This is a genomic window from Campylobacter concisus (genome assembly GCF_050447485.1).
GTDB classification, from domain to species: domain Bacteria; phylum Campylobacterota; class Campylobacteria; order Campylobacterales; family Campylobacteraceae; genus Campylobacter_A; species Campylobacter_A concisus_BQ.
In genome coordinates, this window is sequence record NZ_JALMFY010000001.1 from 1,093,600 (window position 1) to 1,151,270 (window position 57,671).

Here is a 57,671-nt window from a genome sequence, read left to right on the forward strand (position 1 = left end):
CCATTTTTAGGGTCATCTTGCCAAGTATCAGATCAAACTTACTAACTGCGATCGTTGTTAGTTTTGCTCATACGATGGGCGAATTTGGCGTGGTTTTGATGATAGGTGGCAGCGTGGCTGGCGAGAGCAAGGTCGCTAGTATCGCGATATTTGAGGCGGTTGAGATGCTTGATTATACCAAAGCTCACATCTATGCCCTTTTGATGCTAATAATTAGCTTTTTCGTTCTTTTTGTCGTCTATCTCTTAAATTCTAAAAAAGCTTAAAGATATATAATAGATAAAAATTTTAAAGGATGAAAGATGATAAAAGTGCCTACAAGCATCTATCTAAGGACTTTAGACGGTAAAGAATTTGACTTTTCTGCCTTTGCAAGGAGCCATGACTGCGTGGTTTTTATTTACCCAAAGATAGGCGAGGATTTTGAGCTTTTAAGCGAACAGCTACAAAATACTGCGGGCATGAAAGGCTGCACCAAGCAAGCGATAAACTACAAAAAACTTCTTAAAGAATTTAACGATCTTGGCTTTATGGTAGTAGCTATTGGCTCCCAAGATATCGCGGCTCAAAAGAAATTTGAAGAAGAGACTGCAACTGGCGTGATGTTTTTAAATGATAGCGAGTTTATGCTAGAGCGCGCGCTTGAGCTTCCGGTATTTGCAGCTTCAAATGGGCATAAATTTTACTTTCGTCAAACGCTTATCATAAAAGGTGGCAATATAAGGCGCGCATATATCGTTGATGAGCCTGAAAATGACGCTAAAAATATGCTAGAAAAATTGCAAAATAAAGAGTACTAGGAGGGTAAAATGAGCCAAAATAGCAAGATCGAAAAGTCTTATGATGAACTAACTTACAAATCAGCAGCATTTGCGCAAAGCTCGCCTTATAAACTAGAGGCCTGCGCTACGCTTCTTGGTATCAATCCACCTCCTTGCAAAACCGCGAAAGTTTTGGAGATAGGGTGCAGTTTTGGCGGAAATTTGATCCCATTTGCCGTAAATAACGAGAACGCAAGAGTAGTTGGCATCGATCTTAGCGGCGAGCAGATAAGGCGTGGCAAAGAGATCGTAAAGGAGATAGGACTAGATAATCTAGAGCTAATCCACGGCGATATCTGTGAGTTTAAAAGCGATGAGAAATTTGACTACATCATAGCTCACGGCGTCTTTAGCTGGGTGCCTGACTTTGTAAAAGAGGCGATACTAAGAGTTATAAGAGAAAATTTAAGCCAAAACGGTGTGGCTTTTATCTCTTACAATGTCTATCCTGGCTGGAAGGTAAAAGATGTCGTGCGTGATCTCATGCTGCTCGCCGCAAAAGATAAAGATAGCACAGAAGAGAAGCTAAAGGCAGCTAAAGAGGCACTTTTAGTCTATAAAGAGGTATTGCTAACAAAGCTTGGCGAAAATTATGAAAATAAGATACCAGCCAAATTATTGCTATTTTGGATAGATAATATTCTTAGTAAAAGTGATTTTTACGTAGCTCATGAGTTTTTAGAAGATATAAATAACCCATTTTATTTTAAAGACTTTAACGCCATGCTTGTTAAAAACGAGCTTGCCTATCTTTGCGAATGCGGACTTGAAGATCTTTTTGTGCCAGATCTTGGCATAGAGCATGTAGATAGCTATAAAGATAAGAAATTTAAAGATAGGATCGATCTAGAGCAGTTTATGGATATACTTAGCAATAAGGTCTTTAGACAAAGCCTCATCGTACATGCTAAGGCTTATGAGAGCGTGGCAAACAAACAAATAGGCCCAAACGATGTAAATAAAATTCACGTTGTGGACGACTTTATAAAAAAAGATGATGGCTGGCACGATAAATTTGCTCTTATGCCTCAAGATATCTCTTGGCTTTGTGAGGTATTTTACAAAATGTATCCAGCAAGTATAAATCTCTCTCAAATTTTAGAGATTTTGCCAGAAGATAAGCTCGCAGTTTATAGCGCTTTTGTAAGACTTTTAACTAACTCAGCAAGCGCAATGATCGTAAAAGATGAGCTAAAAGATATAGAGTACGCTCCAAATTACTCAAGGCTAAAGACAAATTTAACTGGCTATATAAAGTATTTTTTAAACCATAAAGATAACGCCGACATTACCTTTGCAAACAAATTTGGTCTCACAGAACGTCTTGACAGGCTTGATTACTATATATTTTTACTACTTGATGGCAAAAATAATTTAGAAGAAATAGCTGCTAAGAGTTTAAAATTTGTAAAAGAAAACAGCATAAAAATATCTGATAAAAATGGCAAAGAGCTTAAAAATGACAAATTAGTAGCCCACTTAAAGGGCTACATCGTAGGCACAGCAAAACTTGCTAGCATGCTCTATTTGCTTGAGGAAATTTAAAATGAAAAGAATTCTTGCTCTTATATTTTGTATATTTCTAGTAGGTTGTGCTAGCAAGCCAAGCGTGAAAAACCTAAATCTTAAAAGTAGCCTAAACTACGGCGGCCAAGAGCTTGCAAAGATACTTGAACAAGATGATGCAGTGGCATTTAGCAGCAACTTGCGTGAGGGAGTTTTCATCTACATAAGTAACGCTAAAGTCGCAAACTATCTTGGCGTAGTAAGAGCTGAGAGACACGCTAAATTTAACGTAAAAGAGCTAGGCAAAAACGATCTTTTGATAAAAAGCATAAATGATCTAACGCAAAGCTTTGATGCCAGTTTAGAGCGAGCTAGAGAGCTAAAATGTGGCACTTTAGTGATCAGGCTAAAAGATAAATTTCAGGATTTAGAAGCGGCAAATAAATTTTTAGAGCAAAACGAGAGCGCATTTTTAAAGATGAGTGGTGAGATAAGGTGCAAGTAGCTTTATCTGCCCTGCTCTATCAGCCTAAAAACTTCATCCTCTAAGCTCAAAGCATTTTTACCAAAAGCTACGTAAAATGGACTTTTTAGATCCGCTAGCTTGTAGCTTGGCTCGCATCTATCACTAGCGTTTAAGACCTTGCCACCGCTAAATTTCACTACCGCCTCACCTGCAGCGTTGTCCCAAAGATAGCTTGGGCTAAATCTCACATATATCCCGCCAAGCTCAGCTAAACGGCAAAATTTAATGGCAGATCCGATGCATTTTTGCTCTAAATTTAAACTATCTCTTATGAGCTCAACCTTCTTCGTCTCGCCTCTTCTGCTTGAAAAGATGAAGTTATTTAAGCTTTTAGCTTTTTCATTTAGATCTTGTTTTTCTACGATCTCATCATTAGCGCCTAAAATTTCTTTAAAAGCGCCGTTTTCATCAGCGTAAAAAAGCTCTTTGCTAACTGGGATAAAAATGACGCCAAGCACCGGCCTAGCCTCTTTTATAAGCGCTATACAAACGCAAAATTCGCCATTTCTAGCTAAAAATTCCTTCGTGCCATCAAGGGGATCAACTAGCCAAAACTCATCTTTGTCACTCTCTTGCAAGATGCTCTCTTCAGAGCAAATTTTTATCCCACTTTTGCTTAGCTCTTTTAGTATCACCTCATTTGCCGCTAGATCAGCGCTAGTTAGCGGCGAGCTGTCATCTTTTAGGCAAACTTTAAGCGCCTGGCTATTAGATGAGTAAAATTTCATTATCTCACCCCCAGCGCTGATGGCTGCCTTGATGGCTAAATTTAAAAGCTCACTCATTTTGGTGTTCTGTTTGTCTCTCCGACGTAGAGCTGTCTTGGGCGGACGATCTTTATACTCTCTTGCTCTTTTAGCTCGATCCACTGGCTGATCCAGCCTGGTGTCCTGCCAATGACGAAGATGACGGCAAACATATTATTTGGTATGCCAAGCGCTTTTAGGATGAGCCCTGAGTGAAAATCAACGTTTGGATATAAATTTCTACTTACAAAGTAGTCGTCATTTAGCGCGATCTCTTCGATGCGGTTGGCGATCTTTATGAGCTCTGAGCTAATGCCAATCTCATCCATCAGCTGATCTCTCATCTTTTTGAGCACCTTTGCGCGCGGGTCAAAGTTTTTATAGACCCTATGACCAAAGCCCATTAGTCTAAACGGATCGTTCTTATCCTTTGCTCTAGCGATGTATTTATCGACGTTTGCGACCGAGCCGATCTCTTCAAGCTGGCGGATGACGCCCTCGTTTGCCCCGCCATGAGCCCAGCCCCAAAGTGCGCCGATACCTGCACTTATACATGCGTATGGGTGCGCGTGCGTAGAGCCAACAGTCCTAACGGTAGTCGTCGAGGCATTTTGCTCGTGGTCAGCGTGCAGCATAAAGACCGTATCAAGCGCCTTTATCTCGATAGGTTTAAGATCGACGTGCTCGTATGGATAGCCTCTCATCATATAGAGGAAATTTTCAGTAAAGCCACGATCTAAATTTGGATAGATGATAGGAAGTCCGCGTGAGTAGCGGTAGCTAAAGGCCGCTATCGTTGGGATCTTGGCGATGATACGCATAGCCATTTCGTGATACTCTTCAGGTTTGTCCATATTTAGGTGGTCTGAGTAAAAGGCACTTAGCGCTGAGACTGCTGCTTGCAAGATCGCCATAGGGTGCGCCTTGTCTGGAAATGCATCAAAAAGCTTCATCATGCCCTCATGTATGAAGCTCCTTTTTTTGAGCTCATCTTTAAAGCCCCTGTATTGCTCGCTAGTTGGTAGCTCTTTGTTTAAAAGTAGGTAGGCAACGTCTAAAAATGTCTTATTTTCAGCCAAGTAGGCGATGTCGTAGCCCCTATACATTAGCTCGCCCTTTAGGCCATCGATGTAGGTTATGGCTGAGCGGCACATCGCAGTTGAGGTGTAGCCCCTGTCAAAGGTAAACATCCCAGTATCGCTAAAAAAGGTCGATATGTCGATGACGTCTGGTCCCATCGTGCCTTTTAGGATAGGAAATTCATAGCTCTTGCCAGTTCGGTTGTCGATTAGTGTGGCTGTATTTGATGACATTTTTACTCCTTGCTTTTTGATTGCATTAAAATTTTGATGATTATAGCTCCTATTATAGCTTGTGCGAGGCTTGCTAGGATGAAAGATGAGTAAGAATAGTCACTTATCTCGCCTGATTTGTGTGCGATAGTAGCAACTGCGATCAAAAGAGTGAGCGGCATAGACTGCGAAACGGAAAATAAAAATATCCCTCTAAAGCCAAGCTTGCCCAAAAAAAGCAAACTAGATATAACTCTCGTGCCAAGCATCGCTAAAAATATAAAAATAGCATCCTTTATCACTTCGCTAGATCCTAGGCTTGAAAGCTTGAAAGTAGAGCCTATGTGGATGAAAAATATCGGCACCAAAAAGCCAAATCCAAAGCTTGAAAGCTTGTGCGGCAAGTCCTTTTTGTGATCAAAAAATGTCGTGATAAACATACCTGCGATAAACGCGCCAAAGGCGACTTCTAAATTTAGATATAGCATCAAGGCTATCATCGTGAAAAATACCGCGATGCAAAGCCTGATGTCCTTCTCGTCCTTGTCGTAGTGCGGCATGAGCACCACTTTAAGCCCCGGATACCACCAAAAAAGCACGTCCAAAATTTTAAAGCTAAGCACGCTAATAGCCAAAAACAGGATCAAATAGCCAATCGTTAGCCATAAATTTATGCTCGCTCCAAACTGCAAGTAAGCAGCGGTAAATGTTAGAAGCGTGATGCTTAAAAGCTCGCCGATAGTTGCTATTAGCATGCTTAAATTTAGCCACTCTTGCTGCTTGCCATACTCCTTAAATAGTGTAAATACCATACCAACGGCCATTATCGGGATGATGATGATGTAAAGCAGGCTAAGCTCAAGTCCTAGCGTCAGGGCCGTGGCTAGAGCGTAGATGAGCGCAAGGTAGATGAGTCCAAGGCGCAAAATTTTACGGTCGATGTTTATGAGCATCCTAAGATCGATCTCCATGCCAGCTAGAAACATCAAAAAGAAAAAGCCAACTTCACTGATGAGCTTAAACATCTCGTTGTCGCCAACGACTCCGATGTAGCCGGCAACCGCTCCAAGTAGTATCTCAGCAGGTGCGACTGGGATGCGTAAAATTTTAGAAATATAAGGCGAAGCAAAGACGATAAATGCCAAAACGACAAGGATGCTAAGCTCGCTTGCTTGGTGTAACTGCAAAAAGATCCTTAAAATAAAAATGCCTGATTGTATAAAAAGCTTTGTTATTTTTTGATTAAGCTAAGCAAAATTTGGGCAAAATGGCGGCTATTTTTAGAAATTTGGAGTGAAATTTTATGCGTAAATTTAGCCTTTTTATTTTGATATTTTTTGGCGTCTTTTCTTTGGCAGGCGAGCTAAATTTAGTTGAGAGTTTTAGATTTGATGGCAGCACATTTTATAAAAAGCAAGTGGTTAAAAATGAGAGTTTTTACTTTTTAAAAAATGAAAACATGGACGAGCACTTTGCCGCTTTTAAGGTAAAGTTTGACAAAGATGTCAAGACAAAAAACGAGTTAGAAGAGCTAAAAAGGGCTCTTAAGCAAGATAAAAACGTGCTTTTTAGTGAAGAAAATGATCAAATTTTAGCCCTCATAAAAGATGAAACTAAGAGCAAAAATATAGAAATAATCCACTTTTTACTTAAAAAAGATGGAGTTATGATGCTTTCGTATGAGAGGATTTACGATCCAAAAACCTTAGCAGATGCACTTAAACCGGTACTTTTAAGCGAAGCTAGAAATTTTATGCTACAGATGCCAAAGGTAGAGGCTAGGTAGAGAGGCGCATGTGGCGACGCTACATAATGCATGCGGTTAAAAACTACGACAAATTTTATTTATCAAGTCAGATAAGCGTCAAGTAAATTTTAAAATTTATGAACGAGCATATCACGGCTCTAAATTTAGTGGCGAGTGGCTATGAGCCCTAAATTTAGTAGTCTGCTAAGGCGAGTGAGTAAAGTTTTAAAATTTGCAAATTTGCTTTATTAAACAGATAAGTGTCAAGTAAATTTTAAAATTTCATGAACGAGTAATTTCGGCTCTAAAATTTGAGCTAAGCTGTAAGCGAAGCCAAATTTTAGTAGTCAATTCTTGCGAGTGAATGGAATTTTAAAATTTGCTTTGAGATATAAATTTATCAAAAGGGAGGCAAGGGACTTGTGCAGGGCAGACACGAAGGCTGTCCCCTTATCCCCCTTTTTAAGTCCCCTAAAGCCCTCGCACGTTAGAGGTGCATGCGATAGCACTGGCGTACAGCGTGAGGTTAAGAAAATCTAGCAAAATTTAAATTTATAAACAGCTCTGTTAAATTTGCAAGTTCTCACAAATTTTTACCAAGCAAGATGCCAAGATAGCTTGCGAACAGGCAAAGGACTAGGCTAAAAAATATATTTAAAAAGCCCTTTGCGAGTTCGCCTTCTAGTAAAAATTTAACGCTATCAAGGCTAAAGCTTGAAAACGTGGTAAAGCCGCCAAGTATGCCAACGACTAAGAAAACTCTCACGCTTTGGCTTAAATTTAAGCAAAATAAAACGCCGATAATGAAGCTGCCAAGCACATTTACACCAAGCGTGGCTAGGGGAAAGTGGCTAAATTTTAGCAGCTCACCAGCTAAAAACCTGCATCCAGCTCCGATAAAGCCCCCAAGCCCCGCACAAAGTAAATTTACTAGCATTAGTGGCAGATGCTTGCAAAGCTAAAACCGCGCTTTGTAAGCTCCTCGATGTCCTTGCTCGCCTTCTCGCCCTTTGCGGTGAGATAGTCGCCTATCACGATCGCATCTGCGCCATTTTCAAAGATCTCGTACTGCCTCTCGCCCAATATCTTCTCCCTGCCGCCAGCTATCATGACCCTAGTTTCTGGCAGCGCGCTTTTGGTCTCACGCACTATTTTTAGGGCTTCATCCGCACTAAGAGGAGGCAGATCAAGACTCAATGCTTCATTTTTAATGAAAAAATTTATAGGCGACGAAAACGGCTCAAGCTCTTTTAGGCTGGCTCTAAAGCTCACCCTGTCGGCCTCGCTCTCGCCAACGCCGTAAATGCCGCCAGTGCAAAGCATGAGCCCAGACCTTTTTGCGTCTAAATTTGTCTGATATCTCTCGTCCCAAGAGTGTGTTGTGCAGATTTTGGGGAAATATTCGCGGCTAGTTTCTAGGTTGTGGTTGTAGCTAAAAACGCCAGCATTTTTGAGCTCGCAAAGCTGCTCGTAAGTCGCCATACCGTTACATGCGATGAGCATCAAATTTGGCACTTCTTTGCTCACAGCTCTTGCTAAAGATGCGATGTAGTCGGTCTTTTTGTCATTTAGTCTGGCGCCACTTGTGACTAAACAAAAGCCAAGAGCGTGGTTTTTATATGCCACTTTGGCCTCATCCACCACCTGCTGCACGCTTTTTTCTTTAAATTTTGTGATATCAGCGCCAGCTTTGGCACTTTGCGTGCAATAAGCACAGTCCTCAGCGCAGTTTCCCTGCGTGACGGAGCATATCGCACAAAGCATAATCGTTTTCATTTTTTATCCTTTTTTGGGGAGCATTATAGCTTTGGTAGGCTTAAAATTTAAGTAGAGTGGCTTGAATTTATGAGAAATAGGTAAATTTAAATGTTTATTCCTTTGTTAAGGGGGAAGAGGCTTGAATTACGAAGTCGCTCCCTTCCCCCTTAACAATCCCCTAACCCCGACGACGTTCGAAGTGGCATGCAACAGTGCTAGCGCACTGCATGCGACTTAAAAAGCTCTGAAAAATTTTAAAATTTCATGAACGAGTAATTTCGGCTCTAAAATTTGAGCTAAGCTGTAAGCGAAGCTAAATTTTAGTAGTCAATTCTTGCGAGTGAATGAAATTTTAAAATTTGCCCTTTGAAATAAAACTATGATAAAAATTTAAATTTACAGCATCATCTTTTCTTATAAATTTCCGCTCGCTCTTTTAAAAGCCCTGTTTTTAAATTTGGCAAAGCACTAAGCTCGTCAAAAAGTCCAAAAAGCGCATGCTGTGGTGGCAGGCTTAGGTGGGTGAGGGATTTTAGAGATAAGATAGGCGAGTAGTCCTTGCTTTTTAGCCTAGCCACCAAGATCACAAGGCTGGTTAGCCCAGGCATCTGGCGCAAAAACTCTAAGCTTTCGATGTGGATAAATTTAGGCGAAAGTCCGTCTCCGCTGATCTCTAGGCTCTTTAAATTTTGCAAATTTGAAATCGCAGAGTAGTCGCTTATCTTTTGAAAATTCTCCACCGCAAGGCTTTCAAGCCCAGTAAGTGTCGCGATCGGCGCGATGCTTTTTACGCTAGCTCCTGAGCCTACAAAAAGGCTCTCTAGGCTAGAAAGATTTGCTAGCGCGTCAAGGCTCTCATACGAGCCCCATTTGATGTGAAGGCTCTTTAAATTTCTTTGGTAGCACGCTGCGTCAAAGAGCTCTTGAGGCATTTTGGTGCAAAAGTTAAGCTCGTCAAATGCCTCCTGCTCGCTTCTTAAAAAGTCGTACCACTCATCAAGCACTGCTCTTTTTTGCTTGGCGGTTTTATACTGCGGCGTGAAGCTATCTCCTAGCTGCGTGCAGTTTATCACAAGGCTCTTTTGCCCTTTATACTGGCTAACTTCTACGATAGTTTCAGGCATTTAAAGTCCAAAAATTTATAAGCCAAATTTAGGCTCAAGGGCTAAAATTTGGCTAGAAATTTTAATTTTCAGAGATAAGTGTCTTTTTCTTACACTTTGTGCACTCTATAAAAGTGCCTTTTTTAAGCTCTTTTTTGATCATATCGCCGCCACACTCATCGCATTTTTGCGCGACTGGCTCGTAGTTTGAGATGAAGTCGCATTTTGGATAGTTGGCACATCCATAAAATTTACCGCGCCTGCTAAATCTCTCGACGATCTCGCCGCCACATTTTGGACATGGCACATCAAGCTTTTTAAGCTCGCGTTTTGGTTTAGCTGCCGTTGTAGAGCCAGTTTCTGCACTCTTTTCATTATCTTTTGCGACGTTTCTTGAGTATTTGCATTTTGGGAAATTTGAACAAGCGATAAACTCACCATATCTGCCCTTTCTAAGCACTAGCTCGCTTCCGCACTCTGGGCACTTCTCGCCGATCGGAGTGGCTGTTTTTAGGCTTTTTATGCCGGTTTTGCCAGCGCTAATTTTTTCCATAAATGGATAGTAAAAGTCGCTTAGCACCTTTTGCCAGTCAGCCTTGTCAAGTGCGATCTCATCGAGCTTTTCTTCAAGATGTGAGGTAAATTCGCTATCGACGATGTTGCTAAAGTGCTCCTCCAAAACGCCTATCATGCTAAATGCGATCTCGTTTGGTATGAGCTGCTTTTTCTCGATCCTCACGTAGTCTCTTGATGTTAACAGCGAGATGGTCGGTGCGTAGGTGCTTGGGCGGCCGATGCCTAGGCTTTCTAGCTTTTTAACAAGGCCAGCCTCAGAGTACCTGGCTGGTGGCTCGGTGAAGTTTTGCGTGCTTTTTATGCTTTGCAAGCTCATCTCGTCGCCCTTTTTTAAATTTGGCAAGATTTTATCCTTATCAAGCTCGCCATAAACCTTGTAAAAGCCGTCAAATAGCACCTTTCTGCCACTTATCTTAAACTCGCCTTTTTTGCTTGCGACATAGACATTTTGCGTTTGGCTTACACATGCGCTCATTTGGCAGGCTAAAAATCTATTGTAGATGAGCGTGTAGAGTTTGAGCGCGTCTTTTTCTAGAAATTTAGCGGCGATTTGCGGTGTGAAGTTTAAATTTGTAGGGCGGATCGCTTCGTGGGCTTCTTGCGCGCCTTTTGAGCTTGTTGTGTAGCTTATCGCTTTGGCTGGCAGATACTCTTTGCCGTAGTTTTGCAAGATGTGCTCTCTAGCGGCTGCGACGGCCTCTTTGGCTAAATTTAAGCTGTCCGTTCTCATGTAAGTGATCGCACCCATGAAGCCCTCGTTTGTTTGCACACCCTCATAGAGGCTTTGCGCGATCATCATCGTTTTTTTAGGGCTAAAACCAAGGCGGTTGCTCGCACTTTGCTGAAGTGTTGAAGTCATAAATGGCGGGCTTGGCTGGATCTTTCTATCCTTGCTCTCGATCTCACGGACGCTAAATTTCTCATTTTGTAAATTTTCAATGATATATTTTGCGCGGTCTGGGTTTTGGATGGTTAGCTTTTCGATCTTTTGATTTTCAAATTTAACTAGCTCAGCATCTAGATCTTTTTTAAAAACGGTGTCGATAGTGTAGTATTCAACTGGTTTAAATGCCTGAATTTCACGCTCGCGATCGACTATTATCTTTAGCGCTGCACTTTGCACACGTCCAGCGCTTAAGCCTTTTTGTATCTTTAAATTTAAAAGCGGGCTTAGCTTGTAGCCAACTATGCGGTCAAGCAAGCGCCTTGTTTGCTGGGCATTGACGCTGTTCATATCGACGTGTCTTGGGCTTTTTAAAGCGTTTTGTATGGCGCTTTTAGTGATCTCGTGAAAGACGATGCGAGGCAGGCTGGTTGGCTCTTTGCCGATGGCATTTGCGATGTGAAACGCGATCGCCTCACCCTCTCTATCCTCATCGGTCGCGAGGTAAATTTCATCTGCACCCTTAGCAAGCTCTTTTATCTCTTTTACGATGGCGGAGTGATCGCTGCTGATGCGATACTCTGGGGTAAATTTATCATCCTCTATCTTGATGCCAAAGCTAGTTTTTGGAAGGTCTCTGATGTGGCCTTTTGAGGCGATGACGTTGTAGCTTTTGTCTAGGAAATTTTTAATAGTCTTTGCTTTTGCGGGAGATTCCACGATGATTAAGCTTTTCATTTATATATAGCCTTTAAATTTTTTGGCGTAATTGTAGCAGAAATAAAATCGATTGAAACCATAAAATCTCTTTAAGTGCTTTTAAATGTAATTACAATATGATTACGCAAAAGGAGCAAACGCATGATAACAAATTTAATCCAAATAGGAAATTCGCAAGGCATAAGGCTTCCAAAGGCTGTTATAGAGCAGTTTGGATTTAAAAAAATTTCTCTTGAAATTTTAAAAGATGGCATATTTTTAAGACCAGTTAAACAAAATGATATAAACGAGTGGGATACTTTAGAGCTTAGAAAACTAGCACAAAGTGAAAAAATAGATAGTGGGTTTGAAGCTACCGACGTAAGTGATAAAGAGTGGCAGTGGTGATGAGCAGATATGAAATTTGGTTTATAAGACTTGATCCAACGATTGGAGCCGAGATACAAAAAACTAGACCTTGCGTAATTGTTTCGCCACCTCAGCTTGACTATCTACAAACTAGGTTAATTGCACCTATCGCAAGCAAAGGTTTTGATGCACCTTATAGAGTAAATTTCAAGCTGCTTGATAAAGAAGCAAAAATACTCTGCGATCAGATAAGATGTGTAAGTGTTGATAGATTTGTTTCAAAAGTTGGCGAGCTAAAGGGCGAACAGATAGAAGAGTTAAAAGAAATTTTACATCAAATGTTTTTATGATATAAATTTTTTACTTCATCTATAAACTTTTTTCAAAACCGATCGATATAGTTTTCGTGCGACATGAAGTCGTAACTTAAAACATAAAAGGATTTACAATGAGTTTTCGTATTAACACAAACGTAAACGCACTTAACACACACGCTAACGCAGTTAGCAACAACGTTGACCTATCTAAGTCACTTAACAAACTTAGTTCTGGTCTTAGAATTCAAACAGCTGCAGATGACGCTTCAGGTCTATCTATCGCAGATAGCTTAAGAAGCCAAGCTTCAGCTCTAGGTCAAGCTATTGCAAATGGTAATGATGCTATTGGTATCATTCAAGTTGCCGACAAAGCTATGGACGAGCAGCTAAAAATTCTTGATACTATCAAGACTAAAGCTACTCAATCAGCTCAAGACGGCCAAACAACTCAATCACGCCAAGCATTGCAAGCTGATATCGTTCGTCTAATGGAGGAGCTTGACAATATCGGTAACACTACTTCATTTAACGGTCAGCAACTACTAAACGGAACATTCTCTAATAAAGAATTCCAAATAGGTGCTTATTCAAACCAAACTGTTAAAGCAAGTATTGGTGCGACTACATCTGACAAGATCGGTCTTACACGTTTTGAGAGCTCAAAATTAATTACCAAAATGGATGTAGTAAATCTTAAATTCTTAAACGTTGATGGTGTAAATGATGTTGGCGTTACATCTGCTGTTATCTCAACAGGCATTGGCAAAGGTCTTGGAGCACTAGCAGAAAATATCAACAAAGTTGCTGATAAAACTGGTGTTAGAGCTACAGCTGACGTTACTTGGAAAGCTAGTGCAGCTATCGCTGGTGGTTTAATTCAGTCTTTAACAATCAACGGCGTTAAAATCGGCGACCTAGAAGTTAAAGCAAATGATGCAAACGGTGCACTTGTAAATGCTATCAACTCTGTAAAAGATCAAACTGGTGTTGAAGCCTCAGTTGACGCCGAAACTGGCAAAATGGTTCTTACAAGCCGTGATGGCCGTGCTATCGTTGCAACTGGCAAAGACATCTCTAATGGTCTTGGCGGTAAAGGCGCAGCTGCTGCTGGTACGTCTTTGACAGCTGGATTTGTAGGCAGATTAAACCTAGTTCGTCTTGATGGTAGAGATATTAAACTAGTAGGAGGCGGTGCTACTAAATTATCAATAGCATTCTCTGATGGTGGTGGTGCTCAGCAATCAGTATCCCTAAGAGATGTCAGGGGACAAATAGATAAAAACCTAGCAACAGCTATGGGATTCCAAAGAATGAGTGCATCTTTATCAGTAGCTCAATCTGCAGGTGTTATGACACTTCGCGGTGCGATGGGTGTTATGAGTATCGCTGAGTCAGCTCAAAAAACACTTGATCAAGTTCGTTCAGACCTTGGTTCAGTTCAAAACCAACTTCAAGCTACAGTTAATAACATCACTGTAACTCAAGTTAACGTAAAATCAGCAGAATCACAAATCAGGGACGTAGATTTTGCTAGCGAGTCTGCAACATTCTCAAAACATAACATCCTAGCTCAATCAGGTGCTTATGCTATGAGTCAAGCAAACAGCGTTCAACAAAACGTAATGAAGCTACTACAATAGTAGGAGCTGAGTGAAGTTTCTTTGAAAACGTAATGAAACTTCTACAATAACGTAGCTAGTTAAATTAAGTTTTAAATAGGGCTTTGTTGCAGTAGCAAAGCCTTAATGTGTTAATGCTTTTACAATACGCAAACCCCCAGCCCCAAAGCTAGTCTTTGGGGTTTTAGATATTTTTCCATATTAAGTTAAATTGTAAAAATAGAAAAATTATAGATAGCAAGCTCTCGCTTGGTAAAATTTAGTATGAGAAAAAGTGCGTATAAAAAGCGATATATAAATTTATCTAGCTTAGACTAGATAAATTTATACTATTTTATTTATATTTTTATAGGCTAAAGCCATCATCAACTACGATATTTTGTCCATTTAGATATTTTGAAGAGTCACTTAGCAGATACACCAAAGCCCCACATATATCATTTGCATCAAGCATGCCTTTTGTGCCACATCTCTTTTTATATTGGCTTAAAAATGGCTCAGGCTGTCCGTCCAAAATCCCTCCAGGACTTATGGCATTCACGCGGATATTATCTTTTTTAAACATCTTTGCCATATATTTCGTCATACCAAGAAGGCCATGTTTTACGACTGTGTATTCGACTGGAGAGTGCATATTTGTCCCCTCATATGTCTCAAAGGCAGGCGCTCCGATACCTTGAATGGATGAGATGTTTATGATATTACCATGACCTTGCCTTAAAAAATACCTGATGAAATTTTGTGAGATATTAAAGTATCCGCCAAGATGTAAATTTAAAAAATCATTAAAATCATCCATGTCGATCTCAAAAAATTTCTTACCGTAATTTTTACTTTTTGGATAGGCATTATTCACTAGTGCATCTATGTGACCATATTTTGAATGCAAGAAATTTATAGCTTCATTGATAGAATTTGCATCACTGATATCAATTTGCAAAACCTCGATCCTTGCACCTTTTTGCGAGCTTGTAATCTCATCTTTTAGTAAATTTGCTCTTTTTGTATCAACCTCTGCTATCACACCAACTCCGTTTTGGCTAGTAATCGCTCTTATGAAAGCACTTCCTATCCTGCCAGCTCCCCCTGTAACTACTATGACCTTATCTTTTAGCATTTTTTTCCTTCATTAAAAACTCTACAAATTTAAAATCAAGCTCACAATCTATATCGATCGATCTATCTTCATCCATCACATAAAGTCCGGTTTTTGGTAAAAATAAAGTGTCATTATTTAGCAAAACTTCACGCTTCCAGATGTAAATAGAAGCGTTCATATCATAAGTCTTTGGTGCATCTTGACGGCATAAAATAGCATTTGGTAAAGTTTTTGCAAGTGCTACATGTCCATCTGGATAAATTTCAACTAAATTAAAATACGGACTTCTTCTACTTGGCATAGCAGTTATTAGGTTGTCATTATCATCACGCAAAAACTGCTCAAAAGAATTTGTTATATCGCTTACATCACGAAGTGGAGATGTAGCGTCAAGATCGATCTCATAGTCAAATTTACGTCCATAATGTTCCTCGCTTTTTAAAAAAGCATCTTTTATAACATCAAGTTTTCCTGCCGTATCGCTAGCCATAGCAGCATCTCTTTTAAAAAAGACCTCTGCGCCATACTTTACAGCTGCTTCTGCTATCAGGTTGCTATCTGTGCTAATAACAATATGCTCAAACAAATTTGACGCTATTGCCTGCTCTATAGTGTGAGCTATAAGTGGCTTACCACAAAGCTCTCGAACATTTTTGCCTTTAACTCCCTTACTACCGCCTCTTGCGCATATCGTACATAAAGCATTACTCATTATTTTGCCTTTGAATTTGATCTATCGCGTCCATCACATCTAGCCCCTCATCAAAGCTACAAATATATCTTTGCTCGCCCAAAACATCTTTATGCATAGCTAAAAACATCTCATTTCTTGCCAAATTTGGCATGTTTAAAATTTGCTTACTACTATCTTGCTTGGTAAGTGTACCTGCCATAAAGTCAAGCTCATATGTAGAGCCTTCGCACTCCACTCGCAAGCTTCTATGCGTTATATGGCTTAGATAGTCGATACTTACATTTACTATGGCATCCATTTTAGTCCTACCAAAAACCACACATAGATCATCGCTTGTTATCTCTAAATTTGAAATTTTACCTTGAAAGCTCGTTAGACTTTCAAATTTGCCACATAACCACATGGTGTAGTCTAACTCATGACTAAGATCTAACAAGACTCCGCCACCTTTTTCTTTGCTAGCACTATAGCATTTTCTATAGTCGCCACTTCGCCAGCTTGGTAGATGCTGACCGCAATTAGCATTTAGATACAAAATTTTCTCTTTTTTTAAAAACTCTTTTAGCTTTTGTAAGAGCGGATGAAACCTCAGCACATAGCCTACAAAAATTTTATTATTTTTGGGCATGAAATTATATTTTTTTTCAAACAATGGCTTTTCACAAAGTATGATCTTGCCACTCACTCTTTCATCTATAAATTTCAAATTTTCTAGATGTAAAAATGTGGGAGTTGCTATGACGAAGTAGTCAAACTTGTCTAAATTTGAGACCTCTTCTAAGTTTTTATAGCACACTTTACCAGCCACATCCTGGCTAGTAACTAGGCAAATTTCATCTATCTGTACTAAAGCCTCTAAGACCTCGCAGTGTCTTTTGCCGATTGAACCGTAGCCTATAACAAGAGCTTTCATCTAAAATATCTTTGCGTATTCTTCATTTGCCTTTTGATACTCTTCAAGGCGTCCTATGTCTATCCAGTACTCATGTATCGGAAAAGAGATTACATTTTTATTTTGAGCTATTGCCTTTTCAAAGAGCGTAGGCATATCATAAAACTCATCTTGTGGGATCAAATCTAAAATTTCAGGTGAGAGCATATATATCCCAGCACTTACGAAAAATTTCTGCACCGGTTTTTCTGCGATAGCAGTTATTTTATTATCATTCATCTTTACCACGCCGTAAGGAACCTCGTAGTCGTACTCTCTGACGCACATTGTGGCTGTAGCTTTATTTAGCATGTGGTAGTTAAAAATATGCTCGAAATTTACATTTGTAAGAAGATCGCCGTTCATTACGAAAAATGGCTCACTTGGGCGCTCTTTTAGTAAGCTTAACGCCCCTGCTGTGCCCATCCTTTTTTCTTCTAAAACATAGTCTATATTTACGCCAAATTCTTTTCCGTCGCCAAAATAGTCTCTAATGATACTTGCATTAAAATTTACACACATTGTGATATTTACAAAGCCATACTCTGCAAATTTCTCGACTATCGTTTGAAGTATCGGCTTATTTCCAACCTTTAGCATCGGCTTTGGCGTATCTTGCGTGAGCGGTCTAAGTCTGGTGCCAAGGCCTCCTACCATTAGGATAACTCTATTTGTCTTGCCAACTGGCTTAATAATATCTTCGATGTCTTCTATACCTACAAGCTTGCCAAGCTCGTCAACCAATGGAATTTTATGAAGTTTTTTAGCAAGTGCTATCTTTAAAATAGACTCTTTAGTATCACCGACACTTGCTATACTTGGGCTCTTGTGCACCACTAGACTGACGCTACTATTTAGATCAAGGCCGTTTAGCAAACCGCGTCTGATGTCACCGTCTGTTACCGTGCCTACTAGAGCGTCGTTTTCATCAACAACGATGGCGATTTGAAGCCCTCCGTTGTTGATAGTCTGCAAGGCATCTTTAATGGTTGAATTTATACTAAGTTTTATATCATTTACTATTCTCATTTTAAACCTATATCATAAAATTTCTTTTTCAAAATACCATCAAGCTTGATCTCTTTTAAAATTTTAACCATTTTTTTGCTTGGATTGCCACCATCATAAGGGTTGATCGTATCTTTTAAAGTTTGTTCAAATTCTTTTGAATACGCTCTTTTGATAGCAGCTAAAATTTCTTCTTCCGCAGGCCTAACGTCTATCACACTGCTAGCTCGAGCACGTCCTTTTTGGCGGTCGCCTATATTTATGGTGGCCTTTTTAAAGCTTGGAACTTCCAAAAGGCCACTTGAGCTATTTCCCAGGACGATATCAACAAATTTAATAGCACTTAGATATCTTAACTGTCCAAGCGAGGCAAAAGCCGCAGCTTTTTGTGAGTTTTGGTTCACATACTCATCTATCATTTTATTTATCACATCGCCATCTGTATCGCTATTTGCCTTTGTGAAAATAAAATTTGTATCCTCTAGCCCATCAAGTGCTTTTAAGATCTCACCAAACTGCTCTCTTGCACTACTATTTTCAAGTGTCACCGGATGAAAAGTGATGAGGATATTTTTTTTAGCAAGTCTAAAATCTATAGACTTTTCAAATTCTTCTTTACTTAATAAATTTAGCTTTTTTATGTTTTCAATACTTGTTCCGCCAACATTAAAAACTCTACCAGGCTCTTCGCCAAGCTGGACTATGCGGTTTGAATACTCATTTGTAGCTGCAAAATGTATATGGCTCATCTTTGTTATGCTGTGTCTAAAAGCCTCGTCAAACGCTCCTTGTGTGGTCTCACCGCCGTGGATATGTGCCATTGGTATCTGCATGATACTAGCAACACCTGCTACACCAAATATCTCATATCTATCGCCAAGAAGCACCAATATATCAGGCTTAAGCTCAGCTAATGCCGGAGCAAATTTCTCATAAATTCTTGCCATCTCAGCGCAAATATCAAGACTTGTATGCGAACTACTTAAAATTTCTATCTTTTTATCTATCTTAAATTCTTTTTCTATCTCTTTGTATGTGAGTCCAAACTCGGGACTTAGGTGCATGCCAGTAACAATAAGCTGAAGCTTAAGCTCACTATCTGCCTCGATCTCTTTTAAGAGCCAGTAAAGCAGGCCATATTCAGCTCTAGTGCTTGTCACTACACAAATTTTTCTCATATCAGTTCATCTTGTTTATAGTCTTTTTGTGAATTTTGCCCGATCACCTCATCCCACCTCATAGGATTTATGCCGTCCCCTGGTCGTTTTACGCAGATATTTTGCTCGCTAAAAATTTCACCCTTTTTTATATCGCATTTTGCCACGATCGACTTTCTAGCTATTTTGATATTTTCGCTCTCGCTTTTGCTAAAGTGTTTTAGTCCGTCTCCAAGAGCTAGCTCGATATTTCTAATACCCCTAACCATAGCCGCTAGCTCATCTGGCTCAAGGCTAGCCTTGTGATCAGGTCCAGGCATGCTCTTATCAAGCGTAAAGTGCTTTTCTATGATCTTTGCACCCATGGCAACCGCTGCGATATCAACCTCGATGCCAAGGGTATGATCACTATAACCGACCTCAAGCCCAAAGGCATTTTTAAGAGTTATCATCGCCTTTAAATTTACATCCTCCATCGGCGTTGGATACTGCGTATTTGCATGAAGAAGGCTTATGTTTTCCCGTTTCGTACCGCTTTTTACAAGTACTTCTATCGCAGCTTCCACCTCGCCTAAATTTGCCATTCCGGTTGAGAGAATGATCTTTTTATTAAGCCCACCTATCTGCCTAAGATAAGGTAAATTTGTTATCTCGCCACTTGGGATCTTAAATATGCTAAGCCCCAGCTCGTCAAGAAGCTTTATGCTGTCGCTATCAAAAGGAGTTGAGAGAAAAGTGATATTTTTTTCTTTGCAGTAGGCTATAAGCTCTTTATGCGTGTTCTCGTCTAGTTCAAGCTTTTTTATCATCTCAAACTGGCTTTCATTTTTATCGGTAGTTTCTTTTTGATAGCTAGCCTTTTGTGCGTTTTTTGAAACTAGATTTTGAGCTTTAAAGGTCTGAAATTTCACCGCATTAGCGCCAGCACTAGCTGCTATATCAATCAGTTTTTTAGCTAAATTTATATCGCCATTGTGATTAACCCCGGCCTCAGCTATGATAAAAACCCTGTTTGACATCAAATTTCCTTTAAAATGCTAGTTTTTACGCCTTTATAAAAGCGTTTTTCTCCAAGCTTCTCATCACGCTAGTTCCGCCACCTATGATAGAATTTTCGCCTATCACGATATACTCTTTGCTGGTTGCATTGCTACCAAAGAATGTCCCATCTTGCACGACAACGCCGCCATTTACCACGCTTGCTGTTGAGATATGGCAGTGATCGCCGATAGTTGCGTCATGCTCAACTAGCGCCTTTGTATTTATGATACAGTTTTTACCGACAGTTGCACCAGCGTTGATCAAGGCATGATGCATCACCACAGTTCCCTCACCTACACTTGCATGCTTTGAGATATACGCAAGTGGTGAGACTATGGTTGGAAGGCCAAAACCTATCTCTTTTAGCAGTGCAAACAGTCTTTTTCTAGACTCGCTACTTTTTATCTGCCCAACCGTCACCACAGCATTTTTGCATGATGTAAAAACCTCAACCAGATCATCATCGCTACCGATGATCTCATGTCCAAGCACCTTTTTGCCAATATTTTCTGCCATATCTATGATACCAATTATATTAAATTTAGCTTCGCTCTCGATGACATCTATCACACTTTTACAGTGCCCACCACCACCTACTAAGACTATATTTTGCACGGCTAAACTCTCGCGCTGCTTGGGATATTTACTATCCTATCGCTTAGAAATTTAGCATTTTTTAGCTCATCTCTTTGGCAGTCCTTAAACATATCAAGCTCATTCATAAGCTGCCATATAGGACGCGTAAAAACGCCATTTTCATTACTAAATTTCAAAAACTCATCTCTTTTTTCACGGCTTTCAAAGAGCACCGCATTTAGCCAAAAATTTGACCTAGCGTCCGCTGGCTCATCTATAAATTTCACATCATCAAATTTAGAAAAATACTCTTTATAAATCATCGCAAGCTCGCGTTTGCTCTTTAAAAATAGCTCCAAATTTTCAAGCTGAGCTACAAGCAGGGCTGCGTTTAAATTTGGCAAGCGGTAGTTATAGCCGATCTCGCTGTGGCGGTACTCAAAAGGATGTGGCACCTTGGCCGTTGTGGTGATAAATTTAGCGTGCTTTGCTATCTCCTCATCGTTTGTGATGATAGCTCCGCCTCCTCCGCTTGTGACTATCTTATTACCATTAAAGCTCATCGCTGCAAGCTTGCCAAAATTCCCTGTATGAGTGCCTTTATAGTAGCTACCAAGGCTCTCGGCGCTATCTTCTACCAAAACGATGTTCCAACGCTTGCAGATTTCAGCTATCTCGTCTATCTTACAAGGCAGTCCAAAAGTATGCATAGGCACGCAGGCACGCACTATCCTGCCGCTGGTTTTATTGACACATTTACCGCCTTTTAGCTCGCAGTTTTTCTCCAAAAACGCACTAAGCGACGCTGGCGACATACCGAGCGTGTCAAGATCAACATCCACGAAAACCGGCTTTGCAAAAAGGTAGCTAATGGCGTTGCAAGTGGCTATAAAAGTAACTGGCTGGGTGATTACTTCGTCATTTTGCTCTACTCCAGCTAGTTTTAGGCAGATGTGAAGCGCAGAGGTGCCATTTGTCGTGGCAACTGCAAATTTAGCACCGACCATTTGAGCTAACTTGCTCTCAAACTCATCGACAAATTTGCCGACACTTGAGACAAAGCTAGAGTCGATGCACTCGAGCAGATATTTTTTCTCGTTGCCTATAAATTTAGGCTCGTGAAGCGGGACTTTGTCCTTGCCAAAGGTGCTCTTTATAAATTTCAAAACCTCGTCAAAATCACATTTTTTCATCGAGATATTTTCCTGTTTCTTTATGCATAAAATTTGGTATGAGCTCAAAAACTTCGCGCAAAACGTCCTCTTTGCTCCACGTCAAGCTTGATTTTAAATTTAAGATATTGTTTTTAAAAATTTCTAGCTTTTTGCTGTCAAAATTTGCATCATTTTTGACTATGCCGATGTTTTGAAGTCTTTGCATATCAAGCTTCTCGCCGTCAACGAAAAACTCCTCATAATCCTTCTCCCCAGTCGTGTCGCTAGGCGCAAAAAGACAAGGGTAAAAGCCATCTTTTGGAAGCACTTTTGCAAGCTTTCTAGCCTCCTCCTCATTTTCACACAAAAATGGCTCGTAGCCTAAATTTTGCAGATATCTCTTTGCTATCTCACTAAATGTTATGAGGTCTAAATTTTCATCTAGTTTTGGGAAAAATATATCTCTATTGTCGCCAAAAATGGTACTTAAAAGGCAGAGTTCACCGCTCTCTTTTGGTGTCAAAAAGTAGCGTCTGACATCGTTTGGAGCGACTATGGGCTGAGACTTTTCTATGCGTTTTTGAAAGCCAAAAAGAAGCGAGCCATCGCTAAATGCCACGTTTGCAAACCTAGCCATCGAGACGTCGATATTTAAAGAGTGCCTAAATGCAAACATCTCCATGATGCGCTTGCTAGCTCCCATTAAATTTACAGGGTTTGCCGCCTTGTCGGTGCTAACGCAGAAATATTTTTTTGACTTCATATCGAGAGCTTGCGCCAGCGTTTTATCGGTGTTAAAGATATTTGTTTCAAGCATTCTCATAAGCGTAAACGGATCTTTTTCGCTTCTAACGTGCTTTAGCGCTGATAAATTTAACACGTAGTCAAATCCACCATTTTGCGCCAAAAGTGCGTCAAATTCGGCACTTGCAACATCTATGGCAAAAGTTTTAAAGTCACCATTTATATATCCAAACTCGCTTCTTATGTCGCGCACTAGCTCAACAAGGTTGTTTTCAGAGATATCAACGACGTAGAGTTTTTTGGGGTCTCTTATAAAGATCTCTTTTGTCACGGCAGAGCCTATAGATCCTGCCCCGCCGATAACTAGGAAGCTTGAGCTTGAAACTATCTCTTTTAGGTCTTTATCAAGTGCTTTTATATCATCTTCAAAGAGGTTTTTTGTACGACCTATTAAGCTTAATATATCCATTATTAGTCTTCTTTTGGAAAGATTCCACGTTTTTTAAGTTCTTTTATAAGAGGTTTAGAGGCTTCTTTTGTTGTTTCTATATCAGCATTTATGCCACCAGCTGCCGAAAATAGCCAATATTTATGAAACTCAACCCATTCTACTAATTTATTAGTTTTTTCTTCATTTGTATCACTTGGGGAAACTGAAACTTTAGCAAGCTCAAGCTCTTGATAATAAGTAGAAATTACAAAAATATTTTCAATAAATCTCATATATTTTCGTTTTGATATTGTATTTTTCAGTCTATCTATCTTGTTTGATATTTTAATAAGCTGATTGAAGTGTTTTTCATTTATCTCTCCCTTATCTCTCAATGATATAAAGTAGTCTACTTTAGGTGTTATCTCTAAAAACACTTTTTCTATTTCTTCTTTAGCTTGTGTTTGAACTCTTATTTTTTCTTGTATTGTCTCATAAGCTTTCAGCAAGTTTTTATTAGCTGTCTCATTACTATCTTTTTTAATATTTGGCAAGCTCTTAGCCTTTTTATCCGCACAAAGCTCATTCATTATCTCCAAAAATGGCTTTTCTATGGTTCCATTTATTCTAGCACCACCCTCAGTACAATTATATGATATTATATTCTCTAGCTTAGCTTGTTCGATATCATTTTCAAATTGATTCTTAAATAGTGTCCATACGTATGTTGTTCTTACTTCGCCTTCTCCACCGTAAGCTGTGATATATAAATTTTCATCTGGTTGTGGGAAATTGTGCCCTTTGGCATGACTTGCTCCATCTTTTCCAAAAGCAAGATCTTGACCTATAAAGATAATGTTTTTATGTCCTAGCACATAGGCTAACTGGTAGGCCATATTTGCACAACTGTGACCTACTCCAAGATATCCGTACTTATTTAACTTAAACATTCTCTCTTCTTGTTGGGGCCTCATCGTAAGTACTAAACGCCTAGGTAATATATTTTTTACAGTTTGGCTGTGTGTGACCGAAGCCACAATAAAATTTATATCATCATCAAATCCAGGATGTCTTTCTTTAAAAAATGTAGAGGTAGGATCCATTCTTTCAATAGATGTTACGTAGTCGGGTTTTATGCCATTTCTAGCAAGTATGGGATAAGAAGCATCAACACTCATAATACTAACATAAGGAGCAAATTTTTTAAGAGTTTCTAGCTGCTTATCTAGACTTGGACCAGTCGATACAATGACAGCTGTATCTACAAGACCGTGCCTTTTTTTAACCAAATTCGTATAGCAGTAATTAGTGAGCATATGGGGTAAATTCTCGATATGCTGCTTTGTACCTATTAGAAGATCGTCTATGCTATTTCCATGTGAAACAACATTTTGAGAGAAAGCTTTTACTATATTTTGATTTACTTTTATATAGTCATCTGAGAAGTCATCATAAAAATTAGAATGAATAATTAAGTTATATGTTTTAGCATATACATCAAGCCCTGAATGTGATATTAAAAAATAAAACTGAGTGTATGTTGAAAATTCTGCATAAAAAAGAACTATTTGCTCATCTCTAAGCTCATTTGACAAGTCTATGACATTTAATACAAGATGCATTATTTCAAGTTCTGGCTCAACTATTACTATCTTTTTATGGACATTATTTTTTGCCAATGCCTTATAAAGTATGCCATTTCCAAGACCATAGAAAAAAAGACCTGGGTATCTTTTGTATTTTTTTTCTATCTCATCAAGCATCTTATATGTCTCTTCGACAGGATTTTCATATATGGATTCAGACGTCTCTTTGTTTATGATATTTATATCCAAAGAATCATTTTTTCCTAAAACTATCTCATATTTATTTTGGGATGTCATACTAAAAAGTCTTGCAGCCAAAACCTCGTCTTGTTGAAATAACGCTTGTAGGTTCTTTTCAAAGATCGGATTTATTATACCGTTTAGCTTTGTTTCTTTTGTCTGTTTAGCTGCTTTTTTACTTTTTTTCTCTGACATGTATATCCTTATATTTGAGCTTGATTTATGTTCTAGTTTATAAATTTTTAAGCAAAAGCTGTGCCAAATTTAAAATTTGTTTATCAAAGCTTCGCTCTTTCTAGCTTCTATTTCGTCAAAATTTCGTTATTGTTTAGGGTTTTATAAAAAGTGGTCGATAAATTTAGCCTTTGCAAAGTCGCAAAGGCATGAAAATTATTTTAAAATTCTAGGCAGCGTGATGCCTTCTTGGGCTTGGTATTTGCCGTTTTTATCAGCATATGTCACCTCGCAAGGCTCATCGCCCTCGATAAATAGCACCTGCGCGATGCCCTCGTTTGCGTAAATTTTAGCAGGAAGCGGCGTCGTGTTTGAGATCTCTATCGTGATATGCCCCTTAAATCCCGGCTCAAAAGGCGTCACATTTACGATGATACCGCATCTTGCGTATGTGCTCTTGCCAAGGCAGATCGCTAGCACGTTATCAGGCATGTTAAAGTACTCGACCGTGCGTGCCAAAGCAAAAGAATTTGGCGGCACTATGCAGACATCGCCCTTAAAATCAACCACATTTTTCTCATCAAAATTCTTTGGATCAACGACGGTTCCGCCGATATTTGTGAAAATTTTAAACTCATCGCCCACGCGGATATCATAGCCGTAGCTAGAAACGCCGTAGCTAACGACGCCACGCCCCACTTGCTCCTCGGCAAATGGCACGATCATCTTCTTTTCAACCGACATTTTCCTTATCCAAGAGTCTGCTTTTAAACCCATTTTTACTCCTTTTTTTGGGCGATTATAACGCTTTGCGTCTTTAAAGTAAATTTAATGGCACTTTGCAGTAAAACTAGTATAATTTTGAGAGAAATTTAATAAAGGATAAAAATGCAAGAGAGAAATGCAGAAATTTTCACAGGAGAACGCGCGATGTTTGGGGCAAAGGGGCTAAATTTTACCAACTGCATCTTTGAAGATGGCGAGTCGCCGCTAAAGCACAGCTCAAATTTAAAGCTAAACGAGTGCGTTTTTGCCTACAAGTACCCGCTCTGGTATGCAAGCGACATCACGCTAAATGGCGGCTATCTCGAGCCTCTAGCAAGAGCTGGCATGTGGTACAGCAAAAATTTAAGCTTCAAAGACGTGCTCATAAATGCGCCAAAAAGCTTTAGGAAAAGCTCGCAAATTTCACTTGAAAATGTAAGTTTCTCAGACGCCGCCGAGACACTTTGGGGCTGCTCAGACGTGAAGATAAAAAACGTCTTTGCAAAAGGGGATTATTTTGCGGCAAATAGTGAAAATTTAGAGGTTGATGGGCTAAGCTTGGACGGCAATTACTGCTTTGATGGCTGCAAAAATGTAAAAATCACAAACTCAAAGCTCATCTCAAAAGATGCCTTTTGGAACTGCGAAAACGTGCTCGCGCAGAACTGCCTCATCTCAGGCGAATATCTAGCCTGGAATACAAAAAATGTGACGCTCATAAACTGCACAATAAAGAGCTTGCAAGCGCTTTGCTACGTAGAAAATTTGGTTGTAAAAGATTGCATTTTTATGGATACAAGCCTTGCTTTTGAGTATTCAAGCGTCGATGTGAGCACCAAAAGCACGGTAAAAAGTGTGAAAAATCCAAAAAGTGGCGTCATAAGAGCTGGCAAGATAGAGGAGATCATCATAGACGGCAGCTTGGTTGATACGAGCAAGATAGAGATCATCACGGATGAAATTTAGCCAAAATTTAAAGAAATAACATGCAAAATGAAAAATTTAGAGCGAAATTTAGTATAAAAAACGATGCTAAATTTAAAAAGCTACTACGCGAAGTCTCACGCACCGTCTATAAAAAGAATAAATTTGTATTTTTAATGAGGGCGATCGAGCTGCCATTTGCTGCGCTATGCGCAGTAGCTTTGCTTGTGCTTTTTGACGTTACTGGGCACGAGTTAATAGTATATTCTGATATGGACGATATCTCTACTTTGGCAAGAAATTTAGCCATCGTTTTGTGCGTTGGCGTGATCTTGCTTTATATTTACGCGGCCGTAGTTAAGCCGGTTTTATTTACTAGAGCCATTTACTCAAACATCGATGTTGAGCGCGAACAAGAGATCGTTATATATGATGATGAGGTCTTGTTTGTCACAGCGACAAGTACGGTTCATTTTTCGTTTAGTGCGTTTCTTGGCGCTTGTGAAACTGATGATTTTGTAGCTTTGATCTTAAAAGAAGGCAGCTTCTTGCAGATCCCAAAAGAGTCACTAAATGAAAAAGCGCAAGAAATTTTGGAATTTCTAGAAGAAAAAATAGGTTAAATTTTTAGGCATTGTGGATTAAATTCGCTGGCTATATCCAGACTAAAATCTATAAAAATATAGAGATAATCACGGATGAAATTTGATTTGTTTTTGAAAAAATTTGCTACACAACTCAAATTTATAAAATCAAAATGACTCGCGGATAAAAAATCTTATAAATTTCGTAAAATTTAATAAGCTTTATTGTTAAAAGTAGTAAAATAGTTACACTTTTTTGATCGGAAATGAAATGAAATTTAAAGATTTTAAAGAAAAAAACAGTAGCAACTATGACTTTTTCACAGCTGATGAGATGAGCTATAAAGAATTTGTACAACTAAGCTTTAAAGAGTTTTTAACTAGCGATAATGACTCAAAGTGGCAGCTTGACATAGATGATAAAAGGTTTAACTCATTTCCAAATTTCACCCAAAAACATCAAATTTGCATATCGAATTTAGACTATGAAGATAATGTTTTTCAGTTTAGAATTTGCTCTGAAAACAACGTATCAAGCCTTGGTTACCGCATGTTTACAAGCTTTGATAGCATACATAAAGACTTTGTCACAGACGATATCAAGCACTCTGATGAAGTTATGATGAGCCTAAAGCTTGGCGAGCTTAAAGAGTTTCCTTGCATATCAAAATGCGGCTGGTGGATCAAAGATATCTGGCGAGACATGTATCCTATCTTGGACGAGACTAACAGCGAGGACTTTGTGGTAGGCATTATAAAAAACGAATTTACCAAAAAGATGACCGAGATAAATGAGTGCCTAAAAAACGCTCAAGATGGCGGCAAGCTTGACGAAGTGATCGCCAAACTAAAAGCTAAAATCAACTGAATTTAGAAATTTCCACTCACCGCACAAGAGCTGGCTGGATATGAAGTAAGTCCGTAGTCAGCTGACTCCACGTTATAAAAGTCTAAATTTGCACTTTTGGAGATGATATACTCAAAGCCTTTTTGATTTAGCTCGATCAAAATTTCAAGCTCCGTATCTCTTTTGCAAACGATGCTTTCAAAAAAGTGAGAGAAAAAAGAAATTTTAGCATTTTCTTTTTGTATTGAATGATTTAACATGAGCTCCATGTTGCTAAAAATTTTAAAGATATTTTGATTTGTCTCAAATTTACCAAATCTAGCATAATAATTTTGCAAATTTGCGTCATTTAGCACGATATTTTTAGTGCAATTTTTAGTGATCTGCTCGTAGATAAGACCAAAAAGCTCAATAGAGGCATTTTGATTATCCATCACTCTATTTTCGTGATTTGTGACTACTACAAAGCCATCTTTTATCTCGTATTTTTCATTTTTATAATAAAAGCTAACATTTGCCACCTCTTGCTCAAAGCGCTTTTTATAAGCAAAAGGCAAATAGTTTAAAACGCCCATTTTATCGATAATAGCTGAGCTTCTTACGCCACCATCTAGCTCGTGCTGCATGAAGTATCTTATGAAGCTACCTTGCTCTATATCAAAGCTATTTAAATACTCGATCTTATCAAGATAGATGCAGCGGTAAAGCTTTACAAATTCTGGGTTTAGTCTCAAATTTATCTCATCTTGTAGCTCGCCATATTTATCAGTTTGCTCTGCGTCTATAAATTCGATTATATTCATCTGCTTTTCGATCTTGTCTTTAACAAAGATCGAAATTTTCACGTCCTGCATCTCATAAAAGCACTTTATCGTATCTGTGGCACTTTTGGTGATATCTGTTTTAAATTTCTTAGCAAGCTCTGCTTTTTTGAGGGTGAGCGAAAAGTCGCCATTTTTTAGTTTATTTTGCGAGTACAAAAGATAGAGTAGCTGCTCATAGACCATGAGATGTGAGTAGGTTAAAAATGTATTATCCACCACGATGACGTAGTAGCAACGCGTTATAGAGTACCTTTTGTTATTTTGCAAAAATTCATCATAAATTTTTAATTTGCTTGGGGATTTACATACCTTAAAAACATCATATGATTCTAAAAATATATTTTCCATTACTGCCCCTTTTTACCTTTGCAAAAATATTACATAACTATTCTTTAAGCTAATTTGAATTTACAAGCTAACCAATAAAAATAATTTTGTAAAAATTAATATTAATTTAATTAAATATAGCTTAATTATATAAAATATTTTTGTATAAATCTATTTTTATTTACGAATTTTTATTATATAAAGTAAAAATTAGCTATAAAAATATATTTTTTAAACTAAATTTAATAAATATAGTTATATTATTTTTCTCAGATAAGCATGCTTGTAGTTGAAAATTTACAAATTGGGAGCTCAAAATGGAATTTCTAATTTTGACGCTATTTCTGATTAGTGGGCTTATCTTATACATAAAGCCACAAATGAAGAAAATAGCAACGTCCTGTATGGCTTTGGGGTGCGTAATACTAGTTGCACTAGAATTTTACGTAAATTTATGGGTAGTCTTGCCAATAGGCAACTTTTAGGAGGGCAAGATGCAAACAAAACAAAATGAAATCCCAGCAAACGAACAAGGCTTTTTCAATCTTATATCACTAGCCATCACTGCTCTTGTGGCACTTCCAGTTGGTATCGCCTGCTTGGTGCTTGGCTTTGGGCTAGGTGATAACCCTTGCGTAATGTGCTGGGCCGAGAGGATCACGATGATAGCTATTAGCCTAATAGCGCTTTTCATCATCAGGTACGGACTAAAGCCTGGCTATCTGGCAGCACTTTTACTAATGGCTTGCTGGGGCATATTTAACGGCTTTATCCACTACAGCCTAGATGGAACATTTGGCGGCTATCTTGACATCAAACAAGGTTTTGGCCTTGAAATTTTAGGTGCCCACACTCAGTTTTGGGTTATGGTTGTTGATTTTTGTGTGATCATATTTTTGGCTCTTATATTTTTGTTTAGCAAAAACTTAGGCCTTATAATGCAAAAAAGCTCAAATGGCGAATATGGCGACTTTCTAAGCTACTTGCCACTTGGCAAATTTGCAAATTTGGTCTTTATCGTGATCATACTTGCAAACTGCGTTCAAGCCTTTATAGCTTCTGGTCCACCGCCATATCTAGGATCTAGCACACCACCTAGAATGAGCATCGATCCTTCAAAATGGTTCTGGGAAAAAGACCACTGGGATAGCTCGCTTGACTTTAGATTTGACTGGAACCCTGAGCTTCCAGACCTAGCAAAGTAAGGAGTAAAAGATGAAAAAGCTAATATTTTTTATCGCATTAGCAAGCCTTGCTTTTGGTTTTAGCTTTGACATGGATAGCAAAAATGGAGCTATCCAAAACATAAAAGAGCTAGGCCTTAAAGATACGCTCACTCTAAATTTGCAAAATGACAATGCAATAACTGGAGCTGACTACGATGAAGGCAAAAAGCAGTTCGCTCTTGTCTCAAACGACAACGAATTTTACATCGCAGATGAAAATTTAAAGCCAGTTAGCTACGCTAAACACGACCGCCATTTTATAATGGAGATGGAAGCAACAGTCGGAGCTACTTGGTACAAAAAAGAGCTTGGCATGATAAGTTACAACAAAACTTTTGTCTTCTATGAGCCAGCTAGCAACCTTAGTAAAGATGAGCAAAATAGCCAGTGGAGGCACCTATTGGCTGGATATGACGCGTGGAAGCTAAATGACCTTGGTAACAAGGGCAGATTTTCTACCATTAGATCAAAACAGCAGTACATCTTAGGCTGGGACTACCTAGAAAGTGAGAATAAATTTTTCACAGCTAGCGTGCCAAACGATGTTAGAGACTACTGGAGTGTAGCTATATTTGACGGCGACGATAAGATGATCTTAGAAGAATTTGTACCAAAAGCTGGAGCAAATTTACAGCTAAAAGAGGGTAGAAATTTAAATAACTACTACATTACCGGCATAGACGTAGAGCCTAATGCGCTCTATCTTTTAAGCAAAAATTTCTCAACTATTTTAAAGTTAAATTTGACCACCAAAGAGATAGACGAGGCATTTAGTTTTAGTGGGGTAAATAACCCAAGAGCATTAGCGATCAAAGATAATAAATTTTACATCTTCTCACGAGAAGGCAAAGAGAATAAAGTTTTTATCTTTGAGATGAAATAGCTATCAAATTTAAGGAGAAAACATGCAAAGACGTTCTTTCCTAAAAGGCACGGGAGCAGCTCTGGCAGCAGCTGGAACAGCTCCTAGCCTATTTGGTATGGAGCAATTTGAGGTGGATTTTAACCCAAAATCCTACAAGAACGAGGAAAATGTAGAGTACCACTACCTAACCTGTCCTAGAAACTGCCGTGATGCCTGTTCGATGATCGCTGAGATAAAAGACGGCAAAATGGTAAGCATAAAAGGCGATCCAAAACACCCACTAACGCAAGGCACAGTCTGCGTCAAAGGTCACACCTATGCCATGCATCTATATAATGCCGACCGCATCATGCACCCTATGAAAAGAGTCGGTAAAAAAGGCGAGGGAAAATGGGAGAAGATAAGCTGGGATCAAGCCTTAAAAGAGATAGCTGCAAAGCTAACTGAGATAAAAGAGAAATTTGGCGGCGAAGCCTTGACCGAGTTTGTCTACTCTGGCAACGAAGGACATATCTCAAAAACTATTGCACCAGGAAATTTCTTTGAAAAATATGGAGCCACAAGACTTGTTAGAAACCCTTGCGACTGGCCAAGATACGCGGGCACTCCTAGCGTTATAGGTACTGACTTCTCAAAAGATGCACTTGAGATCGATGAGAGCGATATGTATATCAGCTGGGGATCAAATGAAGCTTATACAGCCGTACACTGGATAAGATTTGCTCACCGTGTTAAAAAAAGAGGCGGAAAGATCATCGTTATAAATACAATAAGAATTCCTCTGGCAAACCAAGCTGATATGTTTATCCAGCTAAAACCATCTAGTGACCCTGCATTTTGTCTAGCGGTCTGTAAATTTTTAATAGAAGAAGATCTATATGATCATGAATTTGTGGAAAAATACACAACAGGCTTTGAAGATCTAGTGCACGAGTGCTCACTCTACACCTATGGCGAACTATCTGAGATGTGCGGAGCAAGTGTGGATCAGATCAAAGTTTTTGCCAGAGAGTACGCTCACGCAAAAGCACCAGCTATCATGCACGGCGACGGCGGACAAAGACACTTTAACGGAGCAAGACTTGTTCGTGCGGTTACATTTTTACCAGTTTTAACTGGTGCCTTGACAAAGCTTGGTGGCGGACTATTTTGGGCATACGTGCATGTAAAAGGTTGCTTTAATTTCGACAACTGCATGCCAGATCTCTCTCCAAAAGATAAAGATGGCAAAAAGATAGAAAGGCAGCAAGTAAGCTATATAGAATTTGGTAAAGGCATACAAAAAGAAAATCCAACATATCTTGACAAGCCTATAAACACAGTCATTAAAGCATGCATCAACTACAACTCAAATTTAATGGTAACAGCGCCAAATACAAATTTGATCAAAAAGCGTGTAATGGACGATGACTTCTTTTTGGTTGTAATTGATCCTTACGAAACAGATACCTGTGACTATGCTGACTATGTTCTGCCTGGTGTTACATTTATGGAGAGTGAGGATATCCAAAACGACCAAATTTCTGGATACGTCTGCTACAACGCTCAAAGTGTAAAACCTCTTGGCGAAGCTAAGACAAATTTAGAGTTCTTCAACGCTCTTGCAAAAGCGATGGGCTATACAGAAGAGTGCTTTAACTGGGATAGCGAAACGGTTTGCAGACGCTTTTTGGATACAGAATTTGCCAAAAAACAAAACATCACCTATGAAAAACTAAAATCAGTCGGCTGGATCAAGCCATTTAGAACGCCTGAAACGATGAAAGATCAGTTCCCATACTACCCTTATGCACCAAAAGACAAACTAGTCTTTGGTACAAAAAGTGGAAAATGCGAGCTTTACTCACAAACCTTTAAAGACGCAGGCTATCATCCAGTAATAGACCTTGAAACCGACTGGGACTACTATGAAAAGAGCAATAAATTTGGAAAAGACTATCTTAAGAAATATCCGCTTTATTTCATGACGCCAGGTACTCAGCTCCAAGACAACTCCAACTGGGGCAATATGCCTTATATCTTAAAAAGAGTTATCGTTAAGGGCAATGCTGAGCTATTTATGACACGTGAAGATATGGAAGCACGCGGTATAAAAAATGGAGATACAGTTGAGGCAACAAACGAAAAAGGTACAGCCGTCTTTACAGCAGTCGAGACAAATCAAATGAACCCAGGCATAGTCTATGCGTGGAACAACATCTGGGTAAAAGTGACAAAATCAAGAACTGGAGCAAATATCCTTTGCTCTGATGGCGTTAGCGATCTAGGAAATGGCTCAACTTATACAGCTAGCTTTTGTGAAGTAAAAAAAGCAGCTAAACAAGAGATGTAAAGGGGTCTAAGATGAAAAGAAAACAAGGTTTTTTATTTGATTATAACTTTTGCATAGGCTGCAAGGCTTGTGAAATTTCATGTCAAGTCTATCACAATCAAGATCCAGATATAAACTGGAGACATGTTGATGGCCTTATGATACATGAAGATGGCATAGAAAAAGAGATATTTATAACTCGCTCTTGCCATCACTGCGACGAGCCAGCCTGTATGGATGTCTGCCCAGTTGGGGCTTATATCAAGCTAGAAAATGGTGTCGTACAGCCACTTCATGATAAGTGCATAGGCTGCGGATACTGCTTGATGGCTTGCCCTTATGGCTCTATCACAAAAGGCAAAGACGGCAAGGCTCAAAAGTGCAACCTTTGTGCCGAAAAACTTGAGCGTGGCGAAGAGCCAGCTTGTGTGGCGGGCTGTCCGTGTGGAGTACTAAAACTGATTGATAGCAACGTCAGCGACAGCGCTGGTATGCAAAAAGAGATGCCAGGCTTTAAACACTTCTTTACCAAGCCAAACATCCGCTTTTATCCAAGAATGAAGCGAAATGAATTCATACATTAAAGAGTAAAAGATGGATAAGGTCAAAGAAAAGCTTAGCGTTAGCCTTAGTGTTGAAGACTTTTTAAGGCGATTTTTCTTAGTGGAGCTTAGAGAGCAAAATTTAGATGAGCTCATAGGCCTAAGCCTTAATTTTAGTGATAAATTTAAAAATCACAACTTCATACTTTGGCTAAATAAGTGTAAAGATGATCTAAATTTGCTAGACGAGCTAAGATATGAATTTAACAGGCTTTTTGTAGGGCCAAGACACCCAAAGGCCGAGCCATACGAGTCGGTTTATTTTGATTATAAAACGATGTTTGGCGAGAAGACTATGCAGGTGCGAAGCTTTTATGAGAGCTCTGGACTAAAGCTTAGTAAAGAGCAGTTTGATAAATTTCCAGATGATTTCATCGGATACGAGCTGCAATACCTTTACTTTCTAAGTTTCAATGCCTTACAAGCAGACAAAAAAGAGAAGATGGATGAAATTTTACATAAAAAATATGACTTCATCCGCACTCATCCGTTTGAGTGGTTTTATAAATTTAGCTCTCGCTGTAAGGAGACTACAAATTTAGAAGCCTATGTGAGCTTTGCTGATTTTTTAAATTTATATCTTGAAAACGAGATAGAGCAGTCAAGAGCTCTTCTAACTTTTAAGAGTTAAAGGATAGATAATGGAACAAACAACTTGGGGATGGCTCATAGTCATATATCTCTTTTTAGGTGGTTTAGGTGCTGGGGCATTTTTGTGCTCGGCTTTAGCCTATAAAGGCTTTTTGGGCAAGCTTGATGAGAAATTTTATAAATTTGGATTTTTGCTCGCGCCAATAGCGGTCATAGTTGGAACTGCACTTTTGCTATTTGACCTAGCACCAAGCGCAGCGATCAATCCATTTAAGATCATAGGTCTTTACACAAGACCAGTTTCTATAATGAGTATCGGCACATATCTTCTAACATTTTTCATAATAGTTAGCGTACTCGTGCTTTTACAAGTCAAAAAAGGTGGCAAAATTTGCGATATGATGCTTAGCTTTGGCTCTCTACTAGCACTTGGAGTGATGGGATATACTGGACTACTTTTATATGTAGTAAAAGCGATCCCACTTTGGGCAAGTATATGGCTACCGATACTATTTACTATCTCAGCCATATCAACAGGCCTTAGTGCAAACGCTATATCTGTGCTAAGTGGTGGTGGCGTTTTAAGCCATGAGTCGCATAAATTTCACACTATTTTAGTGGCACTTGAAATTTTTGCCCTCTTGATGCTATTTGCAAACGTTAGAAACGAAGCTGCTGGCATGGCTAGCATAACCAAAATAGTATCAGGCTCTCTAGCGCCGATGTTTTGGATAGGTTTTATAGTGCTTGGTCTTGCACTGCCATTAATTGGCGGCAGTAAATTTATGCTACAAAGATGTGGCGTGAATGCGGATGGCAGTGTCTGCGCGCACGGCGGCGAGGAGGTAAAAAGCTGTGTTTATAACGAATACGGCGTGCTTGTGGGCGGCTTTTGCCTAAGAGCATTTATCGTACTCGGCGCGGTTTATATATTTTAACTCCTCCTTTCTGATGCTGGTCGGATGAAAGTCCGACCTTTAAATTTTAACTTTAAATTGTGTTTTTTTCGATAGACCACCAAAAGATGCACAACATTGCATAACTCTTGACTTTAAATATTGTGGGTAAAATTTAACCACATTTGATAGATTATGATATTAAATTTGGTAGCAGACATCATAGCTCGTTAAATAGCTATTTTCTATCAAATATACAAGACTTTAATTCTTGATAAATATTCATATCTAAAGTCACTAGCTTTGATAAATTTATTTTAAAATTCTCGGGATTTATATGAGTTGGAATTGAACAAATACTTTTGATCAGCGAAAATTGTGATTTAACATCTGAGTTTATTAAATCTGTAAAACTTTTTTTATATTTAACTTCATCAAAGTTTTTTTGATTTACTGCACAATATTTTCTCAACACCTCTTCATCAAATAGGTAGTTTTCGATTTCCCACCTTTTCATTACTCTAAATCTTGCATCCTGATTAGCTAAATACTCTTGCCTCTCTTTTTCTGATACTAGCTTTCCTGAAGCCATATCTCTATCTTTAAAAACCCAAATTTCCATATTGGGAAACACCTTGCCTAATATTGCTAATGCAATGCTGCTTCTTTGATCTAATTCTGTATTTCCACCGCTAGAGACGAAAACAGTACCTGGATACTCTGCATTAAAAATATTATTTAAAACTTGAGCGTCAAGCCCTCTTTCAGAGCCATCCCTTCTAGGTTCATCTCGCCCTTCGCAATAAATAATTCTATTAGGAGCTATTAATCCGGTTAAGTCATCTAGAGCTGTACTGAAAATAGATTTCCATGTTGTTCTATTGTTTGCAACAGGGGTCAATGTTATAGCTTCTGAAGCAAATTTCATATTATCTTCAAATTGAATAACTTGACATTTCCCAGATAGCTCTTCTTGAAATGCCCGTAAAAAACCGATACTGTGAGTCGCGATCCAAATTTGCCCTTCATCGCCTATTAGTTTTTCTATCTCAATCATTAATTTTTTTTGAATCGATGTATTAATATGTAACTCAGGCTCATCTAATAGAAAGATAGAGTTTTTATATTTCTCTCTTCTTAAAAATAAATCTAATAAAATATCAACAACTTCCTTTTCTCCGGCAGAGAGACTATCAAATGAGAATGTTATATTTGAATCTGATTTTTTAAAATTTAGCGTACCGTTATTTTGTGCCACATTTCCCAAACTAACAATTTCTAAATCTAAACAGTTTTTTATAGATTGATTTAATAAGCCTATGACTTTAATCTTAGCTTCAGATGGCTTAATATCTTCTCTTTCCATAATTTGGTTATAAAATCCCAATAATCTTCTATAATTATTCTCTACTTTGCTGTCTAAATTTAATGAACAGCTCGCTCCATCGGAATTGTTTTCAATGGGGTCTGTTGCTCTAATCTCTCTAATATTTAAACTAGTGTTGTAACGATATGGGCTTCTGAATGAAAAAATAATTTTTCTATTATTCTTATAGAAATCATGATCACTATATAATATGCTATTGTTAATGATATTGCCCTCATCATCTAAATATTCAATCGATATTAATTGAAATGCATTCTTATTGTCTGTTCTGTAGAATATTTCCGGTATACTACCGCTCCCAATGTTCCCACTATAACTTCCTCCGCATGCAATAAAAGCATCCAAAACACTACTTTTACCACATCCATTAGTACCAACCAATGCGATTATTTTCGCTGGCTTATTGCCTAAATCTAAAGTTAGATCCTTAAATCTTTTAAAATCTTTTATATTTACCTTTGATATTTTCATATTCAGTCCATTTTAAAGAAGATATTAATTATTCACAAAATTGCTCAAAATTTACACCAATTCTTCCCCGAAAAATAGCTTACCGCATACTACACTGCTCCGTCTGGCTCCATGGCAACCTGCGTCCAGAGAATCTTCACCAGTGATCAGGCTTCGCGGAGTCTGCTAAATTTATGATGCCGAGTGCCGATGCCTTTTTGATGAGTCTATTTTACTCTTGCTTTTATAGCCTTTCTGACCTCTATTTTGTATGCATTTAGCGCCTAGGCTACCTTACCTGCTTTCGTCGGTGTAGAATATGCTGGCAGTTTTAGAATTTACTCTTTCATTTTTGCTACTTTTAGTAATAACATTATAACAAAATGGACTTTAAGCAACTTGGTAAAAATTATTTGGCAGATATCAGTTCGACAATGAGCGAGGGCTTAAATACTATGTTTTAGATTATTTTTAAAATAAGCCGCCCAAAAGACGGCTTAAATTTTATCTCTCAAAAACGAAAATTTTATTCACGCCGTTCTCTCTGGATGCGACGTAGAATTTGCCCTCTTTAATAGCGAGCGCATGGGCATCGCTCGTACCTTCAAAGCTATAAACCTCCACGATCTTTCTGCTACGTGGATCGAGCTTTAGGATACTTGAGTATTGCTTTGAGAGCAGATAAACAAACTCGCCTTGCGCATCCATGCCCGTGACATAGTAGTCATTTATCTCTCTGCCCTCTTTTACGCCAAGACTCTCATCAAAGCTCGGAATAAATTCTGTAGACAAAAGGTTATCGCTATCACTAAAACTAGCAATACTCCAACTTTGCTTTATGTCATCTGGCACGCTTGCTATAAAAAATTCGCCGTAGAAGCCAGAGTGATCCCAAGAGAGAATATACTGCTGTTTTGCACGAACTGTGTAGTATCGGTCCTTAAAATCAAGGCTAAATTTATCATAGCCATCATGCAAATATCTCCACGCCTTATTTGCATCATCCTTACTTTGATCTGGTATAAATTTGAAAAATTCATACGTTTTGTTATAGCTAATCAGTCCAAGAGAACCTTTAAAAAAGCTTGCACCAACCGTATCTTCCATCTGTATGATCCAATCAGGCGTGCTTCTTAGATAGCTTTTTATCTGATCTAAATTTTCATCCATAGAGTAAAGCTCAAATTTTAGAGTGCCAACCAAAAAACTTTTGCTCTCCTCATCATAGTCAAGACCTGTAACTGGATTGCTATTATTTAGTTTTAGCTCTATTTGTCCAGCTTTTTTTAAGGGAGTTAGATTTGTAACTGCACCATTTGCTGCATTTAGATCAAACTCTCCACCAAATGCCAAGCAAGTGCAAAGTGCTATTAAATTTAAAATTTTCATTCCATATCCTTACTTTGGTAAATTTGGTAGTTTTGGATTCCAGCTTTCGCGAAAATCTATCTCATGTTCATTCCAGTGATCAAGCTCCCAAAACCATTTAGAAGGATCGACGCTCATGCGAGAAGGCGTAGCCGATGCTAGATATGGTGGTGGACCAGCTGTTATAAAAGCTTGAATGCAGTTAAGTGCCATAATGACCACAAAAACAGCCACAGCTATCTTTCCCAATAAGAAATTTGGTAAAACAACTCCGTATGCGTTTTCTTCGCTATTTTGCATGATCTTGCCAACATTTTTACCAAGCATCAAAATAACACCTAAAAAGATAATGACACAAAAGTGTACGACAACAACCCAAAACTGCGTATGAGCGCCTAAAATTTCAAGCCCAAAGCCTTGCTTTATATCAAGATATCCACCGCCTGTGCCATCTAGACTATAGTGTAAAAAGCCATCATATAGCCCAAGGCACGACAAAAAGAGGATTGCGACTAGATACTTAACCTTAAAGCCGTAACGTACGACAATAAGCGCCATAAAAGAGATCGCCACCATGCAAAATCTCTCATGCCAACACATTATACAAGGGCTATCACCCATACCAAATCCAAGTATCAGACATGCAATACCAACGGGAAGTGCGATCAAAGCGATGGCAGCAGCTGCAAAGAGATTGAAAAATCTCTTTTCGTCATCACCCCAGCTTGCAAATTTTTCATTATTCATTGCCTGCTCCTAAAAATTTCCCATTGGCACAACGGCAAATTTATTTACCCATGCCATCATCACAATAAGCACAACCATTCCAGCAATACCAAACCCCATTACAGCCTGCTTTTTTTCCGGCCTAAACAATAAAAATAGACCAGCGACAAAAAACATCAAAACCATTAAAAATTCCATTTTTTATCCTTTATATGAAATTTAATATTTATTAAAATATACTACCTAATTTATAATTTTAATCTTAAAATATATTTTTTTATTATTATAAATATATTTTTTACTTAATATTTACAAATATAAAATGTATTTGTCTAAAAAAATTTAGTATAATAATACTAAATTGTACTTTTATATTAATACACCTAAGACTAATTTGAGTCAGATAGTCTAAAACTATGAAAATTATTGATTTAACAATAGTAAATTTCAATCTTTTACCAGCAAACTTTAATATTATTTGGCGGTAGAAATAATGTTTAAATTTACATTGACGAGTTGTTATCTTATTTGGTAACTGGTTTTAGACCAGCACTAATAAACACATCTTTTGAAGTTGTGTATTCGCCCGAAATATTAAGATAACACATTCAAATAAAAGGCTTTAAAATATTTATACTTACTTATAGCTGGTTAGTAATTATCAGTGATTAAAATTTTAACAAAAACAAGCATCAAAACCGTTAATAAATTATCTAAGATAGAATACTCTCCAGTCCGCCAAACCTAAAAACACAACATTAACACCTATGTTGCCAACCAATATATCCGCACCTTTAGCCAAGAAATAAAATAAGCCTGCCATTTCGTCAGCTCCCGCATCCATTCTAACAGTTTAGTGCTTTAAAGACACTCCTTTTAACATCAGGCATCACGGCCAAGCTAAAGATAGCATACTCCATATCTAGCTTATGCTCTTTTGCTCTTTTGGCTGTCTCGTGCTCTAGCTCTTGTCACCAATACTTATAGCTATACCACCACCTGCTTTTGTGTTTTTAGTCATGCATCTATTATGTCTTTTGTATTGGATTAAAATTTTGCGTCATCAAATAGTGCTTTTAGTAGGCTTTTAACCTTATAACATAAATTTACCCTACCTATATTTTACTATTTAATAAAAACATTTTTATTTAATAATTATAAAGGATCTATACGTATTACATTTTTAACCACACCAGCTAAAAAGTAATAATGATAAAAAATTTAAAACAATAAGAGAATAAAAATTTAAAAAGATAAACACCTCAATAACATAAGAACAAATATAAAAAATCTTACTACACCTAATCAATAAAAACCAATTAAAAACAAATAAGAAAGTAAAAAACCAATAATTTTATACTTAAGTAGAAAGTAACACTTACAAAAACTAGGATTAATAATATAAGAATTAAAGCAGATTAACAACAAAGCCCGCAACGACCTACTTTTCCAACATCCCAGTAAGGGAGAGTATCATCAGCCAGGACGAGCTTAGCTTCTTGGTTCGAGATGGAGCAAGGCGTTTCCTCGTCTGTATAGTCACGGGCAGTGTTAAATAAAAGATATAATAGCTAAATCTCTTATTTAACACTACTAGATAAAGTTAAAAGTCATAAACAAAGTTTTATAAAAACATATCTTATTAAGTTTTTATCCTTAACAAGGAAGTGATGCTTATTAAAAGATAAGCAGACGAGCTATTAGTACTGGTCAGCTAAAGGACTTTCATCCATTACACACCCAGCCTATCAAACACATAGTCTATATGAGCTCTTAAAAGAAGATTCATCTTGGAGTTGGCTTCCTGCTTAGATGCTTTCAGCAGTTATCACATCCCAACATAGCTACCGAGCGGTGCCCTTGGCAGGACAACTCGTACACCAGTGGTTGGTTCGACCCGGTCCTCTCGTACTAGGGTCAACTCTCCTCAATCTTCTTACGCCCACGGCAGATAGGGACCGAACTGTCTCACGACGTTCTGAACCCAGCTCGCGTACCGCTTTAAATGGCGAACAGCCATACCCTTGGGACCTGCTCCAGCCCCAGGATGCGATGAGCCGACATCGAGGTGCCAAACCTCCCCGTCGATGTGAGCTCTTGGGGGAGATCAGCCTGTTATCCCCGGGGTACCTTTTATCCTTTGAGCGATGGCCCTTCCACACAGAACCACCGGATCACTAAGACCGACTTTCGTCTCTGCTTGACTTGTATGTCTCGCAGTTAAGCTGGCTTATGCCTTTATACTCTACGAACGATTTCCAACCGTTCTGAGCCAACCTTTGTAAGCCTCCGTTACATTTTGGGAGGCGACCGCCCCAGTCAAACTACCCACCAGACATTGTCCTACTTGAGGATAACTCAAGCTAGTTAGCTATCAGAATAAAAAAGAGCGGTATCTCAACAATGGCTCACCATAAACTGGCGTCTATGGATCAAAGCCTCCCGCCTATCCTGCACATTTTTATCCCAATAGCAGTGTCAAGCTGTAGTAAAGGTCCACGGGGTCTTTCCGTCTTGCCGCGGGTAGGAGGAATTTTCACCTCCACTACAATTTCACTGGATCCCTCTTCGAGACAGCTCCCATCTCGTTACGCCATTCATGCAGGTCGATATTTAATCGACAAGGAATTTCGCTACCTTAGGACCGTTATAGTTACGGCCGCCGTTTACTCGGGCTTCGATCAAACGCTTCGCAGAGCTAACGTCATCAATTAACCTTCGAGCACCGGGCAGGCGTCACACCCTATACATCCTCTTACGAGTTAGCAGAGTGCTGTGTTTTTGGTAAACAGTCGGGAGGGACTCTTTGTTGTAACCTTCAATGCTTACGGAGTAAATCCTTCACAAAGTTAGGCACACCTTATACCGAAGATACGGTGCTATTTTGCAGAGTTCCTTGAAGAGAGTTCTTCCACGCGCCTTAGAATACTCATCCCACCCACCTGTGTCGGTTTACGGTACGGGCAACTATAACTAAACTTAGAAACTTTTCTTGGCTCGACAGTATCAAGGATTTACGATTCATTCCGAAGAACTTCACGCACCTGTAAGGCCTCGGCTTAAAGGAGCTCGGATTTGCCTGAACTCCAACCTGCACCTTTCGACCAGCACTACCATCCGCTGGCTCCTCTAACTCTAAGCGTCCTTCCATCGCACATTATAGTTGGCATTGGAATATTAACCAATTTTCCATCGCATACCCCTTTCGGACTTTGCTTAGGACCCGGCTAACCCTACGATGACGAGCATCGCGTAGGAAACCTTGGGTTTACGGCGTTGGGGATTCTCACCCCAATTATCGCTACTCATGCCTGCATGCTCACTTGTATTCGCTCCAGCACTCCTTACCGGTATACCTTCAATGCAAATACAACGCTCTCCTACCACTTAGTAAAACTAAGTCTAAAGCTTCGGTACTCATTTTAGCCCCGTTATATTTTCCGCGCAGAATCACTAGACCAGTGAGCTATTACGCTTTCTTTAAAGGATGGCTGCTTCTAAGCCAACCTCCTGGTTGTTTAAGTAACTCCACATCGTTTTCCACTTAAATGAGATTTAGGGACCTTAGCTGTTAGTCTGGGTTGTTCCCCTCTCGACGACGGATTTTATCACTCGCCGCCTGACTGCCATGATTACACACTAGGTATTCGGAGTTTGATAGGGTTTGGTACATTGGTGTATGCCCTAGCCCATTCAGTGCTCTACCCCCTAGTGTTACTACATGACGCTATACCTAAATATATTTCGGAGAGAACCAGCTATCACGATGTTTGATTGGCCTTTCACCCCTATCCACAAGTCATCCCATAGCTTTTCAACGCTAGCGGGTTCGGTCCTCCACCGGCTCTTACACCGGTTTCAACCTGCTCATGGATAGATCACATCGTTTCGGGTCTGCAACGTCTGACTAAACGCCCTATTAAGACTCGCTTTCGCTACGGCTCCGGGTTTCCTTAACCTCGCCAGACATCACAACTCGCAGGCTCATTATGCAAAAGGCAGTCCATCACCCTGATAAATCATAGGGCTCTGAATGATTGTAAGCAAATGGTTTCAGGTTCTATTTCACTCTGATCACCTCAGTTCTTTTCACCTTTCCCTCACGGTACTTGTGCACTATCGGTCTAGTAGTAGTATTTAGGGTTGGATAGTGGTCTACCCAGCTTCAGACAGAATATCACGTGTTCCGCCCTACTCAGGATACTGCTAAGTAAAACAAAGCTTTCATATACGGGGGTATCACCCTCTGTGCCTAACCTTTCCAGGTTGTTCTATTAGCTAAGTTTAGTCTATATTGCAGTCCTACAACCCCACTAGTAAACTAGTGGTTTGCCCTCTTACGCGTTCGCTCGCCGCTACTAGCGTAATCTCTTTTGATTTCTTTTCCTGAGGGTACTAAGATGTTTCAATTCCCCTCGTTCGCTCCGTTATACGGTAACTAATATCTCTATTAGTTGGGTTGCCCCATTCAGAAATTCCCGGATCAAAGCCCCTTGACGGCTCCCCGAGACTTATCGCAGCCTGGCACGTCTTTCATCGCCTCTACTAGCCAAGGCATCCACCACTTGCTCTTTGTAGCTTACCTTTTCTATATTAGATTATTCTAATTCGCATCACTTCCTTGTTAAAGATAACTTTATGTTACTACATTTAAATTCTAGCTCTCAAGACGGAAAGCATTGACTACTATTTAGATAAGTTTTAAATCCTAAATAGATTGTGATGTCAAACTTTTGCATTAAATGCAAAGAGAATAGAAATTTAAATCTTTAACAAGTCCTGTAAAATTGTTTTTAAAACTTGCTTGTGACTATTAACAATATTAATTAAAAGAACATTTAGACTTCGCAGACTAGCAAGCTAGTCTTTACGACCAAAGAGTTGCACCCTTTGAAAACCCCTAAAGCACAAAGTTGCTTTCGGCAACTTCGTAATCAATAAAGATTAAGACGCTTAAAAGTCTATATTAAGTGTTTCTAAAAACACTTAATATAGACTTTTACTGTTAAACTATTTTATGGTGGAGAATAGCGGGATCGAACCGCTGACCTCCTGCGTGCAAAGCAGGCGCTCTCCCAGCTGAGCTAATTCCCCAATTAAATTCTCTGGTGGGCCTAACAAGACTTGAACTTGTGACCTCACCCTTATCAGGGGTGCACTCTAACCAGCTGAGCTATAGGCCCCTATAGGTCTATCAATCTTTCAAAACTAAACAAGGATGATTGAGAATATCTTTCTTATAAATATCTTGTGAGAGAATATCTATATGTACTCTAGAAAGGAGGTGATCCAACCGCAGGTTCTCCTACGGTTACCTTGTTACGACTTCACCCCAGTCGCTGATTCCACTGTGGACGGTAACTAATTTAGTATTCCGGCTTCGAGTGAAATCAACTCCCATGGTGTGACGGGCGGTGAGTACAAGACCCGGGAACGTATTCACCGTAGCATGGCTGATCTACGATTACTAGCGATTCCGGCTTCATGGAGTCGAGTTGCAGACTCCAATCCGAACTGGGACATATTTTATAGATTTGCTCCATCTCGCGATATTGCTTCTCATTGTATATGCCATTGTAGCACGTGTGTCGCCCCGGACATAAGGGCCATGATGACTTGACGTCGTCCACACCTTCCTCCTCCTTACGAAGGCAGTCTCATTAGAGTGCTCAGCCGAACTGTTAGCAACTAATGACGTGGGTTGCGCTCGTTGCGGGACTTAACCCAACATCTCACGACACGAGCTGACGACAGCCGTGCAGCACCTGTCTTAACATTTCTGCAAGCAGACACTCTTCTATCTCTAGATGATTTGTTAGATATCAAGTCCGGGTAAGGTTCTTCGCGTATCTTCGAATTAAACCACATGCTCCACCGCTTGTGCGGGTCCCCGTCTATTCCTTTGAGTTTTAATCTTGCGACCGTACTCCCCAGGCGGTATACTTAATCCGTTAGGTGCATTACTGCCAAGACTAGCTTAGCAACAACTAGTATACATCGTTTAGGGCGTGGACTACCAGGGTATCTAATCCTGTTTGCTCCCCACGCTTTCACGCATTAGCGTCAGTTGAGTTCCAGCAGATCGCCTTCGCAATGGGTATTCCTGGTGATCTCTACGGATTTTACCCCTACACCACCAATTCCATCTGCCTCTCCCTCACTCTAGATTATCAGTTTCCCAAGCAGTTCTATGGTTAAGCCATAGGATTTCACAAGAGACTTGATAATCCGCCTACGCGTCCTTTACGCCCAGTGATTCCGAGTAACGCTTGCACCCTCCGTATTACCGCGGCTGCTGGCACGGAGTTAGCCGGTGCTTATTCGTTAGGTACCGTCATTGTTCTTCCCTAACAAAAGGAGTTTACGCTCCGAAAAGTGTCATCCTCCACGCGGCGTTGCTGCTTCAGGGTTTCCCCCATTGAGCAATATTCCCTACTGCTGCCTCCCGTAGGAGTCTGGACCGTGTCTCAGTTCCAGTGTGACTGATCATCCTCTCAGACCAGTTATGCGTCATAGCCTTGGTGAGCCATTACCTCACCAACTAGCTGATACAATATAGCCTCATCCTACACCGAAAAACTTTCCCTATCTAACTTATGTAAGACAGGAGTATAGAGTATTAGCAGTCGTTTCCAACTGTTGTCCTCTAGTGTAGGGCAGATTAGCTATACATTACTCACCCGTGCGCCACTAACTCATAAGAGCAAGCTCTTACTTGTCCGTTCGACTTGCATGTATTAGGCACGCCGCCAGCGTTCACTCTGAGCCAGGATCAAACTCTCCATATTAATTACCTATCTAATAGATAGGATTTTTATTATGAAGTTTTTAATCAAAAAAACTTTTAGTTTTTATATTAGTTTGTCTAATCTATTATTTAATCATAATAGACTGGCTCAATCGATCACTTGTTTAGATTTCAAAGATTGACTAATAGTTTAACAATTGTAAGTTAAAAGAACAACGATAAGAAAAAGGCTTTATTAACGTTGAAGTTAAAGGTGGTTTCTCGTTTCGTGAGCTGGAATTATATATGAGGGATGCTTAAAGATAGTTGAAATAATTGCAAAATATTTTACAAATTTAAATTTTATTTCTGATACATAAATTTGGAGAGCTTCCTTGCTCTCCGTTTGATTTAATGCCACCGCTTTGATAGCAAATTTACATCTATGACTACATAGGTTGTGTTACTTCGTCTTTGATCTCGACAGTAACAGTTGTTCCGCTAGTATCATTTGTATATGTGGTATAGCCGTCAGTTGATGCACCCTTTTGCCAGCCAGCATCTTTAAATTCTACTTTGTCTCCAGCATCAGCTGTTATTTTTAGCGTATTGTCACCGTCAGTTAAACTTATGACATCACTTAGTTTAACGTTTAAAGTAGTGCTTTGACTCTTATTGGAGATATTAAGCTCCTCCAAGTTGTCTGCATGATTTGCAATATTACTTAAATTTATAGTCGTTCCTGGACTTGTGATGGTTAACTTATCGTAACCTGCACCTCCGTTTATATCATTACCTTGCATATCTGACTTTGCAATCGTTAATGAGTCATCGCCTGTGCCTAGCTTTATAGTAGAATTATGAATATAGTTACCAACTATAACGGTGTCGTTTCCACTTCCAGTTTCTACGGTACTATGGTCTATATTTGTTCCAACTGTTAATGTATCATTGCCATCACCCAAATTTACATAAGAGCGATTTGTTATGTATCCACCTACTTTGACATTGTCATAACCATCTCCAGCGATTACTGATGCTCTATCGATATTTGTCTCTACTTTTAAGATATTATCCCCATTGCCTAAATTTAGTTTTGAGTTTTCTACCATGTCACCCCAAACACCGCCACTCTTATGCACTGTTACTATATCGTCGCCATCGCCTAATTTCACATCTGCTCTATGAGTGAAAGTTTTAACATCTAGCTCTACTGCTTTACCTTGTGCTTCGATATTAACAGCGCTTGCACTTTTTGGATTGTCATCAAGTAACAAGCCTGTTCTGTTTGTGCCATAAATAGCGCTAGCATTTATATGAGTAGGTGCATCACTAAAGTCAAAGACTATCTCATCTTTGCCTGTTGATCCTTTGTTGCCAGCAGCGTCTGTTAAATATGCCCAAGCTTCAAAAATTTTACCATCAGAGTCCTTGCCAAAAGGAATATGCTCCCATGTTCCATGAATCATATTTTGTTTTACAAAGCCTACATAGCCTTTTGCTATATCTTCGGCTTTTATAGTATAAGTTAGCTCACCAGTAGCACCTGGTCCACCCCACATATAGTGCATAACGTCACCAACTTTAACCGTGCCGTCGTTTGGAAGATATGCTTTCCAAGCTATACGTCCTGCGTGCTCAGGATTTAAATTCTCACTCCAGCTAAATTTACCATCATTGTTGAGATCATCTATCCATTCGACTTTTAAATTTGTCACTTTCGTATCAACAGTTATGGTTACTGGAGCGGCCTCGGCTGTGTTGCCAGCTTTGTCAGTAGTTTTTACTTTAAGCTCATGCTCGCCGTCGCTAAGCGGATTGCTTACTTCAAATTTCCAAGAACCGTCACCTTTTGCCTCTACCTGACCGATTTTGTTTGTACCATCAAAGATCTCTACAGTTGAGCCAGCCTCTGCTTTGCCTGATAGAGTTGGTGTGTTATCGTTTGTTAGGCCTTTTAGTGTTTTGCCATCGACTGTCACATCGTTGCCCTTAACATTACCATTTACAACGCCACCTGCAACATCATCGATAACGCTATCAAATGTAACCTTAGTGCCTGTATCTACTGTTATAGTAGCTGGGTCAGAAGCCTTGATCGCATTTGAAGCTGGAGATGAAGCTGTGATACTATGAGCACCTTCACCAAGTGGAGTGGCCGGAGTGATAGACCAGTTGCCAAATTTATCAGTTGTTGTGCTGCCTATCTTAGTCGTGCCATCATATAGCTCTACTACTGAGTTAGGATCTGCTTTGCCGTTAAATGTCGGAGTGCTGTCGTTTGTTAGTCCTTTTTTAGTTACGCCATTTACTACTACGTCATTATCTTTGATATTGCCGTGATCTATACCGCCTGCAACGTCGTCGATCACCTCTGTAATAGTGACAACATTTACGTTCGCTAAGAATGCAAAACTTAAATTGCTTCCACTATCGTTACCATTTAGATTAAGGTGGTCTGTGATAGTAGCATCAACACCAGTTGCATGGACATAATCTGACTTCAAAACGCCATTTTCATACATATTATATAGTGGCACGCCAGTTATTTCGATAGCGTTGTTATTTAGCGCTGGGATGCCTGCATGTGTGACATTGCCAGCTGCATCGACCTCGTCAAAAGTCACGGTGCCGTCAGCCGCTTTGTGAATGATAAATGCCTTAACAAATGTTGGCTCTGGGTTATTTACTGGGTATTGTTTTACACCAGTGTCAGCATAAATTTTGTTGTAGTCAGTTACAGCAACTGTTAGTTTGTCTCCGTCTGAGAACACTTTTGGCAATGTTATGCGAGCTGTAGTGTGGCTGATATCGCCGTCTTTTATAGCGTCAGCTACGCTTATACCAGCATTTAGTGCGCCTGAGCCACTTCCTGAAACGCTTGGGTTATAAACTTTGCTGCCTTCTATAAATTCAACCTTCGGAGCCTCCATGCTATCTCTAAATATCCAAGTATCTCCACTAGATTTATCTGCATGATCATCACCTTTTATACTCACTTCTATACCACGTGAGTGCGTAAGATTATAGGTAGTTGTTGGCATATCGTGGATATCTATACCAAATTTCTCGCCAGCACCATTTGTAGATGTAAGACCAGCTTTTATAGGTGTCTTATCAGTCTCTGAAGTGATCTGATCAACCGTCATAGAGCCATCAGCTGCTTTATGAACTAAGAAATACTTATAAGCAGTCGTATCTGTGCCACCTGTTTTTGCAAGAGAGGCTGCATCTGGTCCATATCCATATTTTACAGTTACTACATCGCCGTCTTGAACATTCTCAGGTAGTGAGATGCGTGCTGTGGTGTGGTTGATATCACCATCTAGCATAGCTGTATTTCTATTTTGGTTTGTTATTTGATCTGATTTTTCATTTAGAACATTACCATGCTCATCAAGCTCAACAAATTTAACTTCAGCCTTACCAACATTTTCAAATTTAACACTTGAAGTAGCTTTAAGGGTTGTGCCTTCTAGCTCAGCTGTGATACTAGCAGCATTTCCACGAACTGTTTGATAGTGGTTATAATCATAGCCAACCTTTATGCCATTATCGCCGTCAAATACATTGTTGCCTTTTGTATCTATAACGCTTGTAACATTGCCACTAGCATCTTTATGAACTGTGTAATAGTCATTTATGCCAGTTCCTATAACGTGGATCTTGCTGCCGTCCTTTGCAAGGTTTGGTATGCTGATGGTTGCAGTAGCTTTTGCGCCATCCTCAGCATAGTTCTCGCCTCTTGTGATAGTACCGTTGCCATCTGCGTCATCATTAAATTTGATAGTAAATTTATCTGGAGCAGTAGTCTCGCCTGTGGCTGTGTTGCCAGCGCCATCAGTAGCCTTTGCGATCACTGGAGTGTTATCTTTTGTCGCATCGTCGCTGATAGTGACCTTGCCACTATTTGGATCAAGTTTAAAAGCACCTGTTGGAGCTGTCGTCTTGCCAGGAGTGCTATCTACGACCCAGCCAGCACTTGGATTTTTGACCACGGTTATAGTTTGCGTGTTGCCACCATTATCTATGTATGAAATTTCAACCTTTGTCGCGTCATTGTCGTGAGGTACTACATCAACTGTGCCGTCAGCCTTTGGAGTGAGATCTACCTGCGGCGGCACAACGTCTACTACTGGAGTAGTAGCTGGAGTACCATTGCCTGCATCATCGTTTGGAGTAACTTTTACCTCAGTACCTGGTTTTAGTGGTTTATTATCTGGTGTAGGAACAGAGAATGTACCATCAGGATTTACTGGGACATTAACTACACTACCATTAGGGAATTTAACATCTACAGTGGTATTTGGATCAGGATTTGGAACCTTACCGGTTACTACTGTTGAAGTGTTATTAATTGGATCTAGAGTTACTGTTGGGATAGTAGTATCTACAAAACCAGCGTCACCACCAGCATTATCAGCTGCGCCACTTACACCGCCTATCCTCTCAGCGCCTCTTGCGCTGTTTAGATCACCTATCGAGCGGAAATTTTCATTGATATTTGAGTAGTGACCACCCTCGTCAAACGACGCTGCCCCAAGGCTCACGCCATCTCCGCCGCCAGCTGCGGCTGCATTACCACCAGCGGCAGTCTCCTCTAGTTTAGTTAGATCCTCACCATTTAGCAACGCCTTTTGCAAGTCGCTAACATCTGCTACGGTATTTGGTTTTTGTCCTGCGACTACATTTTCGTCAAGTTTTAACGACTCATCACCCAAGATGGTGACATCTTTGCCATTGTTCATTGAAACTACGGCTTTAGAAGAAGCTGAAGAGGTTTTTACAACCTCCCCAAGATATAGAGCGTCGCCAACTTTTAAAACGCGGCTAACACCATTTTGATCTACAGCTACCACTAAGCCTGAGATTTGTTTGATTACTCCTACTTGAGTTTGCATGTCTATCCTTATTGTAAAATAAATTTTACGTAATTTTAAGACATTTTAATCCTCTTTGTATATTGTACTTTGGTATAGTTGTGACATTATTGTGCTGCGATAACCTCAATTTCTACGAGTGCATCTTTTGGCAAAGTCTTCACAGCCACCGTGCTTCTAGCTGAATATGGCTCTTTGAAAAATTTAGCGTATGTGACATTTACCTTGACAAAATCTGCCATATCTGCTAAAAAGATCGTAGTCTTTACAACATTATCAAAACTAAGTCCAGCTTCAGCCAAAATGTTTTGCAAATTTGTAAGTGACTGCTGTGTCTGAGCCTCTACGCTACTACCTGCAAACTCACCCGCTGGTGTGACGCCAAGCTGCCCTGAGATAAATAAAAATCCATTCGCGCTAATCGCCTGAGAGTATGGTCCGATCGCTTGTGGAGCGTTTTTTGTTGAAATTTGTTTTTTCATATCTTCTCCTTTAAATTTTGGCAAAATCCTACTATAAATTTCTAAATTTTTAGGCACCAAAGGCTATAATGAGCAAAATTTCAAAAGGACAAAGATGCAAATAACCCTTGCACCAAACGAATTTTTAGACGACTACGTGCTTGGCGCTCAGCTTGCCAAAAACGCCGGCATCTCATCAAACGCCTATCTTTTTTGGAAAAATGCGATCAGCGCTAAATTTGAAAACTCACGCATCGTTTTTCTTAGAAAAAAGAGCGTCCCAGAGAAATTTAAAAGCGCACTAGAGGCTTGCACGCCATTAAATGGTCTTGTGCCAACTGGCGTTTTTTGCTCATTTGCATCGCTTGCTCCCTCCCACCTTGTCGCCAAAAATGGCTCTAAAATTTATGAGCTTTTTGAATTTCATGAAATTTGCGGTATCAAATTTTTAAATTTAAAGAAATTTTATGATGATTTCGAGCTTAACTACTCGTATAGGATTTACATCGAAAAGTGCAAATTTTTCTCGCCAGCGCCCTTTGAAAAGCGCATAAAACTAACTGATACTATGTGTCTTGGCTACTACTAGCCACCTCGCAAACAATTAACGCCTCGGTTTTGTAGCCCCCTATCCTATCTTTATATAGCAAAATTTCGTCGTTTTCTCTTTTGGCGTAAATTTTAATGTGAGCTGAGTTTGTGCTCTCATCGTAGTCTTCATATATAAATTTAAACTCTTCGCTACTCAGCGTGATAAACTGCAGCGCCTGAAACGAAACGGCAAGCACTATCTCCTCGCCAAGATCGCTTGCTCTAAATTTATCAGCCAGCCTAAGGGCAAACGACCCCACATCGCTAAAATACTCTTCAGGGCTCTCATACTCGCTTTCAAAGACCACTATCTCATTTAGCGACCACTCATTTTGCGTCTTATTTTCTTAAAATTTCTGCCTTTTTCTTATGGCAGCTTTTAAAAATATCCCTTGTGGTTTTGAGATAAAGCCCTCATTTAAAATTTGCTTTAGCTTTAAATTTACTAGCTCGCTTTTGGTTTTGGTAAAAAATTTGAGCAAATTCTTTGCTTGATCGTTGCAAAAAGTTTTCATTTTGGGAGAAATTCCGCTAGCTTAGGTTGCTAGCGGATCAAATTTAGATCTTTTTATAAGGTGCTTGGCCGACTTCGTAGAAGTTATTGCCCTCGCAGTCGATAGCGACTATCGCTGGGAAGTCCTCTACTGTGAGCCTTGCGACTGCCTCTGGTCCTAGCTCTGGATAGGCTAGTACTTCGTATTTTTTGATACTTTGGCTAATGACCGCTCCGATGCCGCCGATAGCGACCATATAAACACAGCATGATTTTTTCATAGCCTCGACTACGGCGTCGTTTCGGTAGCCTTTACCGATCATGCCATTTATGCCAACTTCATTGATCATAGTTGGTGTGTATTTGTCCATTCTGCCGCTTGTTGTTGGGCCTGCTGCGCCGATAGCTTGGTTTGGCTTGGCTGGAGTTGGTCCGACATAGTAGATAGTCTCGCCCTTTAGCTCAACTGGTAGCTTCTCGCCGCGCGCTAGAGCCTCTGTTAGCGCCTTGTGAGCGGCGTCACGAGCAGCGATGATAGTGCCTGAGATTAAGACATTGTCGCCTGCTTTTAGGCTCTTTACCACCTCTTTATCAAATGGTGCTGTTATTCTTTTGACTTCTGACATGTTATCTCCTTAAAGCTCGGCGTCTGCGTGGCGTGCAGCGTGGCAGTTGATATTTATGGCTACTGGTAGGCCTGCGATGTGAGTTGGATACCACTCGACATTTACTTTTATAGCGGTTGTATCGCCGCCAAGCCCTTGAGGACCGACGCCTGTTTTGCTAGCAAGCTCAAGAAGCTCATCTTCAAGTTTTGCATATCTTGCATCGGCATTTTTGCTATCTACTGGACGAACTGCAGCTTGTTTAGCTAGAAGTGCTGCTTTATCCATAGTGCCACCTATGCCAACGCCTATCGTCATTGGAGGGCAAGCGTTTGGTCCAGCGTATTTTACAGCCTCTAAAAATACCTTTTTAACGCCCTCTATGCCATCAGCTGGCACAAGCATTTTTAAAACTGACTTATTCTCGCTACCAAAGCCTTTTGGCGCTACTTTGATCTTAAATTTATCCCCTGGCACGATCCTAGTGTGGATGACGGCTGGGGTGTTGTTTGTAGTGTTTTTTCTCTCAAAAAGCGGCTCAGCTACGACTGATTTTCTAAGATAGCCCTCAGTGTAGCCCTTCGCAACGCCCTCGTTGATCGCATCTTCGATATATCCGCCTTCTATATGCACGTCTTGACCGATCTCAACAAAGACAACCGTCATACCTGTATCTTGACAAATAGGCGCTACGCCCTCTTCTGCTAGCTTGGCATTTTGCAAAATTTTACCCAAGATATCTTTACCTAGAGATGAGCTCTCAGTGGTTTGTGCTTTTGTAAAAGCAGCCTTTAGATCTGGCGTAACGACGTAACAGGCTTGTTTGCAAAGCTTTGCAACAGTCTCTTTTATATCTTTTACGTTTACCGTTCTCATTTATCCTCCTCGTAAAAAACAATTTTTAATTATATAAATTATATGTAAAATTTAAGATTAAATTATAATATTAAATTTAATCACCCAACCTCGGTGTTTAAATACTCTTAAGCAACTTTGGATAAACTACAACAAACTTAAATTTTAAAGGAAAAGTTATGAATTCGTTAGTCATCGTGATACTTGTTATCGCAGTCATTTTTGTCTTTTTCATCAGCCTTTACAACTCACTTGTTGCAAAGCAAAACCAAGTAAAAAGCGTGGAGGCTGGCATCGACGCGCAGCTAAAAAGAAGATATGACCTCATACCAAATTTAGTAGCTACTGCAAAAGAGTACATGGTGCATGAAAAGGGCCTACTAGAAAACATCACTGCCCTTAGAGAGAGCGCTAGAAGCGCCTCTACAAATGAGGAGAAATTTGAGCTAAATAACAAAATTTCAGGCTTGCTAAATGGCCTTAGAGTTAGCGTAGAAAACTATCCTGATCTAAAAGCAAATCAAAATTTACTTCACATCCAAAGCACTTTAAACGAGGTTGAAGAGCAAATTTCAGCCGCCAGACGCGCCTACAACTCAGCTGTTGAAATTTACAACAACGCCACACAGATGTTTCCTTCAAACATCGTAGCTTCAATGTTTGGCTTTCACAAAGATGTGTTTTTTGATATCCCTGAAAATGAAGCAGTTGCACCAAACGTCGGTGATCTTTTTAAAAAATAAGGCATAAAAAATGCAAGCAGACGAACTAAAAGGCATCGATCTAAGCGATCTTGACGAGCTTGAAAAAGAGCGCCTTGCCATGGGGAAAAAAGCCTTTAAAATGATCGTTTATGGCTTTCTTGGCGCCATAGTTACAGGTGGCATTTTAGCCTCATTGCACCTTGGAAATTTATTTTTCTTTTTGTTAATCGGCGGAGTTTTTTATCTTGGCACGACGATAAATGAGTTAAAAAAAGAGCTTACATTAAATTTTAAAGAAAAAGTAGTTGGCGTAATCGTAAAAAACTATGGTCTAAATTTCAATGCCTATAGTGGGTTAAAGTTGGATGATTTTTTTAAAATTTATGACGTTTATGTAAATAGACACAATGCAGAAGATATGATCTACGGACAGATCGATAACACGCAGTTTAAGCTTTGCGATTTTTATGCAGCAGAGGAGACAAGATCCAGTAAAGGGGGCACCTATACGACGGTAAAATTTCAAGGTATTTTACTAAAGGCTGAGTTTAAAAAAGAGCTAAATGCCACGATATATGTCTGCGACAAAAAGCGAACATCTGATCTAAGAAGCGAGGGCGAGCAAGCGACGATGGATAACCCTAAATTTAACGAGCTCTTTAAGACCTATACGACCGATCAGATCGCAGCTAGATACGCTCTGACGCCAAAGCTGATGGAAAATTTAAGCAGATTACGAACTAAATTTAACGCCCCACTCTCGGCAGTGTTTTTAAAAAATGAAATTTTCATCGCGATCGATCTTAGAAAGGATAGCTTCGAGCCTGATCTTCAAATGCCACTAAATAGCAATGAGAGCGTGCAAAACTACATCTCAAGTATCAGCGACTTTTTGCAAATCATGCACGATCTGGAGCTAAACAAAAATATCTGGAAGAGCTAAATGCCATATAAGACAAAGCTCAAAGAGGGCGACATATTTTACGTCTATAATGATTACTACAAGAGATATTTCTTTGGCAAGATCTTAGTTGATATCATGAACCGTTTTATAAAGCGAGCAAATGAGGGGCTTCTTTGGCCGCTTGATTTTTTTAGTGACTGCTACTTGGTTGCTATTTATAAAGATATAGTAGATACACCAGTGCTAAAAAGCCGTGAATTTATCATTCCAGGAAGCTTCATCTACAAAAGCAGTTTCAACCGCAAAAATAAAGATGCTATAAAGTGGATCTATTATGATCACGAAAATATCAACTACCAAGAGTTAGAATTTCCAGAGTATATCATCAGTAGCAATGACAAAATTTGCCTAGAACGGGGAGAGCTTAACATACCAACTGGCTTAACTCGCGCGCAATATGAGAATGAATTTAACATTACTGGCAGCAAAACTGGCGGCATAAACTACTCAAATGCCCTGCTTTTACAAGGCTTGCCAGCATATAAAGAGAGGATAGATTATAGCGATCTTCGCCTCCTACCAGAGCTTCGTAAAAAGCTCTACGAGATGATAGGCGAGGACCCAGACACGCCGTACTACGAGCTAGCATTAAAGCACGGCAAAGATCTAGCACGCTTTTATCAAGATAAAAACTAGACTATAAAAGAGCTATTAAGAGGCGTTGTTTAAGGTTTAACAAAAGAAATTTAGCTCTCTTGTTGCAGCCTAGATGAGCGTAATAGAGAAATTTATAACAAATTTTTTTGGTATTGCGTCTGAGCCAAGGCTAACTAGCTTTAGTAAATTTAAATATCACAAACAAGATCGCTCAAATGGCTACTTTTGCAAGCAGATGATAAATTTTAAAACTCGCAAGCCATTTTTAAAATTTATGACCAAATTTACGAAAAAGGTGGTGGTGATGTTTTTAGAGAGCTATTTAAAAGGTGGTGTCGCTTTAAATTTTGCGGTTTTAAAAGTTAAATTTAAGGGCTTATAGCCTTTAAAAAGTGCAATGCCACTTAAATTTGCTCTATTTTTTATGATTTTGCGAGTTTAAATTTAATGGCCAAAAAAGCCATTAAATTTATAAACTAAGCCTGAGCAGGCTCCTCTTCTTCTTTTATCTTTTTTCTAACTTTTACGCGTGAGATGCTAGCTCCATCCATCTTTCTTACTTCGTAGTAGCAGTTTTCATCCTCGATCTTGTCCCCAACGACTGGCAAACGACCGATAAGGTTAAAGACATATCCGCCGATCGTGACTTGATCGGTCTCTTCATCAAAGCTTATGCCAAGAAGCTCCTCAACGCTCTCTAGGTCGTATCTGCCTTGGAATTCATAGATATTTTCATTTATCTTTTTATAGTGTTGATCGACCTCATCGTGCTCGTCGTTAAAGTCGCCAAGAACCTCTTCCATGATATCTTCCATCGTAAGAAGTCCAGCCGTGCCGCCATACTCATCGACGACAAGCGCAGCCGAAATTTGCTCTTTATTCATCATCACAAGCACTTTTGATATAGAAAGGCTCTCAGGCACGATGACAAATTTACGCACGATCGCGTCAAAGCTCTTCTCTTTTTCCTCGCTAAAGTGCAGCTGCAAGATATCTCTAATGTGTATCATGCCTAAAATGATATCTTTTGAGCCGTCTATATAAGGATAGCGAGTATATTTTGACTCAAAAACGACTTGTAAATTCTCTTCAAAGCTCTTTTGTTTATTTATGCAGATCATGTCGCGTCTTGGCGTCATGACCTCTTTTGCGACCGTGTCGCTAAAATCAACTGCATTTTTGATAAGCTCAGTCTCAAAGCTATCAAGCACACCGCCCTTTAAGCTCTCGCCAACGATGATCTTGATCTCCTCTTCAGAGTGTGCTAGCTCATTCTCTTTTGCTGGCTGGATGCCTAAAATTTTA

52 protein-coding genes, 2 tRNA genes and 3 rRNA genes (2 of these 57 only partly in view) are annotated in these 57,671 nt (G+C 39.4%); 22 read left to right on the forward strand and 35 right to left on the reverse strand.

All coding sequences use genetic code 11. The features are described from left to right. The 4 genes in view from modB to MTT29_RS05545 are tightly spaced (at most 36 nt apart) and all read left to right on the forward strand, a layout consistent with a single transcriptional unit that may run on beyond the window. On the forward strand, nucleotides 1-266 hold the 3' portion of the coding sequence (modB, locus tag MTT29_RS05530) for a molybdate ABC transporter permease subunit (RefSeq protein WP_429800462.1). 409 nt of this gene lie to the left of the window's left edge; 266 of the gene's 675 nt are visible here — the last part of the coding sequence; the start codon falls outside the window, past its left edge; the stop codon is at nucleotides 264-266. Nucleotides 267-302: 36 nt separating this feature from the next. Beyond that, nucleotides 303-800, forward strand: coding sequence for a redoxin family protein (locus MTT29_RS05535; RefSeq protein WP_103565976.1), 498 nt, complete (start codon nucleotides 303-305; stop codon nucleotides 798-800). Between the two features lie 9 nt (nucleotides 801-809). After that, nucleotides 810-2,366: a methyltransferase regulatory domain-containing protein gene (locus MTT29_RS05540; protein WP_429800010.1), complete on the forward strand. Its 1,557-nt coding sequence runs from the start codon at nucleotides 810-812 to the stop codon at nucleotides 2,364-2,366. A gap of 1 nt (nucleotide 2,367) precedes the next feature. Continuing rightward, nucleotides 2,368-2,832: a damage-inducible protein gene (locus tag MTT29_RS05545; RefSeq protein WP_429800011.1), complete on the forward strand. Its 465-nt coding sequence runs from the start codon at nucleotides 2,368-2,370 to the stop codon at nucleotides 2,830-2,832. A gap of 2 nt (nucleotides 2,833-2,834) precedes the next feature. Here MTT29_RS05545 and MTT29_RS05550 read toward each other — a convergent pair whose 3' ends face one another. The 3 genes from MTT29_RS05550 to MTT29_RS05560 are packed head-to-tail and all read right to left on the reverse strand — an operon-like array spanning nucleotide 2,835 to nucleotide 6,078. Further along, on the reverse strand, nucleotides 2,835-3,638 hold the full coding sequence (locus MTT29_RS05550) for a 3'(2'),5'-bisphosphate nucleotidase CysQ family protein (RefSeq protein WP_429800012.1): 804 nt from the start codon (nucleotides 3,636-3,638) through the stop codon (nucleotides 2,835-2,837). Further along, nucleotides 3,635-4,912 (reverse strand): citrate synthase, encoded by a 1,278-nt coding sequence (locus MTT29_RS05555; RefSeq protein ID WP_021084651.1) that lies wholly within the window; start codon nucleotides 4,910-4,912, stop codon nucleotides 3,635-3,637. The genes MTT29_RS05550 and MTT29_RS05555 overlap by 4 nt, the downstream gene beginning before the upstream one ends. Before the next feature lie 2 nt (nucleotides 4,913-4,914). Then, nucleotides 4,915-6,078, reverse strand: coding sequence for a cation:proton antiporter (locus tag MTT29_RS05560; protein WP_429800013.1), 1,164 nt, complete (start codon nucleotides 6,076-6,078; stop codon nucleotides 4,915-4,917). A 116-nt stretch (nucleotides 6,079-6,194) separates the two neighbouring features. Here MTT29_RS05560 and MTT29_RS05565 point away from each other — a divergent pair, with 116 nt between their 5' ends. Further along, the gene (locus MTT29_RS05565) at nucleotides 6,195-6,677 is read left to right on the forward strand and encodes a hypothetical protein (protein ID WP_103606668.1); all 483 of its coding nucleotides are present in this window, start codon (nucleotides 6,195-6,197) and stop codon (nucleotides 6,675-6,677) included. 544 nt (nucleotides 6,678-7,221) lie between these two features. Here MTT29_RS05565 and crcB read toward each other — a convergent pair. The 4 genes from crcB to topA all read right to left on the reverse strand — a co-directional run bounded on the left by crcB (nucleotide 7,222) and on the right by topA (nucleotide 11,696). Then, nucleotides 7,222-7,575, reverse strand: coding sequence for a fluoride efflux transporter CrcB (gene crcB, locus MTT29_RS05570; RefSeq protein WP_429800014.1), 354 nt, complete (start codon nucleotides 7,573-7,575; stop codon nucleotides 7,222-7,224). Beyond that, the gene (locus tag MTT29_RS05575; RefSeq protein WP_429800015.1) at nucleotides 7,575-8,414 is read right to left on the reverse strand and encodes a biotin synthase; all 840 of its coding nucleotides are present in this window, start codon (nucleotides 8,412-8,414) and stop codon (nucleotides 7,575-7,577) included. The genes crcB and MTT29_RS05575 overlap by 1 nt, the downstream gene beginning before the upstream one ends. A gap of 386 nt (nucleotides 8,415-8,800) precedes the next feature. Continuing rightward, complete coding sequence (locus MTT29_RS05580; protein WP_429800016.1) at nucleotides 8,801-9,520, reverse strand: leucine-rich repeat domain-containing protein; 720 nt, start codon at nucleotides 9,518-9,520, stop codon at nucleotides 8,801-8,803. A 61-nt stretch (nucleotides 9,521-9,581) separates the two neighbouring features. Then, a complete protein-coding gene (gene topA / locus MTT29_RS05585) occupies nucleotides 9,582-11,696 on the reverse strand; it encodes a type I DNA topoisomerase (RefSeq protein ID WP_429800017.1) in 2,115 nt (704 codons plus the stop codon). A gap of 123 nt (nucleotides 11,697-11,819) precedes the next feature. On the opposite strand from topA, the gene MTT29_RS05590 reads away from it, so the two are divergent. From MTT29_RS05590 to MTT29_RS05600, 3 genes are all read left to right on the forward strand, one after another. Beyond that, complete coding sequence (locus tag MTT29_RS05590; protein ID WP_429800018.1) at nucleotides 11,820-12,065, forward strand: AbrB/MazE/SpoVT family DNA-binding domain-containing protein; 246 nt, start codon at nucleotides 11,820-11,822, stop codon at nucleotides 12,063-12,065. Next, the gene (locus MTT29_RS05595) at nucleotides 12,065-12,376 is read left to right on the forward strand and encodes a type II toxin-antitoxin system PemK/MazF family toxin (RefSeq protein WP_429800463.1); all 312 of its coding nucleotides are present in this window, start codon (nucleotides 12,065-12,067) and stop codon (nucleotides 12,374-12,376) included. Before MTT29_RS05590 ends, MTT29_RS05595 begins: the two co-directional genes overlap by 1 nt. 98 nt (nucleotides 12,377-12,474) lie before the next feature. Next, entirely contained in the window at nucleotides 12,475-13,983 is a 1,509-nt protein-coding gene (locus MTT29_RS05600; protein WP_429800019.1) for a flagellin B, read from the forward strand. A 325-nt stretch (nucleotides 13,984-14,308) separates the two neighbouring features. Here MTT29_RS05600 and MTT29_RS05605 read toward each other — a convergent pair whose 3' ends face one another. From MTT29_RS05605 to dcd, 11 genes are all read right to left on the reverse strand, one after another. Next, entirely contained in the window at nucleotides 14,309-15,079 is a 771-nt protein-coding gene (locus tag MTT29_RS05605; protein ID WP_429800020.1) for an oxidoreductase, read from the reverse strand. Then, nucleotides 15,066-15,773, reverse strand: a complete 708-nt coding sequence (locus MTT29_RS05610) for a cytidylyltransferase domain-containing protein (protein WP_429800021.1) — start codon at nucleotides 15,771-15,773, stop codon at nucleotides 15,066-15,068. Before MTT29_RS05610 ends, MTT29_RS05605 begins: the two co-directional genes overlap by 14 nt. Then, nucleotides 15,766-16,668: a Gfo/Idh/MocA family protein gene (locus tag MTT29_RS05615; protein WP_429800022.1), complete on the reverse strand. Its 903-nt coding sequence runs from the start codon at nucleotides 16,666-16,668 to the stop codon at nucleotides 15,766-15,768. The genes MTT29_RS05610 and MTT29_RS05615 overlap by 8 nt, the downstream gene beginning before the upstream one ends. Beyond that, entirely contained in the window at nucleotides 16,669-17,715 is a 1,047-nt protein-coding gene (locus MTT29_RS05620; protein WP_429800023.1) for a nucleotidyltransferase family protein, read from the reverse strand. Next, nucleotides 17,712-18,872 (reverse strand): UDP-N-acetylglucosamine 2-epimerase, encoded by a 1,161-nt coding sequence (gene neuC / locus MTT29_RS05625; protein WP_429800024.1) that lies wholly within the window; start codon nucleotides 18,870-18,872, stop codon nucleotides 17,712-17,714. Before neuC ends, MTT29_RS05620 begins: the two co-directional genes overlap by 4 nt. Then, complete coding sequence (gene neuB / locus MTT29_RS05630) at nucleotides 18,869-19,870, reverse strand: N-acetylneuraminate synthase (RefSeq protein ID WP_149718466.1); 1,002 nt, start codon at nucleotides 19,868-19,870, stop codon at nucleotides 18,869-18,871. The genes neuC and neuB overlap by 4 nt, the downstream gene beginning before the upstream one ends. 25 nt (nucleotides 19,871-19,895) lie before the next feature. After that, complete coding sequence (locus MTT29_RS05635; protein WP_429800025.1) at nucleotides 19,896-20,507, reverse strand: NeuD/PglB/VioB family sugar acetyltransferase; 612 nt, start codon at nucleotides 20,505-20,507, stop codon at nucleotides 19,896-19,898. Nucleotides 20,508-20,509: 2 nt separating this feature from the next. Then, a complete protein-coding gene (locus MTT29_RS05640) occupies nucleotides 20,510-21,661 on the reverse strand; it encodes a LegC family aminotransferase (protein ID WP_429800026.1) in 1,152 nt (383 codons plus the stop codon). Continuing rightward, a complete protein-coding gene (locus MTT29_RS05645) occupies nucleotides 21,648-22,835 on the reverse strand; it encodes a UDP-N-acetylglucosamine 4,6-dehydratase (protein WP_429800027.1) in 1,188 nt (395 codons plus the stop codon). Before MTT29_RS05645 ends, MTT29_RS05640 begins: the two co-directional genes overlap by 14 nt. Nucleotides 22,836-22,837: 2 nt before the next feature. Further along, entirely contained in the window at nucleotides 22,838-24,817 is a 1,980-nt protein-coding gene (locus tag MTT29_RS05650; protein ID WP_429800028.1) for a motility associated factor glycosyltransferase family protein, read from the reverse strand. Between the two features lie 195 nt (nucleotides 24,818-25,012). Further along, complete coding sequence (gene dcd / locus MTT29_RS05655) at nucleotides 25,013-25,573, reverse strand: dCTP deaminase (protein WP_021092836.1); 561 nt, start codon at nucleotides 25,571-25,573, stop codon at nucleotides 25,013-25,015. A gap of 111 nt (nucleotides 25,574-25,684) precedes the next feature. Between dcd and MTT29_RS05660 the strand changes: the two genes are divergently transcribed. The 3 genes from MTT29_RS05660 to MTT29_RS05670 all read left to right on the forward strand — a co-directional run bounded on the left by MTT29_RS05660 (nucleotide 25,685) and on the right by MTT29_RS05670 (nucleotide 27,937). Next, the gene (locus tag MTT29_RS05660; protein ID WP_429800029.1) at nucleotides 25,685-26,527 is read left to right on the forward strand and encodes a DUF3737 family protein; all 843 of its coding nucleotides are present in this window, start codon (nucleotides 25,685-25,687) and stop codon (nucleotides 26,525-26,527) included. 20 nt (nucleotides 26,528-26,547) lie between these two features. Then, nucleotides 26,548-27,108, forward strand: coding sequence for a YcxB family protein (locus MTT29_RS05665; RefSeq protein ID WP_429800030.1), 561 nt, complete (start codon nucleotides 26,548-26,550; stop codon nucleotides 27,106-27,108). Between the two features lie 232 nt (nucleotides 27,109-27,340). Next, nucleotides 27,341-27,937 carry an effector protein gene (locus MTT29_RS05670; protein ID WP_103637344.1) on the forward strand — a complete coding sequence of 199 codons (597 nt, stop codon included), beginning with the start codon at nucleotides 27,341-27,343 and terminating at the stop codon, nucleotides 27,935-27,937. A 2-nt stretch (nucleotides 27,938-27,939) separates the two neighbouring features. Here the strand turns inward: MTT29_RS05670 and MTT29_RS05675 are convergent, their stop codons facing one another. Then, nucleotides 27,940-29,088 carry a hypothetical protein gene (locus MTT29_RS05675; protein WP_103637343.1) on the reverse strand — a complete coding sequence of 383 codons (1,149 nt, stop codon included), beginning with the start codon at nucleotides 29,086-29,088 and terminating at the stop codon, nucleotides 27,940-27,942. A 473-nt stretch (nucleotides 29,089-29,561) separates the two neighbouring features. Between MTT29_RS05675 and MTT29_RS05680 the strand changes: the two genes are divergently transcribed. From MTT29_RS05680 to nrfD, 6 genes are read left to right on the forward strand one after another with little or no spacing between them, the layout of a single operon-like run. After that, the gene (locus MTT29_RS05680; RefSeq protein WP_429800031.1) at nucleotides 29,562-30,272 is read left to right on the forward strand and encodes a disulfide bond formation protein B; all 711 of its coding nucleotides are present in this window, start codon (nucleotides 29,562-29,564) and stop codon (nucleotides 30,270-30,272) included. 10 nt (nucleotides 30,273-30,282) lie between these two features. Further along, on the forward strand, nucleotides 30,283-31,176 hold the full coding sequence (locus MTT29_RS05685) for a hypothetical protein (protein WP_429800032.1): 894 nt from the start codon (nucleotides 30,283-30,285) through the stop codon (nucleotides 31,174-31,176). Between the two features lie 22 nt (nucleotides 31,177-31,198). Continuing rightward, nucleotides 31,199-33,490: a molybdopterin-containing oxidoreductase family protein gene (locus MTT29_RS05690; protein ID WP_087583578.1), complete on the forward strand. Its 2,292-nt coding sequence runs from the start codon at nucleotides 31,199-31,201 to the stop codon at nucleotides 33,488-33,490. Nucleotides 33,491-33,501: 11 nt separating this feature from the next. After that, a complete protein-coding gene (locus tag MTT29_RS05695; protein WP_103566085.1) occupies nucleotides 33,502-34,053 on the forward strand; it encodes a 4Fe-4S dicluster domain-containing protein in 552 nt (183 codons plus the stop codon). A 10-nt stretch (nucleotides 34,054-34,063) separates the two neighbouring features. After that, a complete protein-coding gene (locus MTT29_RS05700; protein ID WP_429800033.1) occupies nucleotides 34,064-34,702 on the forward strand; it encodes a TorD/DmsD family molecular chaperone in 639 nt (212 codons plus the stop codon). A 10-nt stretch (nucleotides 34,703-34,712) separates the two neighbouring features. Beyond that, on the forward strand, nucleotides 34,713-35,600 hold the full coding sequence (gene nrfD, locus MTT29_RS05705) for an NrfD/PsrC family molybdoenzyme membrane anchor subunit (protein WP_429800034.1): 888 nt from the start codon (nucleotides 34,713-34,715) through the stop codon (nucleotides 35,598-35,600). A 196-nt stretch (nucleotides 35,601-35,796) separates the two neighbouring features. Here the strand turns inward: nrfD and MTT29_RS05710 are convergent, their stop codons facing one another. The 11 genes from MTT29_RS05710 to MTT29_RS05760 form a co-directional block, all read right to left on the reverse strand. Then, nucleotides 35,797-37,416 carry an AAA family ATPase gene (locus tag MTT29_RS05710; protein WP_429800035.1) on the reverse strand — a complete coding sequence of 540 codons (1,620 nt, stop codon included), beginning with the start codon at nucleotides 37,414-37,416 and terminating at the stop codon, nucleotides 35,797-35,799. Nucleotides 37,417-37,899: 483 nt separating this feature from the next. Further along, nucleotides 37,900-38,784 (reverse strand): hypothetical protein, encoded by an 885-nt coding sequence (locus MTT29_RS05715; protein ID WP_429800036.1) that lies wholly within the window; start codon nucleotides 38,782-38,784, stop codon nucleotides 37,900-37,902. Between the two features lie 9 nt (nucleotides 38,785-38,793). Continuing rightward, a complete protein-coding gene (locus MTT29_RS05720) occupies nucleotides 38,794-39,510 on the reverse strand; it encodes a disulfide bond formation protein B (protein WP_429800037.1) in 717 nt (238 codons plus the stop codon). Between the two features lie 9 nt (nucleotides 39,511-39,519). Next, nucleotides 39,520-39,687 (reverse strand): hypothetical protein, encoded by a 168-nt coding sequence (locus MTT29_RS05725; RefSeq protein ID WP_429800038.1) that lies wholly within the window; start codon nucleotides 39,685-39,687, stop codon nucleotides 39,520-39,522. Nucleotides 39,688-40,917: 1,230 nt separating this feature from the next. Next, a 5S ribosomal RNA gene (rrf, locus tag MTT29_RS05730) occupies nucleotides 40,918-41,036 on the reverse strand. 133 nt (nucleotides 41,037-41,169) lie between these two features. Then, nucleotides 41,170-44,074: ribosomal RNA gene (locus MTT29_RS05735) — 23S ribosomal RNA — on the reverse strand. A gap of 433 nt (nucleotides 44,075-44,507) precedes the next feature. Continuing rightward, nucleotides 44,508-44,583 (reverse strand) — tRNA-Ala (locus MTT29_RS05740). 12 nt (nucleotides 44,584-44,595) lie between these two features. After that, nucleotides 44,596-44,672: transfer RNA gene (locus MTT29_RS05745), tRNA-Ile, on the reverse strand. 94 nt (nucleotides 44,673-44,766) lie between these two features. Next, nucleotides 44,767-46,277: ribosomal RNA gene (locus tag MTT29_RS05750) — 16S ribosomal RNA — on the reverse strand. The 16S, 23S and 5S rRNA genes sit together here with 2 tRNA genes alongside, the layout of an rRNA operon. Nucleotides 46,278-46,665: 388 nt before the next feature. Continuing rightward, nucleotides 46,666-51,117 (reverse strand): retention module-containing protein, encoded by a 4,452-nt coding sequence (locus tag MTT29_RS05755; protein ID WP_429800039.1) that lies wholly within the window; start codon nucleotides 51,115-51,117, stop codon nucleotides 46,666-46,668. Between the two features lie 86 nt (nucleotides 51,118-51,203). Beyond that, nucleotides 51,204-51,578: a RidA family protein gene (locus tag MTT29_RS05760; RefSeq protein WP_429800040.1), complete on the reverse strand. Its 375-nt coding sequence runs from the start codon at nucleotides 51,576-51,578 to the stop codon at nucleotides 51,204-51,206. A 94-nt stretch (nucleotides 51,579-51,672) separates the two neighbouring features. Here MTT29_RS05760 and MTT29_RS05765 point away from each other — a divergent pair, with 94 nt between their 5' ends. Further along, nucleotides 51,673-52,146, forward strand: a complete 474-nt coding sequence (locus MTT29_RS05765; RefSeq protein WP_429800041.1) for a cysteine permease — start codon at nucleotides 51,673-51,675, stop codon at nucleotides 52,144-52,146. Here the strand turns inward: MTT29_RS05765 and MTT29_RS05770 are convergent. The 4 genes from MTT29_RS05770 to MTT29_RS05785 are packed head-to-tail and all read right to left on the reverse strand — an operon-like array spanning nucleotide 52,124 to nucleotide 54,122. Next, nucleotides 52,124-52,456 carry a hypothetical protein gene (locus MTT29_RS05770; protein WP_429800042.1) on the reverse strand — a complete coding sequence of 111 codons (333 nt, stop codon included), beginning with the start codon at nucleotides 52,454-52,456 and terminating at the stop codon, nucleotides 52,124-52,126. The two genes, MTT29_RS05765 and MTT29_RS05770, sit on opposite strands and share 23 nt — an antisense overlap. Before the next feature lie 39 nt (nucleotides 52,457-52,495). Then, nucleotides 52,496-52,663 (reverse strand): hypothetical protein, encoded by a 168-nt coding sequence (locus MTT29_RS05775; RefSeq protein WP_181001467.1) that lies wholly within the window; start codon nucleotides 52,661-52,663, stop codon nucleotides 52,496-52,498. Between the two features lie 43 nt (nucleotides 52,664-52,706). Beyond that, on the reverse strand, nucleotides 52,707-53,267 hold the full coding sequence (locus tag MTT29_RS05780) for a Fe-S-containing hydro-lyase (RefSeq protein ID WP_021092611.1): 561 nt from the start codon (nucleotides 53,265-53,267) through the stop codon (nucleotides 52,707-52,709). Between the two features lie 9 nt (nucleotides 53,268-53,276). Further along, complete coding sequence (locus MTT29_RS05785) at nucleotides 53,277-54,122, reverse strand: fumarate hydratase (RefSeq protein WP_107916007.1); 846 nt, start codon at nucleotides 54,120-54,122, stop codon at nucleotides 53,277-53,279. Between the two features lie 158 nt (nucleotides 54,123-54,280). On the opposite strand from MTT29_RS05785, the gene MTT29_RS05790 reads away from it, so the two are divergent. The 4 genes from MTT29_RS05790 to MTT29_RS05805 all read left to right on the forward strand — a co-directional run bounded on the left by MTT29_RS05790 (nucleotide 54,281) and on the right by MTT29_RS05805 (nucleotide 56,748). Further along, on the forward strand, nucleotides 54,281-54,844 hold the full coding sequence (locus tag MTT29_RS05790) for a LemA family protein (RefSeq protein WP_107946125.1): 564 nt from the start codon (nucleotides 54,281-54,283) through the stop codon (nucleotides 54,842-54,844). 10 nt (nucleotides 54,845-54,854) lie between these two features. Then, nucleotides 54,855-55,748 (forward strand): DUF3137 domain-containing protein, encoded by an 894-nt coding sequence (locus MTT29_RS05795; RefSeq protein WP_429800043.1) that lies wholly within the window; start codon nucleotides 54,855-54,857, stop codon nucleotides 55,746-55,748. Then, a complete protein-coding gene (locus tag MTT29_RS05800; RefSeq protein WP_429800044.1) occupies nucleotides 55,749-56,405 on the forward strand; it encodes a sugar transporter in 657 nt (218 codons plus the stop codon). Nucleotides 56,406-56,478: 73 nt separating this feature from the next. Next, nucleotides 56,479-56,748, forward strand: a complete 270-nt coding sequence (locus tag MTT29_RS05805; RefSeq protein ID WP_429800045.1) for a hypothetical protein — start codon at nucleotides 56,479-56,481, stop codon at nucleotides 56,746-56,748. Nucleotides 56,749-56,842: 94 nt separating this feature from the next. Here MTT29_RS05805 and MTT29_RS05810 read toward each other — a convergent pair whose 3' ends face one another. Then, nucleotides 56,843-57,671 carry the 3' portion of a hemolysin family protein gene (locus MTT29_RS05810; RefSeq protein WP_429800046.1) on the reverse strand. It continues 512 nt past the right edge of the window, so the window shows 829 of its 1,341 coding nt (coding positions 513-1,341); its start codon lies off the right edge, out of view; the stop codon is at nucleotides 56,843-56,845.

Coding starts and splice junctions, on each gene's coding strand:
- MTT29_RS05790 (WP_107946125.1), top strand. CDS start 54,281: ATGAATTCGTTAGTCATCGTGATACTTGTTATCGCAGTCATTTTTGTC.
- MTT29_RS05715 (WP_429800036.1), bottom strand. CDS start 38,784: ATGAAAATTTTAAATTTAATAGCACTTTGCACTTGCTTGGCATTTGGT.
- MTT29_RS05680 (WP_429800031.1), top strand. CDS start 29,562: ATGCAAACAAAACAAAATGAAATCCCAGCAAACGAACAAGGCTTTTTC.
- MTT29_RS05760 (WP_429800040.1), bottom strand. CDS start 51,578: ATGAAAAAACAAATTTCAACAAAAAACGCTCCACAAGCGATCGGACCA.
- MTT29_RS05780 (WP_021092611.1), bottom strand. CDS start 53,267: ATGTCAGAAGTCAAAAGAATAACAGCACCATTTGATAAAGAGGTGGTA.
- crcB (WP_429800014.1), bottom strand. CDS start 7,575: ATGCTAGTAAATTTACTTTGTGCGGGGCTTGGGGGCTTTATCGGAGCT.
- neuB (WP_149718466.1), bottom strand. CDS start 19,870: ATGTCAAACAGGGTTTTTATCATAGCTGAGGCCGGGGTTAATCACAAT.
- MTT29_RS05640 (WP_429800026.1), bottom strand. CDS start 21,661: ATGAAAAAATGTGATTTTGACGAGGTTTTGAAATTTATAAAGAGCACC.
- MTT29_RS05650 (WP_429800028.1), bottom strand. CDS start 24,817: ATGTCAGAGAAAAAAAGTAAAAAAGCAGCTAAACAGACAAAAGAAACA.
- MTT29_RS05555 (WP_021084651.1), bottom strand. CDS start 4,912: ATGTCATCAAATACAGCCACACTAATCGACAACCGAACTGGCAAGAGC.
- MTT29_RS05725 (WP_429800038.1), bottom strand. CDS start 39,687: ATGGAATTTTTAATGGTTTTGATGTTTTTTGTCGCTGGTCTATTTTTA.
- MTT29_RS05535 (WP_103565976.1), top strand. CDS start 303: ATGATAAAAGTGCCTACAAGCATCTATCTAAGGACTTTAGACGGTAAA.
- neuC (WP_429800024.1), bottom strand. CDS start 18,872: ATGAGAAAAATTTGTGTAGTGACAAGCACTAGAGCTGAATATGGCCTG.
- MTT29_RS05695 (WP_103566085.1), top strand. CDS start 33,502: ATGAAAAGAAAACAAGGTTTTTTATTTGATTATAACTTTTGCATAGGC.
- MTT29_RS05755 (WP_429800039.1), bottom strand. CDS start 51,117: ATGCAAACTCAAGTAGGAGTAATCAAACAAATCTCAGGCTTAGTGGTA.
- MTT29_RS05595 (WP_429800463.1), top strand. CDS start 12,065: ATGAGCAGATATGAAATTTGGTTTATAAGACTTGATCCAACGATTGGA.
- MTT29_RS05540 (WP_429800010.1), top strand. CDS start 810: ATGAGCCAAAATAGCAAGATCGAAAAGTCTTATGATGAACTAACTTAC.
- MTT29_RS05590 (WP_429800018.1), top strand. CDS start 11,820: ATGATAACAAATTTAATCCAAATAGGAAATTCGCAAGGCATAAGGCTT.
- MTT29_RS05610 (WP_429800021.1), bottom strand. CDS start 15,773: ATGAGTAATGCTTTATGTACGATATGCGCAAGAGGCGGTAGTAAGGGA.
- MTT29_RS05675 (WP_103637343.1), bottom strand. CDS start 29,088: ATGGAAAATATATTTTTAGAATCATATGATGTTTTTAAGGTATGTAAA.
- MTT29_RS05690 (WP_087583578.1), top strand. CDS start 31,199: ATGCAAAGACGTTCTTTCCTAAAAGGCACGGGAGCAGCTCTGGCAGCA.
- MTT29_RS05545 (WP_429800011.1), top strand. CDS start 2,368: ATGAAAAGAATTCTTGCTCTTATATTTTGTATATTTCTAGTAGGTTGT.
- MTT29_RS05785 (WP_107916007.1), bottom strand. CDS start 54,122: ATGAGAACGGTAAACGTAAAAGATATAAAAGAGACTGTTGCAAAGCTT.
- MTT29_RS05565 (WP_103606668.1), top strand. CDS start 6,195: ATGCGTAAATTTAGCCTTTTTATTTTGATATTTTTTGGCGTCTTTTCT.
- MTT29_RS05620 (WP_429800023.1), bottom strand. CDS start 17,715: ATGAGAATAGTAAATGATATAAAACTTAGTATAAATTCAACCATTAAA.
- MTT29_RS05580 (WP_429800016.1), bottom strand. CDS start 9,520: ATGCCTGAAACTATCGTAGAAGTTAGCCAGTATAAAGGGCAAAAGAGC.
- topA (WP_429800017.1), bottom strand. CDS start 11,696: ATGAAAAGCTTAATCATCGTGGAATCTCCCGCAAAAGCAAAGACTATT.
- MTT29_RS05605 (WP_429800020.1), bottom strand. CDS start 15,079: ATGCTAAAAGATAAGGTCATAGTAGTTACAGGGGGAGCTGGCAGGATA.
- MTT29_RS05665 (WP_429800030.1), top strand. CDS start 26,548: ATGCAAAATGAAAAATTTAGAGCGAAATTTAGTATAAAAAACGATGCT.
- MTT29_RS05795 (WP_429800043.1), top strand. CDS start 54,855: ATGCAAGCAGACGAACTAAAAGGCATCGATCTAAGCGATCTTGACGAG.
- dcd (WP_021092836.1), bottom strand. CDS start 25,573: ATGGGTTTAAAAGCAGACTCTTGGATAAGGAAAATGTCGGTTGAAAAG.
- MTT29_RS05700 (WP_429800033.1), top strand. CDS start 34,064: ATGGATAAGGTCAAAGAAAAGCTTAGCGTTAGCCTTAGTGTTGAAGAC.
- MTT29_RS05775 (WP_181001467.1), bottom strand. CDS start 52,663: ATGAAAACTTTTTGCAACGATCAAGCAAAGAATTTGCTCAAATTTTTT.
- MTT29_RS05600 (WP_429800019.1), top strand. CDS start 12,475: ATGAGTTTTCGTATTAACACAAACGTAAACGCACTTAACACACACGCT.
- MTT29_RS05710 (WP_429800035.1), bottom strand. CDS start 37,416: ATGAAAATATCAAAGGTAAATATAAAAGATTTTAAAAGATTTAAGGAT.
- MTT29_RS05615 (WP_429800022.1), bottom strand. CDS start 16,668: ATGAAAGCTCTTGTTATAGGCTACGGTTCAATCGGCAAAAGACACTGC.
- MTT29_RS05685 (WP_429800032.1), top strand. CDS start 30,283: ATGAAAAAGCTAATATTTTTTATCGCATTAGCAAGCCTTGCTTTTGGT.
- MTT29_RS05670 (WP_103637344.1), top strand. CDS start 27,341: ATGAAATTTAAAGATTTTAAAGAAAAAAACAGTAGCAACTATGACTTT.
- MTT29_RS05765 (WP_429800041.1), top strand. CDS start 51,673: ATGCAAATAACCCTTGCACCAAACGAATTTTTAGACGACTACGTGCTT.
- MTT29_RS05805 (WP_429800045.1), top strand. CDS start 56,479: ATGAGCGTAATAGAGAAATTTATAACAAATTTTTTTGGTATTGCGTCT.
- MTT29_RS05720 (WP_429800037.1), bottom strand. CDS start 39,510: ATGAATAATGAAAAATTTGCAAGCTGGGGTGATGACGAAAAGAGATTT.
- MTT29_RS05550 (WP_429800012.1), bottom strand. CDS start 3,638: ATGAGTGAGCTTTTAAATTTAGCCATCAAGGCAGCCATCAGCGCTGGG.
- MTT29_RS05800 (WP_429800044.1), top strand. CDS start 55,749: ATGCCATATAAGACAAAGCTCAAAGAGGGCGACATATTTTACGTCTAT.
- MTT29_RS05645 (WP_429800027.1), bottom strand. CDS start 22,835: ATGGATATATTAAGCTTAATAGGTCGTACAAAAAACCTCTTTGAAGAT.
- MTT29_RS05575 (WP_429800015.1), bottom strand. CDS start 8,414: ATGAAAACGATTATGCTTTGTGCGATATGCTCCGTCACGCAGGGAAAC.
- MTT29_RS05660 (WP_429800029.1), top strand. CDS start 25,685: ATGCAAGAGAGAAATGCAGAAATTTTCACAGGAGAACGCGCGATGTTT.
- nrfD (WP_429800034.1), top strand. CDS start 34,713: ATGGAACAAACAACTTGGGGATGGCTCATAGTCATATATCTCTTTTTA.